Raw genomic sequence first — 57,671 nt, 5'->3', positions numbered from 1 at the left:
AATTGCCTACACGAACTCCAGTGACTCCCGGATCGATCATGCGAGCATTCGCGCCGTCGGCCGGCGCGGGACGTGGCTGTCCGGAGGTGACCGCGCCAGCCTGACGCCGGGGCGTATTTCGATCGAGGACAGCAGTATCCGGGACTTCTCCCAGATTTACCGCACCTTTGCTCCGGCGGTGCAAATGGACGGGGTCGGAATGAGCGTGCGTCGATGCGTCATCTTCAACGGACCGCAGTCCGCAATCATCTATTCCGGGAACGATCACGTCATCGAAGATAACCTCCTGGCCCAGCTTGTTACCGAAGCGGGCGATTCAGGATTCATCTACAGCGCGCGCGACTTCACCAGCCAGGGCACCGTCATCCGCCGAAACGTCCTGCTCGGGACGGGCGGACAGTACTTCAACGATGCTCGGGGGATTTATCTTGACGAATTTTCGAGCGGGAATCTCGTCACCGACAACGTCATCGTGGGGATCCCTTACGGAATCCTGATGAACGGCGGTAAGGATAACAAGTTACTATCAAACCTCTTCATTCTAAGTTCGCCGTCGATTTGGGGGGCCGCATTGGGATATGCATCGTGGTGGCAGGTATGGCGCAACGATCATATGCAAGTTCCGGGCGGGCTCAGCGTAAGGAATTTGTATAGCCTGCCGGTCGATAGTGAGCGCTGGACAAGCCGCTATCCTGAAATCGCCGGTTACAAGCATTCGGACCTTCTCCGGCCCGAACGAAATCTGATCGAAGGAAACAAGTTCATGGGCGCCGGGTCCATCACGGCCTTTGACGGCGATATTCCCACTGCCGAGGTCCGGAACAACAGTGCGGTCGTGTACCGAGGCAGCCTTCAGCTTCTCGAACGCTTGCGCAACTGGATTGCGCCTTCGCAACTCAGTGAGACCATGGCGCTCATCTCGTCCGAGCTCGATCGTCATGGCTTGACGGATCACATTCCGTTGCGTGTCCCGGATCGGGCTGGAGCGCAGCTGCCGGGGGATCGCTTTGCAACGCTGTCCGAGTCCCGATGAATAAGAAGCGCGTTCTAATCGTCTATCGGTCGTTTTTTCCGTCGTTGTCACATCTCGGACCCGCCACCGCGATCCGCAACCTGATGCACAACATGTCGGACGATTACGAATTTCACCTTTTGACCCTCAATCACGATTTCACCCATGGCGTCCCCATGTTCGAAACGCCGGTTCATCGGGAGCGGATGGGGTCCGCCACAATCGAGTATATTCCGAGGGGCTCTGCCGGTTTGCGCATTCTCTTCGACCGCGTCAGGGAGGATTTCGACGTCGTCGACATACAGTGTGCCTTCGACCCGTTGCTCGCGATTCCAACCCTTATCTTGACGCGCCTCGGATTTCTGCGGCGCAAGCGCGTCTTCCACACGCCGCACGGTATCTTCATGGATGTGATCATGTCCGCGTCGGCCCTGAAGAAGCGGCTGTTTTGCCGCATGGCCGATTTCACCGGCCTCTATCGCGGGGTGGTTCACCTCGCGGGGTCTCCCGCGGAAGAGCACGATATCCGTCGCAACCACCTCCGCTCCCAGGAGGTGCTGATGGTTTCGCAATTCGTAGAGAGCGGAGCACCTCGACCGACCAAGCGAGAAAAGCCCCCGGCACAGCTCAGAATGGCGATGGTCGGCCGGGTGACGGTCCAAAAGAACGTCACCTTTGCGCTCGACGTGGTACGCCGCCTCACCGTCGCGTCCTCGCTCGATATCTTCGGTGAGGTTGACGACAGTTCTTATGCGCAGCAATGCGTTGAGACCGCGCAAGCCGGGACCGGACAGTGCGAGGTGACGTTCAAGGGAAACCTGCCCAAGGACGAACTGTTCGCGCAGCTGGCGGATTATGACGTCCTTCTGCATCCGACGCTGGGGGAGAATTTCGGTCATTCGATCGTGGAGGCATTGACGCTCGGGCTGCCGGTGCTGATCAGCGACAGGAGCCCCTGGACAGACGTCGCGGCGAGCAACGCGGGCTGGGCACTGTCGCTTTCAGAACCGGAATCCTTTGTGGAGAAACTCGAGGCGATTCACGCGATGGGACCGAAGCAGTGGTCCGAGCTCAGCGAGGGAGCCCTTCGCTACAGCCGGGCAACCTTCGACGGCCGGGCAACGTCCGAGCGATATCGACAGGCGTACGGTTGAGTTCCGGGTCGTGTGCCTGAGGAAGGGGAATTTCGCATCATGCAATTGATCACCATCCAGAAAGGCGTGTTTTGCGCGCTTCGCCCGTCGCTATGGCGGCTATTGAGCATGCGGATAGCTCCCGCGATTGAGCACCGGGAGGCTCTGTCGCGCCTTTCCTTTGAGACGGTCGTGGATGTCGGCGCGAACAGGGGCCAGTTCGCGGTGATGGCCCGGCGGCTGTTTCCGCAGGCGCAGATCTATTCCTTCGAGCCCCTGTCGGAACCGGCCGCCCGCTTCACCGAGGCCCTCGGCAGGGATGACAGGGTCCGGCTCTTTCCCTGCGCCATCGGCCCGACGTCCGGGCCGGCCAGGATCTACGTCACCAGCAAGGACGATTCTTCGTCGCTCCTGAAGCCGGGATCCGCCCAACGCGAAATATTCGGGGAACAGACCACGCGGATGGATGAGATTGCCGTTCGCCGTCTCTCGGACTGTCTGGAAGCGGGAGCCATCCGGGGGCCGGCGCTTCTGAAGGTCGACGTCCAGGGCGGTGAATTGGACGTCCTGGAGGGATCTGCCGATCTCATTAACCAATTCGAAGCGCTCTACATCGAGTGCTCGTTCATCCACCTCTACGAGGGCCAACCGCTGTTCGGCGATATCTCGCGCTGGACGGAGGCACATGGATTTCGGCTGGCAGGTGTATATAATCAGTATGTTGATCCGCAGCATGGCCCGGTGCAGGCGGACTTTCTTTTCCTCAAGACGATCCCCGCTGGGGCCGGCCCGCGATGAGACTGCCCGTCTTCGTCACAGAGAATCTCGCGATTCTTCGCAACCTCGCGAAGGGGGGCGCATTCAACGCGGCTGGGCTCGGTTTCGCCTTCTATGTGGTTGCAATCTGCTATCCTGGAATCAAAGCCACATCGGCTCAGCTGATGGATTTGCGGAGCGGCTTTACCACCCAGGCTGATGTTGGAGGGTTCAGCCTGTTCGTCGCGGTACCTGCGCTCTTGCTGGGCTTGTTGGTATTCGCCCGACACGGTGCGTACGCCGCGATCCGCCGATCGCAGCCGATCCTGATCTTCCTTTTGATCTACTCCGGCCTGATCGTTCTCGCGTCGGTGGCTGGCGCCGAATACATCGAGTCGTCAGCGCAGATTGTCCAGTACGTCGTCACGCTGGGAACATTCCTGCTTTGTCTCTGCTTTTGGCAGGCGCCTGCGCAGAGCGTGGACGATGCGCTCGCGATGGGATTTCTGGCGCTGGCCGCATCCCTCAGTGCCGCCGCGGTTGTGCAGGGATTTCACGAGTATCGATGGGTCGGCCTGATTCACCCCAATCACTATGCGCGATATGCCTATATCGCGTTGGTGCTCCACTCTTTGGTGATCAGGCGCGTGAGCCTACCTGTCTTCGTGATTTGCTTCGGCGCAACCTACGTCGTCAGCGCGCGAACCATCATGATAGGCACGCTGTTATTTTACCTTGGGTACCTTGCCTTTGCGAACTACCGGGCGCTCTTCAGTCGCGCGCAGCAGGTCATCAACGTTCGCATGTTCGCAGCCTTCATGATGGCGGTCCCGGTCGCGCTGGTGATGTTGCCCTTCATTACCGACACCGACCGGCTGATTGACAAGGTCACGAACGATCTTGCGCTGTTCGACCCGAACCGAGGAGTTCTTTCCGGATTCACCGGTCGTACCGAATCGTGGAACGTGTTCTTCGACACGATCGACGAATATGTGTTCTTCGGTTATGGCTTCCGTTCCAGCCGATATAATCTGCACGCGGTCCATAGCGGCATCTTGTCTTACTTCATGGACTTCGGCCTGCTGCTCGGTGGCCTCCTACTGCTCGTTGTCGCCGGCCGCGGGCTCTATCTGATCTGGATTGGCACGAAGCACAATGATCTCAGGACGTTGCTCTGCGGGCTGGCGGTCGCGACCACGCTGCTGATCCAGTGGTTTGAGCCGGACAATTTCAATATCGGCTTTATAGGTTCCTTCTTCTTCATGCTCTTTCTGGCGTACACGCCTTCGGCAAGTCGGCAGTACGCGTCAACTCAACCGCGTCACGCGAGGTTGCCGCAAGGGCAGCCATCACTACAGCCTGCGGCTGATGTCTCCTGATCATCAGCGCAGTCCAATGTCGGATCCCTTCATATGCCGCTAGATCATTTGCAGTCCTGCAAGGAGATTGTTCGCCACGTATTGTTCCGCCTTGGCGCGGACGAGATTATCAATATAGCGAGGCGCGTGCGTGGTCGTGATACGAGCCACATGCGCAAGGCTGAGCTGAATGAGGTGTTTTCGGATATCTACGTGAACGGAACCTGGATCGAAAATGCGGAGCAGATGAGTCTTTCGGGCCTGGGTTCTTCGCCGATAGCGACCGACGCGTTGACCCGTCAGCTCTCACAGTTCTTGCGAGATGTCGGATGCACCAGGCTCGTCGACATAGGCTGTGGCGATTTCAACTGGATGTCTCGAGTTACCGGCGATTTCGATTACCTCGGTATCGACATTGTCCCGTCATTGATCTCTTCTCACAACGAGGTCCACGCAAATTCCAGAAGGCGCTTTGCCTGCATGGATGCAACGAAGCAACCCCTCGAACGCTGGGGCGACGTAGCGATATGCCGTGAAGTCCTTTTCCACCTCTCGTTCAAAAATGCTCTTGCGCTTCTTAACAACATAAAGTCCGCCGACTTCAAGTACATCTTGCTGACCAGCGACAGTTCCGTGTGGTTCAATTCCGATATTCGGGACGGAGACTTCCGGAGAATCAACCTGATGCGGTCTCCATTCGGACTTCCCGCTCCGAAATTCCAGTTGACGGACGATGGGGTTTCCGGCGGGCGGATGCTCGCCGTATGGGATGCCGGCACCCTGAATTCGACTTCTGGCGCTGAGTGACATCCGTCGTCAAAATTTTATATCGCCGTTACCGGCCATGGCCGTTTTCATAGTTTTAGGAGCGCATTGAAATGTTGAAGGCGGGCACTCAAGTTTTATTGTTCCTGGTACCTTGGTCGCTTCGGCGCTGGGCTTTGAACAAGCTCTTCGGTTTCTCGATTGACGCAAGCTCTCGCATTGGCCTTTCGATCGTCCTTGCTGATGAGGCTTCTTTGGCAAAAGGGGCCTCCGTCGGTCATTTCAACTACATCGGACGCCTCGACAACCTCGAAATGCATGAGGGGGCGATGATTGGAAATTTCAATTGGATCACCGGGCTTTCGCGAAAGTTGAACTCTCCATTCTTCAAGAAGAACCCAGGGCGGCGATCGGAGTTGCTGATGAAGCGTGCGAGCCTGATCGCGCACCAGCACTATATCGACTGCTCCGACCGAATCGAATTCGGCATGTACAGCGGACTTGCGGGCGTTCGCTCGCAACTGGTAACGCACGGCATCGAGCCGCTGTCGTGCAGGCAGACTTGCTCGCCGATTATCGTCGGCGACTACACGATGGTTGGATCCGGCAGTCTCATCACGAAGGGCGTCAAAGTTCCCAACTGTTGTTTGGTCAGTGCCGGTTCGGTTGTGAGTCACCTGAAGCCGGAGTCTTACTCGCTCATTGCGGGAAATCCGGCGGTTCATGTTCGCAAGGTACCAGAGACAGCAAAATTTTTCTCGCGCACAGACGCAATCATCTACTGATTGCGAACTGAGGCCGCCACGCATGCGCTGGTCGATATGAAGCCGATATTGTTATCGACTCTTGCGGGGTGGCTCGCGAGGCTGCTCGCTATCCTGTTGAATCTGGTGGGCACTCCGATGGTTCTTGGCAAGCTGGGACCATCGCGGTTCGGTCTGCTCCTTGTCATTTTAAGCATTAGTTCGTGGATTGGGTTTGCCAATGTCGGCATGGGGCGAGTGATCGCAAATGCCGTCGCTCGCACTCGCCGGAGTGCGAGTGCTTTCAAGACTGAGACCGTGTCGCTTGCCGTGGTACTCGCGGCAGGCCTCAATCTCGTGCTGTTTGGAGCCGCAGCGGTTGCGCTGATGATCTTCATGTGGCTGGCGCCGCTGAACGAGGCGATTCTCGCGAACTACAGCGAGTTTGTTGCAACGATTCTGGTCCTGTTTTTCGGCTTGGCCCTTTGGTTCTTCCTCTCGATCTTTGAGGGGATAGATGCCGGGCACCACCAGCTGCACCGGCTCTATTTGTTCCAGCTGGCAAGTTATGTCCTATCGTTCGTGTTGCTGCTCTTTGTATTTCCGTCCCATCCGTCGATCGTCTTCGCCGCCGTCCTTCTCAGCCTCGGTTTCTTGCCGGGTTCAGTTTTCCATGCGCTCGACGTGGTCCGCCGGAACCGGAATCTGTTTTCAAGGAACTGGAGGTGGAAACCGCGGATCGCCCGGCGCCTGCTGCTGAGCTCGCTCGACTTCACCATCATCAGCCTCGGGATAGGAATTTTATATCAACTTGCTACCGGGCTCTTCGGTTTCTTGGCGGGGCCGGAGGCTGTAACCGAACTCGGAATATTCATGCGGCTGATGCAGTCCTATGGAGGGCTCATCATCGCCTATACGTATCCCCTCTCAAATATCGTCGCGACGAAGCTCAAGATGCGGGACGACTTGGCGGCCACGCGGATCGTGCGCCTCAGTGGGGCGATGCTGCTGGCAGGATCTTGTTTGGCAGGAGCGGGCTTCTGGCTGTTCGGCAATCTTGCGCTGTCGATCTGGCTGCACACAACGATCGAACTTGATCATCTGTTTCTGACGGGGGCATCGTTGCTCATCGTTCTGAGTGCCTTGCAGTTCTTCTTCTCAGCCTTGCTTATCGGCACGTCCAATATCAGGGAAGCGGCGAGGCTGCAGGTATGGCAGTCGCTGGTCTATGTGCCGATTGCCTGCGTGTTCTTCAAGATCTGGGGCCAGGAGGGCGTCCTGCTCGCCATGGATACCGTGATGTGTGTGGGTCTCGCCATCATGATCAGATTTGTTCGGGGCCACTCCGTGCTCCGGGCAGCGATCGCGTGATCGCAACTGGCGGACTTGCATTGCGATCTTGATGATCGCCATTCTGCAGGAAGCCGTCCCGCGAAGCGCTGATCGGACGGGTGAACGTCACATCGCGTAGCGTTCAGCGAACGACCACAGACGTCCCCGGAATATGTGGGTCGATCCCCTTGCGGGCGAGCTGAACCGCAAATAGTTGCCGGTTCTTGACAGGTACCGTGTCCATCCGGCTGACCAGTTGGCTCTGGTAAGGCTGGGCTGCGCCGAGGAATATCTCGATGGCCTCCGCATAGAGCTCGGTCCGCAGCAGCAGACAGAATTCGTCGAGCACCTTGGACTGGAGCGCTTCGGGAAGGGCTGGAAAGATCGCGAAGGCGGCGCGGTTTCTGGGAATGGCGAGCCAGCCCTCGTTGGGGCCGACCTGGTAGGACATGTCCAGATAGCGGATGTATTCCTGCCTGAGACCTGTCCGGAGGCTTTCGACCTGGAAGAGCGAAAACCAGAGATACGAATCCGAAGGCAGGCATGACAGCGCGTTCAGGAGGGAGCGCCGGCTGCGTTCGAGATCGGCGTCGATTGCCGACGATGCGTCGACCCTGCCTCTCGCGATGGCCAGATCGACGATCGAGGTGTCGTGGGCGGCCGCGGCGCCGCAGGGAATCAGATGGCCGGTTCCGCGATATAGCTCGAGCTTCTCTTCCAGCTGATCCAACGGGAAGGTCTCTCCGCGAACAATGCGGTTCGCGAATTGCTCCAACGGCAGTTGTCGCCAAAAGGTCGGCAACGTGATGGCTGACCAGGCCACCCCGGCCAGTCCGAGGACAGCCGCAAGCAGACAAGCGACGCCAGTCGCCGCTGCACCGGTGAAATCGGCACTCTTCAACGATCTAGCTCGGCTGCGAGTACTTGGGATCGTAGTAGTAGCTCGTCCCGTATCCTTCGTACCGCTTCAAAAGATTGGTGTCGGCCTTGTTCATGACCACACCAAGCAGGTTCTCACGAACCGGCCGGGCGTTCGCCAACGCTCGCTCAAGGACATCGATATTGGTCTTCCCCCACTCGAGCACCAGGAGATAGGTGGGAATGAAATGTCCGGTGGCGCGGACATCGATCACCGGCGCCAGCGGCGAGAGGTCGATGATGACGTAGTCGTACATGTTGCTGAAGCGCTCGATGAGCGCTCGCATGCCTTCGGAGGCGAGGATCTCGCTGGTGTGCGCAATCGGGGTATGGATCACCGCGGGCAGGAAATCCACGCCGGTCGTGCTCTCCCGAAGAACGACGTCTTCGAACTTGCGTTCCCCAAGGACAACCTCGACGAGGCCGGCCGCGGCGTTCGGCGTCATCAACTTTGTGAGCGACGGATTCCGGAGATCCGCGTCGATCAAGATGACCTTGTGCCCGGACTGCGCGCTGAGCAACGCAAGGCCCGCGGCCGTGGTCGACTTCCCCTCGCCGGGAAGCGCCGAGGAAAGGCCCACGACGCGGCCGCTGCGCAGTCGGCTATTGAGGTCTATCGCGGACTTTATCGATCGGATGCCCTCGGCGTATCTGGAGAACGGCGAACTGACCACGGTCCAGAAAGCTCCAACCTCGGCCCGCATCTCATGCGGCGACGGAGGGCTGTCATTGGGCTGCAGAGCCGGCGCCGGAAGCACGGGAAGGGTCGCGAGGCAATCCGCTCCCAGCAGCCGCTCGACCTGATCGCTGGTGCGTACCACGCGATCGGACAGGTCCCTCATGAGGCCGATGCCGAAGCCCAGCATCAGGCCGCCGGCGCACGCCATCGAGAGAACGAGAACGGTCTTGGGACTGCTGCGCTTGGACGGCCGGCCCGCGCTCGATATGATACGGGCCTCCGTGATCGGGAACGATTGCTGCTGAATGGATTCAGTATAGCGCTGCAGGAAGGTTTCGTACATCGAACGGTAGGTCTGGGAGTTGCTCTCGAGCTCCTTCAGCTGGACCTGGGCCTGGCCACCGATTTGAGAGCGGGCGACCGCGGCATCGAGCGCGCGTTGGGCCTCATCCTCGCGCTGCTTGGCGATCTCGTAGTCGCTCTTGTATGTCTCGGCGAGGCGACCGAGCTCGGCGGTGATCGACTTGGCGATCTCGCGCATCTGGTTACGCAGGTTGACTGCCGCCAGATGGTTAGTGCCGTACTTCGCCGAAAGGTCGGCTTCCCGGTTGGCTATCTCCAGGTATTGGGATCTCAGCTTGCTGACGACGTCGCTTCGCAGAGTGTCCGTTACCGTTGCGTCGCGAACGTCCGATTTCATGACCTGCTCGATGCGATCGAGGCGTGCACGCGCGTCCGCGGTGACCGTCCGTGCTGCGAGCAGCTGGCTGTTGAGCTCTGCGACCTGCTGTTCGGAAATCGACCGTCCGCCGGCATCGACGATGTTGTTCTTGCTTTTGAAGTCGACGATCGACCGATCGGCGGAGATCGCCTGCTGCTTCAGCTCCTGGATACGGCTGGAAAGCCAGTCGCCCGCGCGGCGCGCCGACTGATACTTCGCGTCGAGCTGATCGTTGATGTAGGCCTCGGCGACGGCATTGGCCACCTGGGCAGCCCGCCCCGGCAAGGCGGAGCGGTACGCTATCTCGATCACGTAGGTAACGCCTACGCGCTTGGCCGAGAGATTGTTCGAGAACTCGCGCAAGGCGCGCCGCTCGATCTCGTCCTGGGACTCATCGCCGGGTTCGAAGAGCTGGTAGAAATAGTAGAGGAGATTGCCGACGAAGCCTCCGCCATAGCGGGAGAATTCGGGCTCTTGCGCCAGATGCAAGTCGCGGATCACCGATCGCGCAATGTTGTCGGACTTGATCAGTTCGAGCTGACTGTCCACGGCCGGCGAGTCCACGGGGACTTCGGTAAAGAGGGAATTCTGCGACGAGTAGGGCTGAAGCTTTCGCGTGTCGATGATGATCGTCGCCTGCGCGGTGTAGGTCGATCGGACCACCACGAGATAAGCGGCACCCAAGGCGAGGGTGATCAGCATCGTGACCAGGAAGATCGGATACTGGCGACGAACGAAACCGAGGGCAGCCGCAAACATCTGATCGGGCGACACGTAGTCCGCGCGTTCGATCTCGCGTTCCTCGGGCTTCAAGAGCTGGAGCATTTTGGGATCATTGTGATGCGGCAAGCCAAAACGGCCGCCTGTTTCGCAAGCAGTCGCTCACTCCGGCCTGAGCCGGTATGTAGCCAATGCCGGATTTACCCGGCATTGCTCTCACGGACTCACTGAACTCGAAACGACGCCGGAATTCGAGAACGTACTGCCCAGGCCGGTCACACTCGACGTGTAGCTGAACAGCGGCGTGTTGGTGCCGCTTCCGCCGATCGGCTGCGGGCCGCCGCCCCCACCACCGCCGAACTGCAGCGGATTGGTTTGACCTCCGCCAGCGCCACCGCCACCACCGCCGCCGCCTGCGGCTCCGATCGGTCGGTCGCCAGCGCCGGCGGCGAAGGCCAGAACGACGTCCTGGTCCTTGGTGTTGAGAATCGCCTGTTGGATTTCTGTCGCAAGACCGGGGTTGGTTCGGACGATGACCTTGGCAGCCTGCGCCAGGCCGGCGCCGATGGCCGCCTTCTGGTCCTTGTTGGCGTTCGCGATCAAGTTGATGATCGGCTGAAGCGTGGCGGGGTCACCCGAGACCAGGTCGCGAACGGAGCTGACGAGTTCGGCGCCGCCGCTGGGATTCTTGGCAAGAAGCTCTGCCGGGTTGCTCAGGAATTGAGCTGTGGCTTGAGGCGAACGCTGGGCCAACGCTGGTGTCGGGGCCTGAGCGGCTACGCACAATGCGAGAATCGCAAACGCAGCGACGCCCGTGATTTGTTGTTTAAAAGCGATTTGGAACATACCATGAACCCTTCCAAAAATATAACGATATCTTAACCGCATAGCCCCCCAACATCAACGTCAGTCGGGGCTTTCCGAACTTTGGTTCACTTCAAAGTTAACCGCCTCAGCCTGCTCTACCGTTGGCTTCTGTGTCTGCGCGAGAGCGGCACCAAGCAGAACAATCACGGTCCCGGCGTAGGCAGGGATTTGCAGTGAAAAATCAATGAGGGAGTGCAACACGGCGACCGTTGAGACGGCCAGGGCGGCGCGCGGCAGCGTACGGGAGCGTCGAGGATCGAGGCAGGCGCGCAGCAGCACCGCCATCGCGCCGATCCAGGCCAGGACGACGATGCCCGCCAAGACTAGGCCGCCCTCTGCGGCAATCTCAAGGGCGACGTTATGGGCCCGATCCCACACACCCCAGCCTGAAATCTGGCTGCTCCGATAGGCGGCGAAGCTCCAGCGGAACGAGCCCAAACCGCTCCCGAGCCATGGAAAATCCGAAATCATGCGCAGGACCGAGGCCACGACGCTGGCCCGTCCACCGCCGGTTGTGCCTTCGGTTTCCAACCGTTCGCCCAAACCGCTATCGAAGATTTGGTAGATCGCCAGGATGACGACGACGGCAGCGCCGAAGGCCAGCCATTTGCGAAGCCTGGGCGACATCTCCGATCTGAAATTCAGCCCAAAGGCCACGAGCAGGCCGACAAAGCTGCACGCCACCCCGGCACGCGAACCGGTCAGGACCAGTGCCAGCAAGCAAACGCAAAAAAAGCTGCCCGGCACCGCAAGTACACGCCAATTCACGCGGGTGGTCGGTGGGCGGCGGCGTTTGCCGGGACGGCGCTTCCTGCGCAGATTGAGGCGCCGGAACGCGAGCAGTAGCCACACAATGGCAATCGACCCGAAATAGACCGCCGCCGCATTGCGGTTCGTGAACGTTCCGGTGAGATTGCCGACATAGGCGATCTTCTCGTGCCATAGCACGAGGTTGGGTTCGAGCGCGTAGGAGCAAATCGCGTAAACCGCATAGAGGCCACCGGACCAAGCGATCGTGCGGAACAGACGGCGCGAGAGCGTTTCGTCGCCGCCGCAGATGTAGCCTCCCGTGAACAGCAGCAGATTCAGAAGCGGCGCGCCGATCGCGAGATAAGGCTGTCCCTTGGCGATCGACGCGCTGGCCTCCAGCGGCATTCCCAGAATCTGGCTGGCCAGGGCCCAGATTGGATGGGCCAGGGAATCGGACGGCGCTCGAACCACGACCTGAAGGTGGAGGATGGTCGCATAGCTCGCGACGCCGACGGCAATGATGGCTGCGAGAAACAGCGGTGAAGCGATGGCCGGCGGCCGCAGCGCAAGCCCGACCACCGCTATGCCCACCAGGCCGCACCAAAGGGAAATGGCGACGGAGGACACCGATGCAAACGGGAAAGGCAAAATGGCCACGACCGCGAACAGCAGCGCAGCAAACGCATCCGAAATCTGCCGCGGCTTGAGGACGACCATCGCCGTCTCCAAGACGACGATGTATCGCCGGTCGCTCCGCACGCGGATCAGGGACCCGTTACGACCAGATTCCGAAGCGCCGCACCATTGTAGGCTGCAACTATCGGATCGTTGACCGTTGCGGTGACCAGCCTGATGTACGTCATCAGCTTCGCCGATTCCACCGCTGGAGCATTCGACGTATACAGAACGTCCTTGTTCCGGATCAGCACCTTCGTCGCCAGGAAGTACGTCGACGGGTCGCGCATATTGAAATTATACACGATCGGGATGATCGGCGTCGTGAAACGGCTCACGTCGACGCCCATCATCGCGGCAATCTCGCGCCGCTCACCGCGATAGAGGAAGATCGCTCCGGGATCAGCCAGCGTATCGTTCAGGCCGCCTGCCTTACCCACGGCCTCGGCCACCGAAATTCGCCAAGCATCGAAATTGAACTGCCCCTGCTGGCCGGTTGCACCGAAGGCAACAAAGGTCTGCGGCTCACGGTAGACGTAAACCGTATCGTTCGGATGGACCCAGATATTGTTCGACGGCTCGTACACCAGCGACCCAAATGGCACCGTCGCCTGCTTGCCGTTGCGCTCGAGCATGACCCAAGTGTCGAAGCCTTGTCCCTTGGGGCCACCGGCACGAGTGATCGCATCGAGCAAGCGCTCGCCAGCAGCGTTTGCGGGATAGCGAACCGGATTGTTCACTTCGCCGAGAACGCTGATGAGCGACGTCCGCTGATCGATGAGGGCGACCACTGCCTGCGGCTCGATCGCGCGATTCTTCAGCGCATCCGCAATCGCCTGCTGGACTTCGGAAGGCGTCCGCCCTTGCGCGCGGACAGCGCCGGCGTAAGGAACCGAAATATTGCCGTTGTGGTCTACCGTCTGATTAGGCAGAGCAATGAAGTTGCCGGGTCGAACACCCGCTTCAACCGGGATGAACAGGCCGCCTGCGGCTGCCTCAAAGATGGTCACGCTGACGACGTCGCCGACGCCAAATCTGATTTCGCGGGGGGGCTGACGATCGGGATAGGTAACCGTCAGCTTGCCGGTATTGCGCGCCAGCACGGACACGACGTCTGAATTGACGCGGACCAGCGCATACGGAAGGCTGTTTTCATCGACCGGCGTCTCGCTTTTTACAGCTTGGCTGGACGGCCCCGACGTCGGCAAATAGCTGCACCCGGCCAAGGCAATCGTGGCGCTAAGGGCTATTCCGGCAAAAAACTTGATTTTAAAAAAAGTCCCCATGCTTTCGGAACTATCATGGGCTCAGCGCAATCTCTAAGCGAATCTACGTTGGGTCCGATTTTTGGGCCACGGTAGTTGCTGATCTGCAACGATCTTGCGAGGGTTTAACCGGCATTTAACCAAGCTTCGCAGACCAGCGCAATTTTGATCGCTGGCTACGAAGGCATCGTTACGGCGGGAAGGCGGACAGGCGGCGGATTTGGCGAACCTCACCCCGGTGATAGAGAATCACCGGCTCGAGCCGGAACCGGCGTAGCCGCCCTTCGATTGAGAGCTATTGGAGTTTCCGAACGGGCTTGTGAACGGGCTGCCAAATCCGGTGCTGACGCCCTGGTTGGTTCTCACCGCCGAATTCGGCCCCCCCGAGACCGCCGATCCGCTCTGGCGTTGCTGCGTCACGGTCTGGGTCGGGGTTTGCGATACGCCCTGTGCCATTGCGCCCCCTCCGGACAGCAACAACAGAGTCAGCACGGCTGTTCCGTGTCTCATGAAATACTCCTTCCAATTTCCCGGATCGTTGCAACGACAGGGAATTGTCTCACGCCGCCGCGACGGCGAGAAATTCCGGCCGGCATTGCGTTAGCTGCCAAAAGTGTTCGAAAACAGCAAATGGACCGGCGCGCTCAGTATAGGTGTGATGGACGTGACGCGCCAGATCCCCTTGGGGACCGACGTAGACAACCGCCTTTTCCCCGAAATTAGTCAGGCAGGCGACCCCATAGGGTGTTCTGCTGTCGCGCTCCATCGGAACTGGATAGACGAACTCGGCCAGCGCCGCCTCGACCTTCGTCCCGATCATGGTCTGGAATATCTCCTTTTGATCTGTGACGACGGCATGAAGCGCATCGATGGATCTCGCGGGATCGTCGTCGGTCGCAGCGAGCATCGCTGCTGCTCCACCCGGCGATCCCGACGTCCAATCGAGAACCGCACCAAGGTACCGTGGCGGACGGTCCAACCGGACGACCCCATACGCAGCATGAGCCAGTCCCATTCCCCCGCCCGTCACAACCCATTTCCCCTTCGAAATCATGCTGCCGACCGTGCCAATCTTGCGGATGACCTGCCCTGTCGGCGAGGCTCCGAGATTCGGGGAGTCCGGACGGTCGAAGTCGTCGAAGAAGGCTTTGGCGGGGCGGCTCAACGAGGCGCCGTCTGAAACCTTCGCGCCGAATAAAGTCAGTCTCGCGATAGTCGAATTCCAGCTGCCGCTTACGCCGCTGCCCAGTCTGGCGAGCTTCAATCTCGCGGGCATTTCGCAATCGATCGTCTTGAGAGCCTTTCCATTGAGCGACACCGCGAGTCCACCGGCGCCCTGAATCAAGCAAACGGTAAACCGCATCAGCGGCGGCACGACGCCGAGCCGAACTTCGCTCGAGGTACCCTTGCTCACGACGGTCACATAGAGAACCCTCTCGCGCTGCCGGATCTCGACATAGTTGTCCGGATCGGCGTACTCGCACCATAGCGAGCCCGCCCCCACAAATCTCGGCGCATCGGCCGTAATGAGGATCGAACGTTCGACATGCGAGAGATAGCCCTCGGCGTCGGCCAGCAGGACGTCGTCGGCCTTGCGCGATGTCGCGCAAAACGTCGACCGCCAGCCACGTTGCTCCAGCTGAGGCGAATGGAGCTCGAATGTGGCGTCGAACCGCGCTTGCGTCGTCACTCGCAGCGCAAGACTCGCAAACCCGTCGTCGGGGGCTACCGAGCGAACTTGTTCCCACCACGGCTTGTCGCTCTGCATCAATTGAATCGGGACGGCGACTGGCGGGATGGCCGATCCGTCCGACTTCAGCGGCAGGATGCAGAGCTCTACCTTGGTCACCCCGCCCGCGTCGCGATTTGCCGACCGCAAGGCAATGGATCCCGTGAGCAGCTCGCCGCGCTTGACTGCGAAGTGCCGGTTGGCAGCCATCACAACGTAGAACTGGCCGGCGCCGTCTCCTCGCAGTTGCAGGCGACCGGACGTCGCGTTGAGCTTGGTGAAGGTGACGACCTGGCCGGCCATCGGCGTAACCTGCCATCCCGACGGAAGTGCTGCTTCCGCCGAAAAGCCGGCGTCCTCAACGCCGTTCAGAGCTGCTTCCTCGATCATGATGCCGGCCGGATCGCCGAATACCTCATGATCCATGTAGCGCAGACTGCCACGAAGGACGCGCGTGTGCAGGTCCGATGCCGTTCGCTCGAGAAAGTTGAGATCTGCAAGCGGCGTCGGGGTCTGCTCGGCGGCGCCGGCCTGGCTGTAAAACAGCGCAAATAAAGCAGAGCCTAAAATCTCCCTGCGTGTAGGCATCTCTCAGGCTCCAGATGGTGGCACTCGATACTGGCAGACCGGCTCCCCCTCGGCAAGATTTGCGCGGCACAGCGCGGTCGGACGCGTTCGCGCTTTCCGGATCGATCGCGAATTGCGTCCCAGCGCGGCCGGCAGGCTTCACTGCCTCCGCCCTCCCCTCAGGAAGGCGCGCCACTGCTCCCTCTACAGATGCAGCATGAAAGTGTCGTGGGTGTGGGTGTAGCCCATAGCTTCCGCGATCGAGTGAATGTCGAGATGCACATCCTGCGCAATCGAATTCGTGTACCAATCAAGCTGCACCTCGTGGAATGGCAGCGGGGTGTGGCCATCATACGGGCTTGCGCTGCCGGCGGCCGCGGACGGATGGAAAACAAATCCGTCGCCGACCTGGCTCACTGTGGCGGCTTGATTCGGCATCGACAGCGTCTGCGGAGCGACGTTCGTCGCGGGAGGGTCGATGACAAATGTGCCGCCGTGTCCGTCACTGGACAGGGCGAACGTCATTCGCGTGTAGTCGCCCGTCAGATTGAGATGCGCAGTATGGTTTTGCGCGTCGGTGACCGTCAGCACGCCGCCCGAGGTATTTCCGATATACGAAACCCGGGTGCCGGCGCTGAACGCGATATCCCTCAGGTCGAGGATATCCGAGGCGGTCGGGTCGCCGTTGCCCGAAAGGCCCAGGATATTTCCGGTGAACTTGCTGGACTGATCCAGGATCAGCATGCCCGTGTTCTTGCTGAATGTGATCGCGCCCGTCGCGGCGCCGGCGAGCTCGAGGCTGCCTCCGGCATCGATCGTAAGCTGCAGGCTGACGCTGGTCGCGACCGTGCCGGCCTTCGGGCCGATCATACCGTCGCCGTTCAGATCCTGATGCATCGTCGTCTCCAGCGCGAGCAGCGACGTGCTCGAGCCGGAGACCGAGCCGGCAACGGTCGACAGGAAGTTGCCGTTCGCATCGGTGGCCACGACAGTATACAGGCCGGTGCCGGCATCCTTCCACGCGACATCGTACCCGGTCGACGTCTTTTCGGCACCGCTGAAATTGTAGCTGGGGAATTGCTCCAAGCTGACTGCGGCGCCCGCCAGTTTGAACACGACATCGGTGCTGCCTGTGACAAAGTGGAGGCTGTTTCCAACCTGCTCGAGGATCGTGCTGCCCGACGTCTCGATGATCTTGACGGGCAGGCCGATCGTGCCGTCGCCGTTCAGATCCTGATGCATCGTCGACTCCAGCGATCGAAGCGCATCGCTTGGACCGGAGACCGAGCCGGCGATGGTCGACAGGAAGTTGCCGTTCGCATCGGTGGCCACGACCGTGTAAAGGCCAGTGCCGGCATCCTTCCAGGCGAGGTCGTAGCCGGCCGCCGTCTTCTCGGCGCCGATGAAATTGTAGCTGGGAAACTGATCCGTGCTAACCGCGGCACCCGCCAGTTTGAATACGACGTCGGTGCTGCCTGTGACGAAGTGGAGGTTGCTTCCGACCTGCTCCAGGATCGTGCTTCCCGCGCTTTCGATGACCTTGGTCTGGAGAACATTGGATTGCACGCTCGTGTTGCCGGCTGCGTCAGTCGCAGTCACCGAGAACGAGTGGGGGCCGGAGGAAAGCGATCCGACGTTGATGCTCCAAGTGCCGTCGCTCTTGGCCTTTCCGGAGCCGATCAGGGTGGTGCCGTCGTAGAGCGCGATGGTCGCGCCGGCTTCGGCAGTACCGGAAACCGCGGATTGGGCCAGCGTAAACGTCACAACGACAGGCTGGGCTGGAGCCACGGTGTCGATCGTCACGGTAAGCGACGTAGAGGCAGAGCTGACGTTGCCAGCAGCGTCCATCGCCTTGGCTGTGAACGAGTGGTTGCCATCGCTCAATGTTGCCGTCGCGAAAGACCAGGCGCCGGTCTTGTCAGCAACCACCGTGCCGACCTGCGTCGTTCCGTCGAAGATCTGGACCGTGCTGCTGGCCTCTGCGGTGCCGCTCAGCGTAATGTGGTTCTGGTTAGTGATGCCGTCGCCGACCGTTGCACTGTCCGGCGTGAATGAAGCAATGCTCGGGGCCGTGGGCGCGGTGGTGTCGACCGTCACCGTGAGTGCGGTCGACGTCGTGACGTTGCCGCTCTGATCCGTCGTCGTCGCGGTGAAGGGATGAACCCCGTCGGTCAGATTTGCCGCGACGAACGACCATTTTCCGGTGCTGTCGGTCACCGCCGTGCCAAGCTTGGTCGAGCCGTCGAAGATCTGGACCGTCGTACCGACGGCGGCCGAACCCGTCAGGGTAATCTGCTTCGCGTTGGTGATGCCGTCGCCGGTGATGTTGCTGTCGGGCGAGAACGAGTTGATCTGAACGACAGGCGGTTTGGCGGAATAGGCGCGGATATAGTCGATGAGCATGTCGCCGCCGACCGGCGCACTGGGGTCGGTGATGGCCGGCCCGTACAGCGCCAGGTCGGCGATCATATACATTGGGGTGTGCATGTCGGATGGAGTGGCAATCTGGAAGGTCTTCACTCCGTCGACGTACCAGGTAATCGTATCGGCCTCCCAATCCATGCCGTAGGTGTGGAATCCAGACGCCATTGTCGGGATGGAGACTCCGTCCTGCTGGAGCTGCATGCTGCCCGTCGCAGAACTGTGCGATGTCATGTAGTCGATCGTCGGGTTGTTGCCGAGCGACTCCATGATATCCAGCTCTTGAGCCGGCACGGTCCCGAGCAGCGCGTTGTTCGTGGGCAGCAGCCAGAATGCGGGCCAGAGCCCCTGGCCAGCAGGTAGCTCGGCCCTCATCTCGAAGTAGCCGTAGAGCTGCGAGAAGGAGTGATAGGTTGTGATCATGCCCGACGTGTACTGGGCATTGTTGATGTAGGGCTGGATCGCGGGAGCTGCGGGGCCCGCATGAAGATCGAGGATGCCGTTGCTCACGGTCCACGGCGTCACCGAACTCGTCGGTGCATAATTGCTGTTGATGTACCAGTTGACCTCCTGGTTGCCACTAATGTTGATGCCGTTGGCAGCCGCCCACCAATAGGTCGAATCCCAGGTGCCGCTCGTACCGTTCCACAGGCTGAGCGAGTTGAAATCGTCCGAAAACGTGAGTGTGGCCGTTCCAGCGAGATTTTTCGGATCGATCGACATAGCGCTCTCCTCAGCTGGGAAATTGCTATGGCATCGCCGGTTCTCCTGAATTTAATGGCCGGATACGAGTTGTTTTGGTAATTAAGGTGCCCCTGCGAGTACCGCTAAAATTAGACGTATCGGCAGCAATGGTTCTTGACCGGCGCTGGCGGGCGCATTTCAGCAAGGTTAATTCGACGCGAACCTGAAGAACGGGACAGCGGCTGCCTCTCCACATTCGACAGCGGCATCCGGGTCCGCAGTTGCACACATCTCCATCGCAGATGAAGCGGCCTATCCACGAATCGACGCGAACGTTGGATGTCGGACGGGTTCTCATCTCTCGGGCTGAGATGATCCAGTGCTGACGCGAGCCCGGACCTGTCCTGACCTGCTCTCACGCCGCATGCGTGTGGTACCCGACCCAACGTGGGAAACTCGGGATTGCGATAGTCGGTACGACCCGTGGCACAAGCGAGATTTCCCTGCACTTTGCCCGGGCAAACGAAAGAGACTTTTCCGACCCCCGTAAGATTGCGTGGTCCAACAGCGCATCGCCTGGTTGCTTTGCCCGTAGATTTTCGGGTGCTCGAACGGCACTTCCCTGAAGAGGGAGACGCAATGGACCTTAACGCGGCAGAGAATTAATGCATATTTGGTCAGACCAGCATCCCGGGCATTGCAGCGTTGTCCCGCTTGGGAACCCTTCGCATCTTCATCATTAATATGCTCGTTCGGTTACAACCGACCGTCGTATTGGTAGGAAGTATTGCAACGGCGCCCGGCTCGGCTTCGGACACCGGAGACCACAATATTGCAAGGCCCTGCGGCGGCCGTGAAGCATTCGGATTTCAGTAGGCAAGGGTTCATTTATGTCGGGGGGATTTTCCTACGATCTGACTGGAAGGCGGGTCTTCGTAGCCGGCCATCGCGGAATGGTGGGCTCGGCCATCATGCGCCGCCTCGCGTCCGAGAGCTGCACCCTCCTTTATGCCGATCGCGGAGAGCTCGACCTTGCGAAGGAGCAACCGACATTGCGGTGGCTCGAGGTAAATCGTCCGGACGTCGTGGTCCATGCCGCCGCCAAGGTCGGCGGCATTGCCGCCAACAGTAATTTCCCCGTCGATTTTCTCTGCGACAATCTCGCGGTCGAGCTCAACGTGATCCGCGCAAGTCATGCAATCGGCGTTGGGCGCCTGCTGTTTCTCGGTTCGTCCTGCATGTACCCCAAGCACGCCAGGCAGCCGATCGCGGAAACCGAATTGCTGACGGGGCCGCTCGAGCCGACCAACGAATGGTACGCAATCGCCAAGATTGCCGGCCTCAAGATCTGTCAGGCACACCGGCGGCAACATGGTGACGATTTCATATCGGTCATGCCGACCAACCTCTATGGCCGCGGCGACAATTATCATCCAGCGCACAGTCACGTGCCGGCGGCGCTGATACGACGCTTCCACGAGGCCAAGCTGGCAGGAACCCGGACCGTATCCGTCTGGGGCACGGGTAGCCCGCTTCGCGAGTTTCTAAATGTCGACGACTTCGCCGATGCGTGCGTCTTTCTCTTGAAGAACTACTCGAATGAACTGCCCATCAATGTCGGCAGTGGTGACGAAGTCTCTATCGCCGATTTTGCCGCCATGGTAGCGGAGGTCGTGGGCTATACGGGCAAGTTGGTTTTTGATACGTCCAAGCCGGACGGCACGCCCCGCAAGCTCCTCGACAGTTCGCGGATTCGCCGACTGGGCTGGCGTTCGACTACCCCGCTACCGATCGGGCTGGCGGGAGCATATGAGGACTTTCTGAAGGGCTACGGTCGTCATTTGGAATGCAATTCCGGCGACTGACGAGATCAACGCTTTTTCGAGACGTGAATTTTCGATTCCAGTTTTAGAAGTTGGACTGTACTTGATGCGTGTTCTGTTGGTCGGAATCAACTATGCGCCCGATTTGATCGGCGTCGCAAAATACAACACGGAGCTCTGCGAAAGCCTTGTGGCCGACGGGCACGAGGTCCGTGTGATCACTGCGCCGCCCTACTATCCCGCCTGGCGAATCCCGACCGGCTTCGACAGTCGCTATTTCAGGACTCGAAACGCCAACGGTGTCGAGATCACCCGCACCCCGATATACGTGCCGCGGAAGCCGACGGGGGCGAAAAGGCTGCTGCACCATGCCTCGTTTGCGTTGACGAGCGCACTGCCGATGCTGACGAAGGCGCTCGAATGGCGGCCCGACGTCATGCTGTCCACCGCTCCCTCCCTGATGTCGTCCGCGCTCGTCTCGTTCGTCGCGCGGCGGATCGGTGTGAAGTCCTGGCTCCATGTGCAGGATTTCGAGGTTGATGCCGCCTTTGATCTCGGACTGCTTCGAAACGGCGCGCTTCGCAGCCTGATGCTCGGGGCCGAATCTCGCATCCTTCGGTCGTTCGACCGGGTATCTTCGATTTCACCGCAGATGGTCGACCGGCTGTTGGCCAAGGGCGTTGCTGCGGAGCGGACCGTCGAGATCAGAAACTGGATCGACACGAGCGCCATCTTTCCTCGGTCGCGGCAGACCAGGTATCGGCGTGAATTCGGCATTGGCGAAAGCGATGTCGTCGGACTCTATTCGGGCACGATGTCGAACAAGCAGGGCCTCGATCTCGTGATCGAAGCCGCGTCCATCCTGCAAGAAAGTCATCCGGAAATTCATTTCATCCTCGCCGGAGAAGGGCCTGACAGGGCGAGGTTGCTCGATATGGCGGCCGGCCGTTCCAATGTTCATTTCCTCGGACTGCAACCCAACGAGAGCTTCAACGAGCTAATGGCGACGGCGGACATGCATCTCATTCCGCAGAAGGCAGAGGCGGCTGATCTGGTCCTGCCATCCAAGCTTGGGGCCGTGTTCGGCTCCGCCCGTCCGGTGATCGCGATGGCGACCGAAGGAACGGGGTTGGCCGAGGAGGTCAAGGGTGCCGGGATGGTCGTTTCCCCCGGCGACACGCGTGCTCTCGCCGATGCGATCTGCGCGCTTGCCCAGGATCAGGCGCTCTGCGCGGCGTTCGGCACCGAAGGACGGAAGCGCTCGCTCGAGCGTTGGGATCGTCGGGCCATCGTCGGGCGCTGGGCGCTTGAGATGAGCGCGATGCGACATGCACCGTCCGCGTCCGAAACGCAGGTGGCGATGACCGCCGGCGGGCCCGACGCCATCGCGGTGAAGGACTCCATCCGCCTGCCTTGACGGCATTGCGACAACAAGCACCAGACGGCGTTCCGGGCTGCGGTCACTCGTGACGCGGATAATATCTGAAGCCGTGTTGCTTGATCAGTTCATCTCGCTTCGCTGCGGCCAGATCTTCCTGCACCATCTCGCGCACCAGGCTCTCGAACGAGGTCTTGGGCCACCAGCCAAGCTTCTCCTTCGCCTTGGAGGGATCGCCCAGGAGGGTCGCGACCTCCGAGGGACGGAAATAGCGCGGGTCGACGGACACGATGCACTTGCCTGTGGCAGCATCATAGCCCTTCTCGTCGACGCCCGTTCCTTCCCAGCGGATCCGCATCCCCACTTCGCCCGCGGCAACCTCGACGAAATGGCGAACCGAGTGCTGCACACCGGTCGCGATGACGAAGTCCCCCGGCGTATCCTGCTGCAGCATCAGCCATTGCATTTCGACATAGTCACGCGCATGCCCCCAGTCGCGGAGCGCGTCAAGATTGCCCAGATAAAGACGCTCCTGAAGGCCGAGGTGGATGCGGGCCAAGGCGCGGGTGATCTTTCGGGTGACAAAGGTTTCGCCCCGCACCGGAGACTCGTGATTGAACAGAATTCCGTTGCAGGCATAGATTCCGTACGCCTCACGATAATTCACCGTGATCCAGTAGGCGTAGAGCTTCGCAACGGCGTAAGGCGACCGCGGATAGAACGGAGTGGTCTCCTTCTGCGGGACTTCCTGCACCAGGCCATACAGTTCCGAGGTCGAGGCCTGGTAGAATTTGGACTTCTTCTCGAGCCCCACGATCCGAATCGCCTCGAGGAGTCGCAGTGTGCCGAGAGCGTCCGAATTCGCGGTATATTCCGGCTCTTCGAACGAAACCGCCACGTGACTTTGGGCGGCGAGATTGTAGATCTCGTCCGGCTGTACCTGGCCGACGATCCTGATCAGGCTGGAAGAGTCGGTCAAATCACCATAGTGCAGCCGGAACGAAGGATCCGGCTCGTGTGGATCGAGGTAGAGATGATCAATGCGGTCGGTGTTGAAAAGCGAGGTCCGTCGCTTGTTGCCATGGACCTCATAGCCCTTCGTTCGGCCAGATACGCCCCGTCTTGACCGGTTACGCCGGTTATTAATACTCTTTTTTTCGTCATATGGCCTACTCAAAATATGATCCTCATATGTAGCCAAAATCGCCTTGCATGCGCAGTGCGCAGGTCGATCAGGGCGGCAATTATTGCAGCGTAAGATTAATCCTCCGGCGCGTACGTGCCGTGTCGGAAGCCGCCCCTAGACGGCACATCTGCAGACCCGACGTGAACGGGTTGCGCGATCGACCATTGCCTGTTCTGCACCCCGCGATAGGATCACGCCGCTGCAACGATGACGGCAGCAGGGAGGGTCACCATGCGCGCCGAACAGGAATTCAAGCGAGCCGCCCTCGCATTCTCGCTGGTGGCTCTCCTGCTTTTGCCAACCGAGACATCAGCCGTCACCGTTGAGGTGGCGAGGAAATGCAATGCGCTCGTTGCGAAGAGCTTTCCACCACGTCAGCCCGGCAATCCGGCGGCGGGCAGCGCCAAAGGCAATGGACAGGCCGAACGCGACTATTTCAAGAAATGCGTCGACAATGGAGGCAACGCGGACGACGCCGCCGACAAGGACAAGAAATGATCGGATCTATGTCGGCATCGCATCGAGGCAGTCTTGCACGACTGCCAGGGCCATTCACGCGCCGACATGGTCGAGACGATCCCGCGAGTTCATAGCGTCGATGATCCGATCGATCGGCGAGATCGACGGTATCCCCCGATCAAGCCACCCGAGACGGCCAGGGCAAGTTGGCCTCCGTTGTTCGCGCCCGCTCTCGTTCGGCCGACCGCAGCAGGTTGCCGGTGTTTCGGACCACCAAACCAAGTCGTTGATAGCGTTGTGGCGCGACGTTCGCCTCCAGAAACAAAAACCCGGCAATCTATTCAGATTGCCGGGTTTTTGTACCGAAAAGCGGAGGCGCGCCATGACGATAATATTCGGTCTCGCCGATCCCGATGACCGCGACCCGGCCCCGCAGTGTCCACTCCTCTCCCGCGCGCATTGTCACGGCTTGGTATCCTTTCCCGCTGGCCGGCCCCCGAAAGCTCTGCCCGCCGCGAGCTGCGCGATGCGTGCGTCGTCATAGCCGAGGAGTTCGCGCAGCACGTCCTCGGTGTGCTGGCCGACCGCCGGCGCCGCGACGGGATCGACGATCGGCGTCCGCGAATAGCGAATCGGCAGGTTCACATTCGGCACCCAGCCGATCGTCTCATGCGGAATCCTCGTGACGATCCCGCGCTCCCGCGCCTCGGGCGAACGGATCGCCTCGCCGACGCTGCGCAGCCGGCCGCAGGGCACGCCGGCCGCCCGCATCCGCGACTGCCAGTGTGACCAGGGCCGCCGGGCAAAGGCATCGCCGAGGATCGCGAACAACTCCTCACGCCGGCGGATCCGGTCAGGACCCGTCGCGTAGATCCCGGCTGCGGCGAGATCCTCCCGCTCGAGTACTTGCGCCATCAAGCGCTGGAATATCTTGTCATTGCCGCAATTAATATAGAACGAGCAATCGCTGGCCAGGAACACGCCCGACGGACAGGTGTCGGGACTGGTATTGCCGCTCCGCTTTGGATCGGCATTGTTGAACAGCGACTGCATGGTCGCGTACCCGGTCATCAGGACGGCATTCTCGAACAATGATACTTCGATGGCCTGGCCGAGGCCACTGCGCTCGCGCGCAAGCAGCGCGCCCAGGATCGCATTGCTCGCCATCATCGCGGTGCTGATGTCCATCACCGGCGACAAGGCCCGCACGCCCTCGCGGTCGGCGTAGCCGTTCATCGAGACGAAGCCGCTCTCGACCTGTGCGATCGGGTCGAAGCCGAGCCGGTCGGCAAACGGCCCGTCGCGGCCATAGGCCGACACCGCGCAATAGATGATCTCGGGCCTCAGCTTGCGGCAGCTCGCATAGTCGAGCCCGAGCCGAGCCATCACGCCGGCCGAGAAGTTCTCGACGACGACATCCGCCGTCGCGATCAGCTCGCGCGCGACCTGCAACCCCTCCGGGGATTTGAGATCGAGGGCGACACTGCGCTTGTTGCGGTTGGCCCACAGAAACGGAGCGCCGTGCCTGAGGTCCGGATGCACCGGAGGATACCGGCGCAGATCGTCGCCGCGGCCGGGCGCCTCGACCTTGATCACCTCAGCACCCATGTCGGCCAGGATCATGGTCGCGAACGGGCCCGCGATGAAGTGCGAGAGATCGACCACCCGGATTCCGTCAAGCGCCCTCGGCGCGCCGGCCGGACGAGGCGTGTGCTCAGGGAATTCGGCTTCAAGCTGATCCAGCATGTGAGGCATCCGTTCGTCTTGAGAGGGTTGATCCGGGTTCGCGGGCCGTCGTCGTCAATTGCCGGTCGGCGGAGCGACAATTCAGAGATCGAGCACGAGCATGCGGGATTTGGCGCCTGAGCAACAGATCATGACGCTCCTGTTCGTCGCCTGCTCCTCCTCGCTCAGGAACTGATCGCGATGATCCGGCTTGCCTTCGAGCACGCGCGTCTCGCACGTACCGCAGACCCCTTCGGTGCAGGCGTAGTTGGCGGCGATCCCGGCATCCAGCAGCGCATCGAGGATCGTCCTGCCGGGCTCGACCGTAATCGTGCGGTTGCTCCGCGCGAGCCTGACCACGAAGCCGCCCTCGGTGGCCGGCGCTTCCCGCGCCTTGAAATACTCGACATGCACGCGATCGGCGGGGCGATCCGCCGTGGCCGCCTCGAATGCCGCGAGCATGGGCAACGGCCCGCAACAATAGAGATGCGCGCGTGCCGGCGCGGCCCTGACGATGGCCGCGAGATCGAACACCCGTCCCGCTCGCTCGTCGTCGAAATCGACGTGTAGGCCGGCATCGGATCGAAACGTGCCGAGTTCGTCGAGAAACGCGGCCGCGGCGCGCGTTCGCGCGGCGTAGAACAGCTCCCAGCAACGTCCGAGCGCCACCAAGCGCCGGATCATCGACAGCAATGGCGTGATGCCGATGCCCCCGGCGATCAGGACCGAATGCTCGGCCTGTTCGCAAAGCGCGAAGTTATTGCGTGGGAGCGAGATGGTCATGATCTCCCCGACCTTGACGGTGTCGTGAACGAAGCGGGAGCCGCCACGGCTCTCGGCATCTCTATTGACCGCGATGACATAGCGATGCCGCTCGCGCTGATCGTTGACCAGCGAGTAGCTGCGGACCATGCCGTTCGGCAGGTGCAGGTCGATATGGCTGCCCGCCGTGAACGGCGCCAGTTCGCCGCCCGTCCGCGCCACCAGCTCGTAGGAATTGATCCGTTCAGCCTCGTAGCTGATGCGCTTGACCAGCACCTGCTGCGTGCCGGCCATATGGTTAGATGCGCTCACAGCTCGTACCCGAAATCGGCGCCGAGCTGCGCCCGCATGAAGGGCGCACCGACGTCGACCCAGGAGTCCTCCGGCGGCAGCCGCAGCGACACCGCGCGCACCATGAATACGTCGGGATCCGACACGCCCCTCGGCCTGATCGCGTGATCGCGATAGGCACCGAGCGCCTCGAGAATGAAACGCCGCGTCATCGCGATGCCGGTATCGCTCGAGCAGAGCGTCTCCCTGGTGCGATCGAAGATCGGTGAAACGCCGCTCTGACAGGCGCCGTCCTGCACCCAGAGCCCCGGCAGGCCGGAGAACCAGGTGGTGCGCTGCGCTTCGTAGTCGAACTGAAAGCCGTTCTGCGGATTGTATTTGGTCCAGTAGCCGGCATACGGCACCGTCACCGGGTGCTGCACCAGCGCATGGCGGCTGGCGTGGCCGCTTTCGCGGCCCTTGTGCCCTTCCGCGAACACCTGCCGTGTTTTCTCCAGCAACGGCTCCGACGGATGATAGGAGAACATGATGCAGAGCGTGTTCTCGTCATCGATCGGCACCCAGGCATGCCCACTCAGATCCGGGAACGGCGACAGCGGCGGCACCAGCGTGTAGAACGGCAGCAAGAACTGGTTGACCCGCCAGTACAGCGTGTTGGCATCGTAGTTGCGCCGCGCGGCAATGCTCATGCCGAAATCCTGCTTGATGCATTCGAAGGTAGGGCGCAGGTCGCGCTTCTGAATCCAGGCGCTGGTCGTGCCCTGGGCGTCGAGCCGCCCATGCAGCAGCGGCGCGTGCGCCGAGTCGATCTCGCCTTCCACCGCCTGCAGCCAGTTGCACTCCTGGACGCGGAGCGAGATGTGCACCTGTTCGGCCGGCACCAGATTCCATTCGAGGTTCGGCAGCGGCGGCAGCTCGGCGTGATCCGGGCCCATATAGGTCCAGATCATCCCGTTGCGCTCCCTGCAGGGATAGGCCTTGATCCGCACCCGCTCCTTGAGGCGGCTGCGCACTGGCTCCGCCGGCATATCCGTCACCGCCCCGGTGGCGTCGAACTTCCAGCCGTGATAGACGCAGCGCAGCCCGCAATCCTCGTTTCGTGCGAAGACCAGCGGCGCGCCGCGATGCGGGCAGGCCTGGTCGACCAGCCCGACGCGGCCCTCGGTGTCGCGGAAGGCGACCAGATCCTCGCCGAGCAACCGAATGCGCTTCGGTTGACCGTCCTTGTCGAGATCCGTCGACGGCAGGAACGGAATCCAGTACAGCCGGAAGAGATCGCCGAGCGGCGTGCCCTTGCTGACCCTCACAAGGCGTTCATTGTCTTCGTGCGAGAGCATGGGTTTGCCTCCTTCAATTGCGGGTGGCCGGTCCCGCCGCGCCGCCCAGCAGAACGGCCACGCGGTCGGAGAGCCCGAGATCCTGTGCGGTCCAAAGCGGATCGGATGCAGCGAGCGGCTGGCGTGGAATGGGAGGCTGCTTGCCCTCCTCCACCAGGCCGACGATCAATTCGATGCGGCGCCGCTCGAGCTCGCGTAAAGCGTCCTCGACGACGGCAGCCTCCGCCGCGCATCCCGTCAGTTCGGGATAGGCGAGCCGAACCCGCCACTGCCCCGGCTCGGTTTCGACCGCTTCGGCCTCAAGCAGATAGGGAATCGACAGCAGCTCACGCAGGTCCAAGTTCAACCTCCCTGCACGACGTCTTTCGCATCGCATATAATACGTATACGTACTACATAGCCGAGAAGCTGACAAGAGCCGAGCGCAATTGCATCGACCCGTGAACAAGACTGGACGGTGGTTCAGCGCAGGGTTGAGGGCGTCAGGCCAAGCTGCTAACGGCTAAGGCGAATTCGCAAAATCCCGGCTGGGACCGAACGAGACGGCATGGCAGTCGACAGGGCACCGAAGAGTGGTTCGGCCGCAGACATTGCGCGCGAATGGCAACTGGAAGGCGGCGTCGGATTTCTGCTGCGGCTGCTGGAGGCGCGCTACGACGGGCTCTATCAAAGCATGACGCGTCATAGCGACATCACGCCGCGGCAGTTCGGCGTGCTGATGGCGCTGTATCAGCTGGGTCCCCTCACTCCCTCCGTGCTGGCGGAGCGGATCAGCTGCGACCGCAACACGCTGAGCGAAATGCTGAAGCGGATGGTCGCGCGCCGGCTGGTCGCAAAGAAGGACAATCCGGACGACCGCCGCTCGCTTCAGGTGCAGATCACTGCCAAGGGTGAGGAAGCGCTACTGGCCGTGATCCCGGCAGCGGCCGAGCTGCAGAACATCATGCTGGCGCCCCTGCGCAAGGAAGACCGCGCGCATTTCCTGAAATGCCTGCTGGCGATCGCGAAGGCACCGCCGCCCGACGCACCGTCCGATCGTTGAGCCTCACTTAGGCCGCAGGCTTGCCAAACGTCCCCGCAGCAGCAAGCGCCGCGATGGCGTCGGGCGACAGTCCCAGAATCCGCGACAGCACGTCATCGCGCTGCGCGCCGATCCCGGGCACCTGACGACCGATCGGGGTATCGGCCCCGGACATCTGCCAAGGCGCGCTGACGCCGACGAAGTCACCGGCACCATCCGAAACCGTCCCGAATACACCCCGTTGACGCAGATGGGGATCGGTCAGCGCCGCACCCGGCGCACGGTATTTGGCGCAGGGAACGCCGGCGCGATCCAGCGCTGAGATGCATTCGGCGGCGGTGTGACGCTCCGTCCATTGCTCGATCACCTGCATCATGGCGGTCCAGTTGGCGCCGCGCGCCGGAATGGTCGCAAAGCGCGGATCGTTCACCAGCTCGTCCTGTCCTGTGACCTCACATAGCGCCGCAAAATTCCGCGGCGTCACCGGGGCGATCAAGATATCGCCATCGCGGGTGCGTACCGGCCCATAGGTCGGCCGCGGCGCGCTGATCGGGAATTGGGCTTCCTGGAGCTCATAGACCAGCAGGTTGAGCATGCAGTCCATCAACGCCACATCGACGCGCTGCCCCTTGCCGGTGCGCTCGCGCTGGACCATCGCGGTCTGAATCGCGGAATAGCCGAAGATGCCGCCAAGGATGTCGGCGACAAAGATCGCGCCTGCCGCCGGACGCTCCCGGTCGCCGGCATAGCGCGCCAGGGACTGATCAAATCCGCTCTCGGCATGCACGATCATCGCGTACGCCGCCCGCTCGGCGGCAGGGCCGGTCTGGCCATAGCCCGAGATCGAGCAATAGATCAGGCCTGGGTTGATCTGCCGTAGCGCGTCATAGCCGAGGCCAAGACGATCCATCACACCGGGGCGGAAATTCTCGACGAGAATATCCGTCTCCGCGACCATGCGATGCACGAGCCTGACGGCATCGGCATTCTTCAGGTCAAGCGCCAGGCTGCGCTTGCCGGCATTGAGCTGGCCGAAATAAGTACTGTGGCCTTCGCGCAGCGGCGTCCGCAGCCGCATGTCGTCGCCTTCCGGCGGCTCGATCTTGATGACCTCGGCGCCGACGTCGGCGAGCAGCCGCGCGCAATAGGGCCCCGCCACCATGATGGAAAAATCCAGCACCCGCACACCTGCGAGCGGTGCCCTGTCGCCATCCCTTTGCATCCGATCTCTCCTATCTCGGCAACCCGAGCGCGCGTTGCGCGATCAGGCTGCGCTGGATTTCGTTGGTGCCGATGCTGATCACCCACATCAGCGAATGCCGCAGGTTCTGCTCGAAGCGGCCATTGTCGATCGCACCCGGCATCTGCTCGGACAGCGCCGCGCGCATGCCGAGAATATCAAGCGCGGCCTCGCCGAAACGCTCCATCAACTCACCGGAGAACACCTTGCTGATCGCGCCATATTCCGGCGGCGTCACGCCGTCGGCGGCGAGGTCCGCGCAATGCATCATCAAGAGACGGCCGATCTCGATCTCGGACGCCAAGGTCGCCATCCTGTCGCGGACGATCGGGTCGCTGGCCAACGACTGTTCGCCCTCTCCGGCCATCACACGCGCGCGCAACTGCTCGAAGGCGTGCGCCACCTTCAGGACGATGCCGCCACCGACCAGCCCGCGCTCGAAGGCAAGCGCGCCGGTCAGCACCTTCCAGCCGCCATTGACCTCGCCGACCAGGTTCTCGGCGGGAATCCGCACGTTGTCGTAGAAGATGTTGGCAAACGTGCCGTCATACATGGTTGCGGACGGACGTATCGTGATGCCCGGTGCATCCATCGGAACGATGAACATGCTGATGCCGGCATGCGGCGGCCTTGCAGCCTTGTCGGTCCGCGCGGCGAGGAACATGTATTTGCCCCACCAGGTAGTGGTCCAGATCTTCTGGCCATTGATCACCCAATGGTCGCCGTCCCTGACGGCGCTGGTACGCAGCGCCGCAAGGTCGGAGCCTGCCTGCGGCTCGCTGTAACCCATGCCATGCATCGCTTCGCCGCGCAGGATCTCCGGTAGGTATTCTTGCTGCTGCTCCGGCGTACCGAACATCATCAGCGCATTGGCCTGGATCGCCGCGCCGATCCGCGGTGCCTCGCCCCGCTCCATCGTCTCCATGAAGGCGATCTGCTCCAATGGAGAGCGCCCCTGCCCGCCGAACTGCTCCGGCCATCCGAGGCCGATCCATCCGGTCTCGCCGATATCGCGGGCGAAGGGCGCATCGAACTCGCGCTTGGCGAACGGCCTCTGGTCGAACGCTTGCTTCGTATCGCCGCTCCAGTTTTGCGCGAGCCAGCGTTGAACCTGCTCGCGCAGCGCATTGCCGGCGGGCCCGAGGTCGTATTGCGGCAACCCGGCGCCACCCGCATCGAGCAGCCGTGCGGCCAGTCCGCGTTTTGCGTCCGAAGCACCGCCGAGCGCGATCGTATCGAGATGCACGCGCTTGAAATGGATCGGCGCCTCGTGCTCCTCGGCATAGCCGATCGCACCGAACGTATGCTGGGTCTCCAGCGAGACCTGCCGCAGCGCCTCCCCGGAAAATGCCGATGCGCAATCGGCAAAGTAGTGCCAGTCGGCGTCGCCGCCATCATGCAGTCTGGCGGCATGCTCGAGGATCAGCCTGACGCCTTCGAGCGCGATCAGGCAGTTTGCCAGCTTATGCTGGATAGCTTGGAATTTTCCGATCGGTTGGCCGAACTGATGCCGCTCCTTGGCGTAGTCCACGGCGAGCTCAAACGCGCGCCGAGCCGCGCCGTGGGCACGCGCGGTCAGCGCCGTCTTGCCCTTGAGCCGGAGAAGGTCCAGATCGACGGTCCCTACCGGAATGAGCGTGACCGGCGCTGCGCTCAGCCTGACCTCATATAATCCCCAGGCACCCATCGCGCGGGTGGCAACACATTCGACACCGGGATCGCCGAGATCAATCAGCGCAAGGTGAGACCGATCGCAAGCGACCAGCAGGTGCGTCGCGCTTGCCGCGGCCTCGACGAAGCGGAGCACGCCGTTAGCCGTGAGGTCGGTGACCGCGATCGAGCCCGTCCCGGGATCGGGATCCAGCCCGCCGAATGAGAAGGCGATGACCGCCTCCCCGCAATGCAGCCGCGCCAAAAGATCGGCCGCAACGACCGCCTGCGATCGGGAAACCGCAAGGTTGGCAAGTGCCGCCGACCACATCGGCGCCGGACATCCGGCGCGGCCAAGCTCCGCCATGACGACGAGAATCTCGGCAAGCCCACCCTCGCCGCCGCCCCCCGCGCCGAGTGCGGCGACGCCCAGCCCGACCAGCTTGCGCCAGATCGCCGACACCTCATCCGGCGAGGACGATGTCGTCGCACCGCGCGGACGCCAATGCTCGTCGAGGAAGCCACGCAAGGAGTCGCGCAGCATCCCCCTGACGTCGTCGTTCGACGCTTCCGCCGCCATGACCTATGCCTGGCCGAACCGGGGCTTGCGCTTCTCCTTGAACGACATCGTCGCCTCCTTGTGGTCGGCGGTCTCGAACGTCACCTGTTCCAGCGCCATCGAGGCTTCCAGCAGCATGTTCACGCGCTCCTTGACGATCTGGTTGATCGACAGCTTGGTCCATCGAATGGCCCAGGTCGGACCGTTCGCAAGCTCGACCGCGATCGCGCGTGCCTTGGCCAGCACCTCGGCGCGCGGAGCGACATGGTTGACCAGCCCGATCCGCTCCGCCTCGGCGCCCCTCAGCAGCGTGCCGCGAATCAGGAATTCCTTGGCCTTGTTGACGCCGATCAGCAGGGGCCAGATCACGGTGCCGCCGTCACCGGCGACCAGGCCGACACGCGAAACATGGGTGTCGCCGATCCGCGCATCCTCGGCCATCACGGTGATGTCGCAGAGTAGCGCGTGGGTCGCCGCAAGACCGATAGCGTCGCCGTTGATCGCCGCGATGATCGGCTTGTCGAGCTCGAGCTGGCGAGTGACGCCACGCCGGCTGATCATGGGGTCGTGCACCTCGCCCTCTTCGAGCACGTCGCCGCCCGGCCGCTCCGACATCGCCTTGACGTCGCCACCGACGCTGAAGAAGTCCCCGGCGCCGGTCAGCACCACCGCATTGACGGCGTGATCGTCGGCAAGATCGTCCCAGATCGTGCGCAGCTCGCGGATCAGCCTCTGATTGATGGCATTACGCGCCTGCGGACGATTCAACGTGACGGTCGCGACCTTGTCCGCGACCTCGACCGTCAGACATTCATACTTGGCGTAGTTGGACACGTTTGCCTCCGTTGTTATTGCCGTTTGGGTGTTGATTTGTTGGTGCGGCCGATTGCTACCGGCGCAACCCCGGCTGCACGTCAGCCAATGCGACGTGAAGCGACATGGCGCCCGGGTCCTGCTCTAGCATGCGCTGCACGGATTCCAGGTGCGAGCGCAGCAGCCGGCTCGCCAGCGCCACGTTCCGCTCGCTGAGCGCCGCCAGGAACTGCCGCCGCTTCTCGGCCAGCCGCGCCATCGCGACTCCGCTGGAAGCGACCTTGGCGTAGACGAAGCGCATGTGAATCTCGGTGACGGAGTCCACGATCATCGCGATCACCTTGTTGCCGGTCGACGCCGCCAGCAGCTTGTAGAATTCGCGCGAGCACTCGACCCGATCGAGCAAGCGGCCTTCCCTCGTCGCAAGCTCGGTGCGCTCGATATTGGCTTCCAGCGCGTCGAGGTCGGCGCGCCGTGCATTTGCACAGGCCAGCTGCACCACGAGGTCGAGCACGTGGACCCGCGCCTCCGACAATTCCCGAACCGAGATTGTCCCGAGGCTCAGCATGTCGCGCATGACCTCGTTCATGCGCCGGGTGTCGCCCTGCTGGATGAAGGCGCCGCCCTTGACGCCCTTCTGCAGCCGCAGCACGCCGGCCATCTCCAGGCTGCGCAGCGCCTCCCGCAGCACATTGCGACTGACGCCGAGCTGCTGGGCGAGTTCGCGCTCGGCCGGCAGCTTGTCGCCGGGCTTCAGCACGCCGAGCGCCAGCTGCTCGCGAATCCGCTCGCAGATCTCCTCGAACGTCCGCCTGGTGTGGATCGGCTTGAATGTCGGCGCGGCGGCGGAGCCGGCTGCGCGATGATCGATGGCCCGCTCCCGCCGGTTCAGCGAGGCGGTACGGGAGCGCTGCGGCGCGCGAGGGCTTGACTTGGTGCTCATGCGGTGAATTATTAAATGGATCACCCATTCAATGGAAGTCCCTTTTTGGGTCTCCGGTCAAGAAAATACAAAGGGGAGTTTGCATGAGTTTTTCCGAGGAGCAGGTCGCCTTCCGCGACAACGTGCGGAGGATGGTGGCCAAACACGTGACGCCAATCGCCGCCGAGATCGACGAGACCGACCGCTTCCCGCTCGAGCTCGTCAAGCTGTTCGGCGAGATGGGCCTGATGCAGCTGTGGGTGCCGGAGCGCTACGGCGGCCCAAACGGCAATCTGACCATGGCCTGCATCGCGCGCGAGGAAATCTCGAAGGTCTCGCCGGCCTGCGCATCGATCGCCGCGCTCAACACCATGTTCATCATGCCGCTGCTGCATTTCGGCTCGGAAGAGCAGCGCAAGAAGTACCTGCCGATCATCGCGGAGGGTGGCGTGGTCACCGCGATCGCGATCTCCGAGCCGCAGGCCGGCTCCGACGTCGCTGCGCTCAACACCCGCGCCCGCAAGGACGGCGACAGCTATGTCCTGAACGGCCGCAAGCAATGGTGCAGCTACGGCGTCGTCGCTGATTACATCGTGGTGATGGCACGAACCAGTGACGGCACCGGTGCAGACGGCATCAGCGCCTTCATCGTCGAGCCGAAGAAGATGCCGGGCATCTCTTTCGGCCGTCACGAGCGCAAGATGGGCTTTCGCGGCGCACCGAACACCCCGATCTTCTTCGACAATGTCCGGGTCCCCGCGGAAAACCTCGTCGGTGAGGAAGGCAAGGGTTTCCGCGCGTCGATGCGTGCGCTCGACCTCAACCGCCCGACCATCGGCGCCCAATCGGTCGGCCTTGCGCAGGGCGCGCTCGATGCATGCATCGCCTACGCCAAGGAGCGCAAGCAGTTCAAGCAGCCGATCGCCGAGTTCCAGGGCGTGCAGTTCATGCTCGCCGATATGGCCATGCAGATCGAGGCAGCCCGCGCGCTGGTCTATGAATGCGCCCGCGCCGGCGATGCCGGCGACTGGAAGCGCCTCAACGTGCTCGCCAGCATGGCGAAATGCGTCGGCAGCGACATGGCGATGAAGGTGACGACCGACGCGGTCCAGATCTTCGGCGGCTACGGCTATACCATGGACTACCCGGTCGAGCGCATGATGCGCGACGCCAAGCTGACCCAGATCTTCGAAGGCACCAACCAGATCCAGCGCGTGGTGATCGCCCGCGAGCTGCTGCGCTAGCTCAAATCGATTACAACAAGAATGAATTGCAGGGAGAAACGACCTTGAACCACATCATCGACCGGGCTTTGGCGGCCATCGCGCTGTCAGCCCTGCTGACCGTGCCTGCCCAAGCACAGAAAGCCTACGGTCCCGGCGTCAGCGATACCGAGATCAAGCTCGGCCAGTCAACGCCGCTGAGCGGCCCTGCTTCTGCGTTCGGCGCCGGCGCCGGCCGCGCGGTGGTCGGCTATTTCGAGATGCTGAATGCGAACGGCGGCATCAACGGCCGCAAGATCAACTTCACCCAGCTCGACAACGCCTACAGCGCGCCGAAGGCCGTCGAACAATCGCGCAAGCTGATCGAGGATGTCGGCATATTGGCCGAGGTCGGCACGATCGGCACCGCGCCCAACGTTGCGATCCAGAAATACCTTAACTCCAAGCAGGTGCCACAACTCTTCATCACCGCGGGCGGACGCCGCTTCAACGATCCCAAGGCCTTCCCCTGGACGATCCCGCTCTATCCGGACTTCGAGACCGAAGGCCGCGTCGTCGCCAAATACATCCTGACTGCAAAGCCGTACGCCAGGATCGGCGTGCTCTACCAGAATGACGATTACGGCAAGGATTACCTCAAGGGCCTTCGCGCCGGCCTCGGTCCGAAGGCCGAGTTGATCGTCGCCCAGGCCTCGTACGAGCTTGCCGACCCGACCATCGACTCGCAGATCGTCCAACTGAAGGCCGCCGGTGTCGATACCTTGATTGAGCAGTCGTCGTCGAAGGCTGCCGCGCAATCGATCCGCAAGGTCTACGAACTCGGCTGGACGCCCCTGCACGTGATCGGAGGCTCGACGGCGTCGGTCGATACCATTCTGAAGCCGGCCGGCCTCGAGGCGTCGAAGGGGCTGGTGACCACCCAATTCCTCAAGCAACCCGGCGATCCGGCCTGGGCCGATGACCCCGAGGTCAAGGCCTACAAGGCCTTCCTGACGAAGTATGCCCCGTCAGCCAATCCAGACGACTATTCGGTGCTTGTCGCCTACATGAACGTCCACGCCGTGGAGCTGGCGTTGCGCAAATGCGGCGACGACCTGACCCGCGAGAACCTGATCAAGCAGGCGACCTCACTGAACGGCGAACGATTGCCGATGATGCTCCCGGGCATCTCGATCGGCACGCGGATCGGGGACTACACGCCCTTCAGGACTTTGCGGATCGCGACGTTTGACGGAGCAAGCTGGTCCCTGACCGGTGAGCCTCTTTCTGCCGATTAGACCAGCCGCCCCTCCATACGGCGTCGCGCCGCCTGGCACGCGCTGCGGAATGACGTGCGGGGCAGCATCGCCGTAGAAGTGGGCATGCGGCGCAGCGAGCAATCGCCCTCGCGATATTGGCGTTGGGCCGGGGTGCGTATCGGCCCAACACTCGAGGGCAGAGTTCACGACGCAATGCCGTCGAGATCAACCATGTTCTTGACCGGTATCCAGTGGGCACCGTCAAAGCGGGTGATTTGAAGGTTGTGGACGGCGCGATAGTGAGTTGCTGACCTTGATGCCATCCAGAAACAGCCTCCTGTTTGGATCCTCGGCCTTTAACTCGACCGAGATTGCACAAGGCTTGCAGCGCCTTTCAGCATTCCGAGGAGATCTCGCTCCCTAATCCCTCCAGCAACCGTCGAATACATCTCGAATTAGCCGCGAGCTTGTTTGCACCGCGTCGATTTCAACTTTTTCCCGACCATCATCGCGCAGAGAGTAGCTCGGGCGCCTGATGCCGATGGTCAGCGCATCCGTTTCCGGTGGAGCAAGCCATGGCGCCGACGCCTGGCGCCTTCGGTGCATGGTCCTGTCAGCCGGCAAACGATGACGCGGCCGACCTCGCCGCGTTCGAGAACCGCGTGAATGCCGTTGCCGCCGACGAGGTGGGTCACGACATGTCGGAGCATGCAGTGGCTTATGCCGGCTGAAGCAGTACCTGCAATGGGCGATGTCGCTTAATCGCCCTTCAGCGACCTCATCGTCAGTCCTGACTTCCGCTTTACGTCAAAAGCCTGTCGATGCTTGAGGCTAAGCTTTGGGCCCCGGCCTCTACGATCCTGCGCGCTGCGATACTCCACTGGTGAAGACGCAAGGGATTTTGGACTGATATCGTCCGCTCGCTGTGCGACGGCTTCCGCGACGTGAAGGATGGCTTCCCCGACCCCATAGTGGTGCGCGACGGCAAAACCTCGTTCATGGCGATCAAGACGGAGGGCGGCGTCATGCGGCGCAATCAGCTGACGTAAGACCGAGCTCAAACAACTGTTGGCTGACGCGGATGAGCCGACACCGCTGCTGCACCCCGAGATGGCAACTTTCGATCCACCGTTGTCGTGCAACACGTTCATGCGCTTGCATAAATGACCATGTCATTGAATATTCGGTGCACTGATTGCAACAGGGCTACGCCGATGAACGCCAAGCTGGAGCCGCGCCGACTGCATTACTTCATGGAGGTGCTCAATAGCGGCTCCGTGCGCGGCGCCGCCGGCGCGCTCGGCATGGACGCCTCTGCGGTCAGCCGGGCGCTAGGCCTGCTCGAGAAGGAATGTGGCGCGCGCCTGCTCGAACGACGGGGCCGCGGCGTTGCGCCGACCGACGCCGGTCAACTACTGGCCGCCTACCTCCACCGCCAGCAGGGCGAACGACAGGCGCTGCTCGCGCAGATGGACAGCATCCGCAAGGTCGAATCGGGTCATATCGATCTCGTGACGGGCGAAGGTTATGTCGACTGGCTGGCGAAGAGCAGCCTGTGCCGGTTCATGCAAGCCCACCCGAAGATCACGGTCAGCCTCGACATCGGGAGCACCGACGAGATCGTCCAGCAAATCGTGGGAGAAAACGCGCATATCGGCGTACTGTTCAATCCGCCTCGCGACGATCGGCTGCGCTCGCATCATTCGCAGCCGCACCCGATCAAGGCCGTGGTGCCGCGCGGGCATCCGCTTATCCAGCTCGGCCGACCGCTCAAGCTCGCCGACCTCGCCCCCTACCCGGGGGCCGCAATGCATCCGAATTACGGCCTGCGCCAGCATGTCCAGGCCGCCGAGATCAGCGAAGGCGTCCGCCTCAATTTCGCGTTCACCACCGCCTCGTTCGATGCGCTCGCTCATTACGTGATCGCCGGACTTGGCTATGCGCTGGCATCGCGCCTTGCGATGACGGAGGCCGATGCCGCCAAGGTGGTGGCGCTGCCCATGAAGAATGCGCTGCTGCATCGTGGTCGCACCCACGTGGTCTCCCGTCAGGGACGTACGTTGCCGCCCGCCGCGATGCAGCTGCTGCGGATGATGGTCACCGAGATGCGATCACCGGGAAGCGGGGCGCGGTAGACTGAGGCGGCCGATACGAGCTCAATCGCGGCGGAGCGTTGCTGGAAACCATATCGCGACCTGCGCAGGCGCACGAAACGGCTTCCAGCTGCCCGCCGGCTGTGCGAGGCGATCGGCAATCACCCACAGCGCCGGCGCGTGAAAGCCAAGCCCCAAATGCGTCGTGTTCACTTCGACGTTCTCGCGCTCTCCTTCCTCCTGCTCCAGGCAGGCGCGCCACGCCACCACGCCATCGGTGCGGGTATAGATCGATGTCGACGGCACGGGAACCGGTTGCGCGAGGCGGCTGATCCGTTCGGCCGTCGGCGGCTGGTATTTCTGGCCGGTCAGAAGCCGCCAGATCGCGCGAACATTGCTCGCGCCCGGCGCCGCGAAAGGACTGCCGAGCGTGATGACCATCCGCACCGCCCCGGGGATTTGTCGGGCAACCTCGCGCGCAATGATGCCGCCACGGCTCCAGCCGACCAGGCTGACCTTCGAGCCGCCCTGCTTTTCGAGTTCGAGGACTCGCGCCACCACGGCGGCGAGATCAGCATCCGGCGCACGCACATTGCGGCCGCGGCCCCATCCATGAACCTGATAGCCGAGGAACTCGAGGAACGAGCGGATGGCCAAGGTCGACCGGTCATCGGCACCCAACCCGGGCAAAACCATCACTGGATGGCGCTGCCCCCGCGGAGCGGTCGCCAGAAGCGGCGCCGCCACGGCAAGCAGCGCCGGGATGTCGAGAAAGCCGCGCCCTTCCGCGGCGAGCAGCGCGAGCGAGGGTGGTTCGACGGTCTGCTCGTCACGTCCCATGAGTAGCGTCCGTGGTTGATGGTCAAGAATGGCCCGTGCAGCCGTGCATTGCCGGCGAGCACGAGACGTCAGTTCGGCGGTGTGGCCTTTCCGAACACGCCGCCGATTGCCCGCAGTAGCCAACTCGGCTGATACTTGATCCATTGGACCGCCAGCTCGTTGGCAAGCCCTGCGACATGCACCGGCTTGCCTGCCATGCAGGCGCGGTAGCCCTCCTGTGCGACGGTCTTCGCATCCATGATCATCATGCTCGGCATGTTGCCGAGATTGGTGCCTTGGACCATTCCGGTAGCCGTCACGCCGGGACACAACGTCGTCAGCGTGATCTTGCTGCCGCTCAATTCCTGCGACAACGCTTCGCCAAACGACAACACATAGGCCTTTGACGCGGCATAGACCGCAAGATTCGGCACCGGCATGAATGCCGCGACCGACGCAACGTTCAGTATCCGTCCACTGTTGCGCTCGAGCATCGGCGCGAGGAAGAGACGGGTCAATGCCGTCATGGCGACGACATTGACCTGCAGAAGCCGCAACTGATCGTCGAGGCCGATTGCGCCGAGGCGTCCTTCGAGCAAAAGGCCGGCATTATTGACCAGCAGGTCGACCCGCACGCCGGCTTCGTCAAGTGAATCGAACACCGCCTGCGGTGCCGCCGGCTCGCTCAGATCGGCGGCCACGATGGTCACCCTGGTGCCGTAATCGGCCTTGAGCTCGCGGGCGAGCGCCTGAAGCTTGTCGCGGCTACGCGCCAGCAGCACGAGGCTGAAGCGATTGGCCGCGAACACGCGCGCGAGCTCGAGCCCAATGCCCCCCGATGCTCCGGTCACCAGCGCGCATTGACCTTCATTTCCGCTCACCGACACGAGGCACCTCCCTTCGCTGCCAGAACGGTTTTGCGCAATCCACGGACGGCGCGTGCGGCAAGCTGCCGCCGCGCCATACGACATTCGTCGCGCCACGCCAGCTCGACAGGTGTACCGGCGCAGTTCCGGTCGGCAGCATATCTACGGGAGAACCGTTCGATCGCCTGCAGCAACAGCTGGGCCTGCTCGAATTGGTCGGCCGTCTCCCTCACTTCGCCAAGCGACTTGCGCAACGGCTCCAGCACCTCGATCCGGTCGGGATAGCCGGACAGCCGGCTATCCCGACTTTGCGTCGCCGGCATCACATCACCGACCGATCTTGGCCGATCGCCCTGACGACGTCGAATGCGACGGCATCGACCGGCTGCAGCCCGTCGACGGTTCGAAGGATGTTCCGCGACCGATAGTAGTCGACCAACGGCGCGGTCTCCTCGTTATAGGCGTCGATACGCAGCTTGAGCGTTTCGTGATTGTCATCGGCGCGCACCGTGCCACCCTGCGCTCTCGCTTCGCGGGCCCGCGTCTCGATCCGGTCCAGCAACACCGTCTCGTCGGCCTTGAGCTCGACGACATGGTCGATCGCAAGACCCTCGGTATTGAGCAGATCGTCGAAGCCGACCGCCTGGGCCATCGTCCGTGGAAAGCCGTCGAGCACAAAGCCGCGCTTGGCATCGGCTTGCGAGATGCGTTCGATGACCGCGGCGATCACGAGCTGATCGGAAACGAGCCCACCCCTCACCATGGTATCCTTGACTTTCCGCCCAATACTGGTGTCCGCGTCAACCGCGGCACGTAGCATCTCGCCGGTCGAAAGGTGCGGTATGTCGTACTCCTCGACCAGGCGCTTCGCCTGCGTTCCCTTGCCCGCACCGGGCGGCCCCAGCAGAACGATCCTCATCGTATGTGTCCCAATATTCGCTCGATCACCGGCAGCCTTCCCGCGGAGCGTCGAGCGGCCCGGCTCCGTCCGGGCCGGGCCGCTCGAATCGTCCTCACGCCATCGCCAGGCGCGCACTGGGCGCAGGCCGCATCGACAGCAGCAACAGCAGTCCCGACAGCACGTAGAGCGCCATCACGAAGTACATGCTGTAGATGTTGTCGCCGGTGCTGCGCACGATCAGCCCGTTGATCGAGGGACTGATCGCCGGGCCGAGGTTTCCGAGACTGGAGATCAGCGCAAGCCCGCCGGCGGCGGCGCCGGTGGAGAGATATTCGCTGGTCAGCGCGAAGAACAGCGGAGTCGCCGACGCAATTCCGATCACCGCAAAGGACAGTGCCAGGATTGATCCGACGAGATTGCCCTGCAGCATCGTGGTGATGAACAGGCCGAAGGCGGCGATCGCGACGCAGGCGGCATAATGCCAGCGGCGCTCGTGCCACTTGTCGGAGTGACGGCCGATCACGATCATGCCGATGACGCCGGCGGCATTCGGGATCGCGGCATAGACGCCGACAAGGAACAAATCCTTGACGCCCCAGCTCTGGATCAGGGTCGGCATCCAGAACACCATCGTGTAGGTCGCGCCGAGCAGGAGCAGATACACGAACGACAATACATAGACCTTGGGGTCCTTCAGCATCTGCCCGAACGTTCCCGAAGGCTCGCTCACCACGTCCTTCTCATCATGCTGGAAGGTGTCTTCGAGCAGGGCCTTCTCGTCCTTCGAGAGCCACGCGGCCTGCGCGGGCTTGTCCTCGAGCAGGACGTAAACCAGGATGCCGAGTATCAGCGCCGGCAGACCCTGCACGAGGAACAGCCACTGCCAGCCGTGAAGGCCGCCTGCACCGTCGAAATACTTCAGGATCGAGCCGCACAGCGGACCGGCGATCACGGACACGATCGTTGTCGCCGACATGAAGGTGGCGATCACCTGCCCGCGCCGCGCCGACGGATACCAGTAGGTGAAGTACAGGATCACGCCGGGAAAGAAGCCGGCCTCGAACACGCCGAGCAGGAAGCGGACGAGATAGAACTGGAACGGCGTCGACACGAACATCATGGCGGCTGCCGCGAGCCCCCACAGCACCATGATGCGTAGCAGGGTTTTGCGCGCGCCGATCCGCTCCAGCAGCAGGTTGCTCGGCACCTCGAACAGGAAGTATCCGACGAAGAAAATGCCTGCACCGAGACCGTAGACCGCATCGTCGAACGGCAGCGTCTGCTTCATCTGCAGCTGCGCATAGCCGATATTGATGCGATCCAGATAGGCAATCATATAGGCGATCAGCAGCAGCGGGATCAGGCGCCAATCGATCTTCGAGAACAGGGATTTGTGCGCCGGGCTTTCCAGTACCGACAGAGATCCTTTTGCGGCGGGTGGGTGCATCCTGTTTCCTCCAAATGTTCTTTTGATTCCGGCGCCGAGCGGGAGACTGCGGTGGTCTCCCGGCTCGGGCGATGCGAAGCGATGACGGCCCTGGCGCCTAGCTTGCCCGGCTCGCCTTGTCGTTTGCGGCAGCCGGCGGCATCTCGTCGGTCTGGATGACCGTTACCGACGGCGCGGCCGCGGATGGCGCCTTCGATTGAGCCGCAGCCTGGGGCGTCAGCTCGACGATCTCGGCCTCGACCGGCGGCAGGGCTTCGATCTCGCGCAAGGCCGCCCGGAGATGCTCGATCATCTCGTAGGACTCGTCCTGCGTGAGTACGCGCCGGCACGCCGTCAGGCCGAACTCGAGCAGGCCGGAATAGCTGTGCACCGTAATGTTCAGCGCGCTGCCGTGATATGGAATCGAAACCGGGAAATAGTGCACCATCCGTGCGCCGGCCATGTAGAGGTGCTGCCCCGGTCCCGGCACATTGGAGATCAGCACGTTGCCCGCTGCCGGCATGCGGCTGGCGAGGTTGGAGCGGCCAAGCAGTGAGGCAAGCCCGGTCATCAGCCACGGCGAGCCCGTGATCGGCACATCGACGCCGAGTACCGGCTTGAGCTCGCGCACGACCGCCTTGGCCGCCTCGGACGACGCGTGGATCGCCTTGAAGCGGGTCGGCAGGTCGTCGATATCGGTCGCCAGGTCGACGCGTACCGCCGAGACCTGGTTGTTCATTGCCTTGTCGCCTTCGGCACGCAGGCTGACCGGCACCATCGCGATCAGGGCTTCCTTGGGCAGCAGGCCGCGCTCGGCGAGGAAGCGTTGCAGCGCGATGCTGCACATCGCCATGACAATGGTGTTGACGGTGCCGCCGACACGCTTGCCTAGAACCTTTATGTCGGCGAGCGGAAGCGACATCGTGCTGTAGGAGCGTTGGTTGGTGATGGAGTCGTTGAACACCGTCTTCGGCGCCAGCCCGAGGCTGAGCGAACGCTCCCCCTTCTGCGACCGTTGGCTGGCCATCACGGTCGCGGCCGTGCCGAGCGCCTTGGCCGCCGTCGGCAGCAGCTCCGCGAGCTTGCGATATTGCTGGGCCGCGTTGTTGGCCGCCGCCTGCAACAGCTCGGTCACGCCGAGCTGGTATTGCACGGTGGCGCGCTTGCGCCGCGGCGGTGGCACCTCACGCATCTTGGGCGAGACGTCATAGAGCACCTTGGCGAGTTCGACGCCGGCCTTGCCGTCGACGCCACTGTGATGCGCCTTGGTGTAGAACGCGACCTGGCCGTTCTCGAGGCCATCGATGACATACATCTCCCACAGCGGACGGCTGCGGTCGAGCAGCGAGGCGTGCAGCCGCGCGACCAGTTGCTCGAGCTGCGCCATGGTGCCTGGCCGTCGCAAGGTGACGGTCCGCACATGATAATCGAGCTCGATATCATCGTCTTCGATCCAGACCGGTTCGGCGAGCTGGAACGGCATCTGCGCCAGCTTGCGGTTCAGCAATCCTGAGAGATGGAGACGCTTGCCAAGCATCTCCTTGACATCCTCGTAGTAGTCGCCCTGGTAGCCCTCGGGGAGATCGAAGATCATCAGGCTGCCGACATGCATCGGCGTCTCCGGCGTCTCGAGATGCAGGAACGATGCATCCATGCTGCTAAGTTGATCCATTCTTCCCTCCCATGTCGTTTTGACGGCGACTGCCGTCTTGATGACCGTGTGCCGATATATCTGGCGCTTCGCGGTCATTGCATTGCGGCCGAGCCCGATTCCTGCCCGCCGCTGCCGATCCGGCTCGCGCAGGCGAGCTCAGGCCTGCGCCCGGGCCGCCCGCTCCTCCTCGTCGTACAGCTCCTTCTTCGAAAGCTTGCCGACCGCGGTCTTCGGCAACTCGGCGCGGATTTCGAGCGCCTGTACCATCTCGTGCTTGCCGAGCTTGTCCTTCAGGAACGCCTGCAGCTCTTCCAGCTTGAACGGCTTGGCATCCGCCTTCAGCTTGATGAAGGCTTTCGGCGACTGGCCGCGATATTCATCGCGGATGCCGATCACGGCGACCTCCTCGACCGCCGGATATTTGTAGATCGCCTCTTCGAGCACACGCGGATACACGTTGTAGCCGCTGCACAGCAGCATGTCCTTGGTGCGGTCCACGATGAAGATGAAGCCATCCTCATCCATGTAACCGACGTCGCCCGTGCGCAGGTAGCCGTCCGCTGTCGTCACCTCGGCGGTGGCGTCCGGCTTGTTCCAGTAGCCCTTCATCACGTTCGGGCCCTTGATGCAGATTTCGCCGCGCTCGCCGAGCGGGACATATCCGCTACTGTCGTCGACGTTGAGGAACTTGATGACAATTCCGGGCATCGGCATGCCGCAGGAGCCGGCCTTGCGCATGGCGCCATGCTGCGCCGGCGTGTAGGTGCCGCTCGGCGAGGTCTCGGTCATGCCCCAGCCCTCGCTCAAATTGCAGCCGGTGATCGAGGCGAATTGCTGCGCCACTTCGAGCGGCAACGGCGCTCCGCCGGATCCGCAGTATTTCAGCGCGCGCAGGCTGTGCTTCGGCGTCTCCGGATGGTTGATCAGCGCGGTGAACATGGTCGGCACCCCGCAGAACACACTGACCGACTTCGCCGAGATTTCCTCGAGCGCGGCTTTCGGATCGAAGCGGACGTGCTGGATGATCTCCGCGCCCATCAGGACGCCGAACAGCACGTTCACTGAGAGCGCGTAGATGTGGAACGGCGGCAGAACGGCCAGGAAGCGCTCCTGCCCGTCGACCAGCACCGGCGGCGAGCCGGCTGTCGTCGCCCGGTACTGCTGGCACGCGCTGGTCAGGTTGGCGTGGGTGAGCATCGCCCCCTTCGGCAGGCCCGTGGTCCCGCCGGTGTATTGCAGCACGGCGATCGCCTCGCGCGGATTGTCGATCGGATAGGCCTGGTAGACTCCATCATTATGGGTCAGCTGGCCGAAGCTGATGTGATGATCGTCCCAAGCGACCTCGCTGAGCTGCTTGGTGGCCTTCATCTGGTTGACGACGGTGTCGGGGTCGGCCGTGATCTCGCCGACCGAACCGACCACCAACTTCTTCAATCTTGTCTTGCCCAGCATCGCCGCCATCTGCGGATAGAGCGAAACCATGTCGAGCGTGATCAGGATATCGGTCTTGCTGTCTTCTATCTTGTGTTCGAGCACCTTGGCGGCATCCAGCGGCGAATAATTGACCGCGGTGCCACCTGCCTTGAGGATGCCGAAAAACGAGATGATGTAGTGCGGCGTGTTGGGGAGATAGAGGCCGACATGAACGCCCGGCTTCACGCCAAGAAGCTGCAGGCCCTTGGCTACGCGATCGGTGAGCCGCCCGAGCTCGGCATAGGAGATCCGCTTGCCCATGAAATCGATCGCCGGACGATCCGGCCATTTGGCGACGGCATCCCCCAGTATCTTCTGCACGGGTCCGGCAGCGATCTCGATGTCCCAGCGCACCCCGTCGGGATAGGATCGGATCCAGGGCATGTCGGTCATGAGATGTCTCCCTTCTGTGGTCTCTCGGATCAGACGGCGGTCACGCCGCCATCGACCGCGATGGTCTGGCCGGTAATGAATGCACAGGCATCGGAGGCGAGCAGCGCCGCGATGCCCTTGAGGTCTTCGGGGCCGCCCTCGCGATTCATTGGCGCCATATGGGCGGTCGCGCTCTGGTCGAGTTGCGCGGTCATCTTGGTCGGGAAATAACCTGGCGCGATGGCGTTGACATTGATGCCGAGCGGCGCCCATTCATTGGCGAGCGTGCGGGTCAGGTTGACGACCGCGCCCTTGCTCGTGTTGTAGGCCAGCGTCGGGGTACCTTCCGGGTAGCAGCCGGTGAGGCCCTGGATCGACGCGATGTTGATCACCTTGCCGCTTCGCCGCGGCACCATGCAGCGACGACCGACCTCCTGGGTGGCGATGAAGATCGCGGTTACATTCAGGTTGATCACCTTGTTCCAGCCGTCGAGCGTGTGCTCGATCGTGGCGGCACCCCAGGACGTACCGGCATTGTTGACGAGGATGTCGATCGGGCCCAGCGCGGCCACGACCTGCTCGATCATCGGCAGGATCGTCTCCAGCCTGCCCATGTCGCAAACCACCGGAAGCGCATCGATGCCAAGCCCTTTGAGGTGAGCCGCCGCGGCATCGAGTTCATCCCGCTTGCGCGCGGTGATCGCGACCTTGGCCCCGAGCTCGCCCAGCACCTCGGCGACCTGAAGACCGAGACCGCGCGACCCGCCCGTGACGAGCGCGACGCGGCCCGTCAAGTCCTGCAACTTGGCCAAACTCATGGCTATCCCCCGATGGTTGGCGCCTCACATGGGCCGCACTATTTCGGCTGCAACAGCTTCTGAAGGTTCGCGAAGTTCTCCTGCATGCGGTCCTGCATGACCTTCCAGGCGTTGTTGCGCGCCTGCGCTTCCAGCTGCGACAACTCGCGGAAATCAGCGACCGTCTTCTCGACCTGCTGCCTGGCGGTCTCGGTCTGCTTCGTGATGCCTTCACCGCTCGCGAAGCCCTGCATCGCCGCCTGCCACTGCGCGAGCGTCTCCTGCAGAATCTCGTTGCGCCGGCTGACCAGCGCCTGCACGCCTTCGTAGGCCTGCCGGTTCGCCTCCGCTAACGCCTCCATGTCCTTGCGCTGCCACTCGACCAGTGCAGCGATATCAAAACCGGGCAGCGCGAACTTCTCCGTCATTTTCTTCAAATCGCCGAGCCACGGCATCGCGCCGATGCCGGCTGCGTCGGATTGCCTGTTGTCGGTCCCCATCGGCGTCCTCCCTCTGTTGCCTGCTTATGTTGCGTGGCGGGGAGCGGCGAACGCCGCCCCGTGGACCTGCGCGTCAAGCCGCCGGCCAGCGCGGCCGAAACAGGGCGACGCTGTCATCGGCGCGATCCGGATCGGGGTACACCATGCCGCGGAGACCGCTGCGATCGAACGGCGACCATTCGCCCTCCCTGAGCGCGAGACGATCTGCGATCGCATAGAGCACGGCCGGATTGTGCCCGAGCCCGCAATGACTGCCTTCGACCTCGATGTTCTGGGTCTGATCGGCATCCTGCTCGCGGCACCCCCACCAGGAGACGATGCCGTCGGTGCGCGAGTAGATCGCCGTGCTCGGTACCGGCGGCGGTGACTTCATGATGTCCCTGTCGGGCCAGTCGTCGACCTGGCGCTCGCTCAGGATCTCGTAGAGACGCCAGGCATTGCTGGCCTTCGGCTCGTTGGCGAACGGGCTGCCGAGCGTGATCACCTGGCGGACCAGATCGGGCGCACGCCGTGCAATCTCGCGCGCGAAGACACCGCCAAGACTCCAGCCGATCAGGCTGACCTTGCGATCGTAGCGCTCGGCGAGCTCGGCCAGCCTTGCGTCCATGGCGGCCTCGACGCCGGGACGCGGCCCGCGATTGGGTCCGAGCTTCCAGCCATGGACCGCGTAGCCTTGTGCCTTCAGGTAGGCGCGCAGCGGTCGCGTCGAGATGTCGCTGGCGGAGAGCCCCGGCAATACGAGAACCGGGTGCCCATCGCCGCGCGGCGCGCGGCGAAGCAGCGGGTAACTTGCGAAGAACGCCTGCAGCTCCCAGATCCCGCGCACCTCGAGCGCGAGCAGCAATTGCGACGGCGGCGCAGAGCGGTCGACGACCGTTTTCATGTCAGAATGTCCCCTCCCGGATCACGCGGCGCGTACCGCACGACCCGACATTTTATGATGGCTGCCTCGCTCCGCGAGCGGCGCCATGCAGGCCCCCGTCGCGCAACCGCGCATCCCCTTGGTCTCAAACGCTATCGAGCAGGTCAGCCCCGTAAAAGGTGCAATTGGCCCAGTTGACCGGTTAGTTTGGGACATCCGCCAATGAATCTTGCGCGCCTGCTGCGACGCTCGATGCTCGGCCATCGCGGAAGTCCGAAGGGCTCTTGCCGGTCCAGCGGGCAAAAGCGTGGCGGAAGTTCGCCGCGTCGCTGTAGTCAAGCCGCGCCGCGATCTCATCATTGGTCATTTGCGTGTTGCGCAGATAGGCGACCGCGAGCTGCATGCGAACCTCGGAGACGATCTGCCGGTAGGTTTTCCGCTGCAGCTGCAGCCTGCGCCGGAACGTCCGCGGATGAATCGCGAGCTCCTCCGCCATGGCCTCGATACTCGGGAAGCGGCCGGGATGCTCGACGAGCCGTCGGCGGATGTCGGCGGCAAGGCCGTCGTCCCGCGCGACAGGATCGAGGAGCTGGTCGTAGATTCGGCCTGCCATCGCCCTGGTCGTCTCGTCGTGGCAGCCCCTGGGACGGTCGATGCAGGCCGTGTCGAATTCCAGCGCGTTGCTGCACTGGCCGAACTCGACCGGACACTGGAAGATGCGATCGTAGGTCGCGGCGTGCGGCGGCGACGCATAGGCGGCGCTCAGCTTCAAGAAGCGGAACGCGTTGCCATAAACGTCGCGGCTCAGCGTCTGATAGGTCGCAAAGGCGAACTCGAGCGCGAACCGATAGACGTCATCGGCCGGATCGCGCGAAAGCAACGGCTCGAGCAGGCAGCTCACCGTATCGCCCTTGCGGGTGAAGTCGATGTCGGCGACCGTTCCGAGGATCCGACCATACTTGGCCGCAAAGTCGATGACTCCGGCCCGCGTCGGGCTGCTCAGCATGGCATATCCGTACATGCCGTAAGCCATGACATGCATTCGTTCTCCGGCGCGAAACGCAATCGCCGGATTCCGCGACAGCCGCATCGCATTGCGAAAGACCGTTTCGACCTGCCGATAGGAGACGCGCACCGACGAATCCCTGAGGTCAGCACGCCTCAAATTGGTCGCGCCGAGCGCGCGCGACGCTGAGATCCCCTCCTCGACTAGGACGTCCACCACCGCGGCGATCCGCTGCGGCGAATAAAGACACTGCAGGAGATTTGGTGACGGGTGATACACGAGCGTCCTCGTCCGCCTTCCGCGCCTGCTTCGGGCCCCGCAATCTGACCCCCGCAAGCTGCCGTGAGGCTAGTGAGCCGGACCCGGCAGCGGAAGGTTCGATTGGTCCGTTTGCAGGTGAGTTCCGGACAAGACCGCCAAAAAAAGACCGCCGAGGGAGGGCGGTCCAGGTTGGGAGAACGCGATCGCGAGCGCAACCACGGCGCCGAGCTTACGCCCGCTTCGGCCGCGCAAAAGGTTCGATTGAACCAGTTTGGCGGTGAACTACGGACACAGCCGGCGAAGCCCCCTGGATATCTCGGGGTCAAAGACCCTCGTCGCCGCGGAATTCGGATGGATTCCTGCCGGTCCAGCGCAAGAAGGCGTGGCGGAAGTTGGCCGCGTCGCTGTAGCCGAGGCGGCTCGCGATTTCCTCATTGGTCATGCGCGTCTTGCGAAGATACTCGATCGCGAGGCGCATGCGCACCTCGGAAAGCAGGCTGCGATACGAGGTTCCCTCTGCCTCGAGCCTGCGCCGCAGCGCGCGGGGATAGATATCGAGTTGCTCGGCGATCGCCTCGATGCTCGGATAGCGACCCGGCTGCTCAATCAGTATCCGGCGGATATCGGCAGCAACGCCGCCGGCGCGGTTCACCTCGCTTAGGATCTCCTCGCACATCTCCCGCGCCATGGCATGGGTACGCGGATTTGCCAGCGCCCGCGGGCCGTCGTTGCGCGCGTATTCGTATCCACAATGATGCTGATTGAACAGCACCGGGCACCCGAAGAGATCACGATACGTCGCGGCGGACGGCGGCGTTGCGTAGTCGACCAGCACGCGCGAAAACCCGAAGCCCTGACCGGAACGGTCGCGAACGGTCGTCAGATGTGCGGCCAGTGCGAACTCAACCGCGAAGCGATGCACGCTCTCGGTCGGATTCGGCCAGTGCATGGGCTGGAACGTGGCCACCACCGTCTCGCCAGCATAAGAGAGACCGAAATCGCAGAACGGACCCACCACGCGGATGTATCGCGCAGCGAAGTCGCGCGCCTCCGCGTGCGTTGCACTGCTCAGCAGGGCGTATCCGTACATGCCATAGGCGGTGACATGCATTCGTGCTCCGGAACGCAACGCGATGGCAGGGTCTCTTGTCAGCCGCAGCGCGTTGCGGATCAACGTGTCGAGCTGCCGATAGGATATTCGCGTCGTATGCGACTCAAGCTGCGCGATGACAAGCCCGGTGCCGTCGAGAACCTCAGATGGATCAATGCCCTGCGCGCGAAGCTCGGCCGCGATAGCTGCGATCGAATGCGGCGGGAATATCCGCTGCGCAAAGCCAGGGAGCATTCGGCTGGGCGATTGGGTTGCGTGCGACTCTTGCCTAGTCATTGCAACCGCATGTCCCTGGCATCCGCGCATTCCTGCTCCACGATTGATGATCGCTCCAACGTAAGCCCGATCCCGCACGCGACGCAATAATCGCGTATCCGCGCGCGGCGCGCGCCGCAATCCGCGTCCGGAAGTCACCCGGTCGGCGGTCCAATCGCACCTTTCTCCGCTGGCCGAGATCGCTAGGCTCGCGATGCCTTGCTCGACAACCGGCACGGAGCCGGAGGCCCCACACAGGCCACGACAAGCTATCAAGGGAGGAGCGGATGCGACGGGAAGACGTTCTCAAGCAGCTGACGACGCCAATCGGCGCCCCGGCATTTCCCCGCGGACCGTTTCGCTTCAACAACCGCGAATACCTCAACATCCTGTATCGCACCGACATCGAGGCGTTGCGCGCCGTCGTTCCCGAGCCGCTGGAGATCGATGATCCGCTGGTGCGCTGGGAGATCATGCGAATGCCCGACACCTCCGGTCTCGGCGACTACACCGAATGCGGTCAGGCCGTCCAGGTTCGCTACGGCGACGAGAAGGGCGAGTACCTTCACGCGATGTACCTCGACAATCTGCCGGCGCTGGCGTCGGGCCGCGAAATCAGCGGCTATCCCAAGGTGATCGGCAAGCCGAAGCTCTACGTCGATTCCGACACGCTGGTCGGCACGATGGATTACGGCAGCTTGCGCGTGGCCACTGCGACGATGGGTTACAAGCACCGTGCGCTGGATCTCGAAAAGGCAAAGGCGGAAATCTGCGTACCGACCTTCATGCTGAAGATCCTGTGGACCTATGACAGTCCGAAGCCGGCGGGCGAGCCGCGCATCTGCGAACTGTTGCGCTCCGAGATCACCGACATCACCGTCAAGGGTGCCTGGACCGGCCCGGCTCGTCTGGAGCTGTTCGCCCATGCATTGGCCCCGATGGCCGACTTTCCGGTGCGCGAGATCGTCGCGTGCAGCCACATCATGACCGACTTGACGCTGTCCCGCGCCAAGCGCTGCCACAACTATCTCGATCAGCCGCGATAAGCGGCCACCTCGGAGAAAGCCATGCCATTATCCGCAGATCGCGTCGCGGTGCTCAACCGCTATCGCAATGTGTGCGTCATCGGCGCCGGTGTCATCGGCTCCTCCTGGGCAGCGCTGCTTCTCGCGCACGGGCTCAATGTCGTGATCAACGATCCGCAACCCGGCATCGAGGCCACGGTCAGGGATGCCCTGATCAAGATCGCGCCGACATTGCTGAAGCTCGGCCTGCCGCACGAGGGGTTGGAACGCAACCTGCGCTTCGAGCCGGACCTCGCGCGCGCCGTCGCCGGTGCCGACCTCGTGCAGGAGAACGGTCCGGAGAAGCCCGAATGGAAACAGCAGCTCTGGGCGCAGATCGAGGCGGCGGCACCGAAGCATGCGTTGCTATTGTCGTCGAGCTCGGCGCGGCCGGCCACCGAGCAGGGGCGAGAGATGAAGGATGCGAGCCGGCTGCTGGTTGGCCATCCCTTCAACCCGCCGCATCTGATCCCGCTCGTCGAGGTCGTTCCCGGCGAACAAACCGATCCGCAGGCCACCGCCGATGCCGTGGCCTTCTACGAGGCGCTCGGCAAGGTGCCGCGCGTGCTCAAGAAGGAGATTCAGGGCTTTGTCGCCAACCGGCTGCAGCGCGCGATCATGCGCGAGGCTTGCTATCTCGTGCAGGAAGGTGTCGTCACGGTCGACGAGCTCGACGACATCGTCACCAGCTCTATCGGACTGCGCTGGGCTGTCAACGGGCCGTTCAGCTCGTTCCACATGGGCGGCGGACCGAAGGGGCTCGAATCGTTCTTCCAGCACCTCGGCAAGAACATGGCCGCGTCGTTCAAGGTGATCCCGCAGGTCGATCTCGACGAGGCGCTACAGCGCAAGATCATCGACCAGGCTGCGGCGTCTTTCGGCAAGACACCGATCCCGCGGATGGAGCGTGACCGCGACGACACGCAGGTGGCCCTGTTGCACGTGCTGGCGGCACGCAACGGCGGGGATCGGACCTAGTCGGCTCGCGGCTGCACGCGCGCAGCCACAGGCGGTCGCCATCTTTCAGAACCCAGACGCGCCTGCGGCGATCCTCGGGCATCAAGCGGAGACGGACTCACATGAGCATCTTCCAAGGTTTGAAGGTCATCGACTGCGGCAGCTTCATCGCCGCGCCAACCGCGGCGACACTGTTGGGAGACTTCGGCGCCGACGTGATCAAGATCGAACCGCCCGGCGCAGGGGACGCGTTCCGTCAGGTGCCGAAGCTGCCGGGCATGCCGAGATCCGACCAGCCCTATGGCTGGTTGCTCGACAACCGCAACAAGCGCGGCCTTGCGCTCGATCTATCGAAGCCGGAGGGCCAGGCGGTGCTGCATCGTCTGGCCTCCACCGCCGATGTCTTCATCACCAATTATCCGCTCGCCGTCCGCAGGAAGCTCGCGATCAGCTACGAGCGACTTGCCGCGGCGAATGATCGACTGATCTACGCATCCTTCACCGGCTACGGTGAGACCGGCGACGAGGCGGGAAAGCCGGGCTTCGACGTCACGGCCTACTGGGCGCGTTCAGGCCTGATGGACATGGTGCGGAGCGACGCCAGCACGCCGCCGGCGCGGGCGCTCGCCGGCATGGGCGATCACCCGTCGGGCGTCTCGCTGTTCGCAGCCATCGCGGTGGCGCTGTATCAGCGCGAGCGCACCGGCCGCGGCACCCAGGTCGGCTCGTCCCTGCTCGCCAACGGCGTCTGGTCGAACGGCATCATGGCGCAGGCGGCGCTGTGCGGGGCGACGTTCACGCCGCGGCCGCCGCGCAAGAATCTGTTCAATGCGCTTGGCTGCTACTACCGCTGCCGCGACGGCCGATGGCTGCTGCTGGCGATCGTCAACGAGCAGCGCGACTTTCCGACCGTCGTGAAATGCCTGGGCCTCGATGACCTGCTCACTAATCCTCGCTTTGCCAAGCAGGCCGATCGCTTCGCCCGTTCCGCAGAACTGATCGCCCTGTTCGACGCGGCCTTCGCGACACGGGACCGGGACGAATGGCGGGCGCGCCTCGACGAAGTCGGTATCGTGTTCGAGTGCGTCGCCGAGATGGGCGACCTGTCCGCCGACCGGCAGATGCTGTCGGCCGGCGTGCTGGTGCCGTTCGAGAACGACGAGATGCTGACCATCGACAGTCCGTTCTTTGTCGACGGCGCGACCAAGGTGAAGCCGCGCAAGGCGCCCGCGGTCGGCGAGCACAGCACGCAGATCTTGCGCGAGGCCGGTTACGATGACGCGACCATCGCCGGTATGCGCGAAAGCAAGACCCTGGCCTGATCCGCTGACGGCGAGGCGGCGCCTGCCGCCTCCATCGCGCGCACGAAAAAGGCCGCGCCCTCGGGTGAGATGCGCGGCCAGTCTCGAGGCGCCCGAACCGGGGGGCACCACAGCGGCGTGCGGCGCAGCTGAGGTTCGGAGGGCGCCCCCGAGCAGAAAAGACCAGCGCCCGACGCGTCCCTACTCCTTGATCAGCCATCGCGCTTACTGTCGAAGACCAATCTATGCATGGAGTTCGCCCGCGAGGAGGTTCGACGAGGCCGGTTCGGAGGTGACTTATGGACAGCGCTGTATGACGAGCGGTCAAACGGAGCGTCGTCCTGCCCGCTTTGCCTTCACTTCGGCGAAGAGACCCGGAAATCGGATGGGCTCTTGCCGGTCCAGCGGATGAAGGCATGCCGGAAGTTGGCGGCGTCGCTATAGCCCAGCCGGTTCGCGATCTCCTCGTTGGTCATCGCGGTCTTGCGCAGATATTCGATCGCAAGCCGCGTCCGCACCTCGGCGAGCAGCTCACGATACGATGTATCTTCCGATTCGAGCTTCCGCCGCAGCGCGCGAGGATGCATCGAAAGCCTCTCGGCGATCGCCTCGATGTTCGGATACCTGCCGGGCTGCTCGATCAGGACCCGCCTGACATCGGCAGCGATCCCCCCCGCATGATTGACCTCGGACAACACCTGCTCGCACATCTCGCGCGCCATGCCGTGGGTGCGGGAATCCGCCAGCGCCACCGGCCCATCGGCCTGCGACAGCTGGTACCTGTACTCGTTGCCGCGCTGGCGAAACAGGACCGGGCAGTCAAAGATGAGCTGGTAGGCGCCGGCATGCGCCGGTTCGCCATAGGCTAGCGAAATCTGTGAGAAGCGGAAAGACTCGCCCGCCAGGTCCTTCATCGTCGTCAAATGCGACGACAGGGCGAACTCTGCCGCGAAGCGATGCACGTCCTGTGTCGGATTCGGCCAGTGCAACGGCTCGAACGCACAGACGACCACCGCGCCGTCATAGGAGTATTTCGCATCGCACAGCGGGCCGACGACCCGAAGGTATCGATTGGCGAATTCCCGCGCATCGTCATAGGTCGCGCTGCTCAGCAGCGCATATCCGTACATTCCGTGCGCCGTCACCCGCATGCGCTGCCCGGCATGGAGTGCAACGGTCGGTTCGTTCGACAGCCGTAATGCATTGCGAACCACGATGTCGATCTGCCGGTACGAGATACGCGTCGTGTGAGCTTCGAGCTGGTCCTCGGTCAAGCCGGTGCCCGCCAGCGCCACGGATGACCGAACCTGTTGCTTGCCGAGCTCGGCGATGATGGCAGCAATCAACTGCGCCGAATATACATGCTGGTCGAAATCCGGCGGCAATTGACAGTCCGGCACGGCGTCTCGCAGGCGCCTTCCAGCGCTCATGGTCGTCTTCCTCCTGGGCCTAAAGTCTTGCTCAAATCAAAATCATTCGCAATGTTGGCGGCAGCCGGCCGGCTCCGCCTATCCCCAGCCTTGGGCAGCGCGTACGCGGGTCGCATCCAGGAATGCCGAATTCGTTCTCGAGGTGTCTCGCCTGCTGCCGTGCTCCTGGTCAGCATTCCACGACGTTGACCGCGAGCCCACCCAACGACGTCTCCTTGTATTTGGACTTCATGTCCTCGCCGGTCTGCAGCATCGTCTTGATGACGGCGTCAAGCGAGACATAGTGCTTGCCGTCGCCACGCAGCGCCATTCGGGCGGCGTTGATGGCCTTGACCGCGCCCATTGCATTACGCTCGATGCAAGGGATCTGCACCAGGCCTCCAACGGGATCGCAAGTGAGCCCGAGGTTGTGCTCCATCCCGATCTCGGCAGCGTTCTCGACCTGGGCCGGCACACCGCCGAGCACGGCCGTCAGGCCGCCTGCAGCCATCGAGCAGGCAACGCCGACCTCGCCCTGACAGCCAACTTCCGCCCCGGAGATCGAGGCATTCGCCTTGTAGAGCATGCCGATCGCAGCCGCGGTGAGCAGGAAAGTCACGACGCCGTCGTCGGTCGCGCCCGGACAGAACTTGACGTAGTAGTGCAGCACCGCCGGGATCACGCCGGCGGCGCCGTTGGTCGGCGCAGTCACGATCCGTCCGCGCGCCGCATTCTCCTCATTCACCGCCATTGCGAAGGCGTTGACCCAATCCATCGCCGCCAGCGGATCGACGCTCTCAGTGTCGCTGTTGCGAGCCGACAGTTCGCGGTAGAGAGCCGGTGCGCGACGGCGAATGTTCAGCGGCCCAGGCAACGGTTCGGCCGCGCCGGCGTTGTCGATGCCGAAGCCGCGGTCGACGCATTGCTTCATCGTCTCCCAGATCTTCAGGAGGCCGGCACGGACGTCTGCGTCTGTGCGATGAACGCACTCATTCGCCAGCACCATGTCGGCGATCGAGCGGCCGCTCGACTGCGCGCGTGCGACCAGCTCGGCGCCGGTGCCGAACGGATACGGCCAAATCGGAAGCTCGCCGCCTGCACCGCCGGCTGCATCGCCCAGGCCGCGCTCGATCACGAAACCGCCGCCGATCGAGAAGTAATAGCGTTCCGCCAGCGGACTGCCGTCGGGCGCGAACGCCACAAGGCGAATTCCGTTGGGGTGTTCCGGCAGCGCACTGTCAGGCTGGAAAATGATATCGCGCCCGCGCCGGAACGGGATCGGGTGAAGGTTGAGCAGCCGCAACTCGCCGGAACGCCGGATCTCCGCAAGCTGCGGCGCTACGTCGGCCGGATCGATCGTATCGGGTTTTTCACCGAGCAAGCCGAGGATCACGCCGAGATCGGTCGCATGCCCTCGCCCTGTCGCGCCCAACGAGCCGTAGAGATCGGCACTGACCCGCACCGTCTTCGAAAGCAGGCCATCGCGCTCCAGCGCACGGACGAATTGTCCGGCCGCGCGCATCGGCCCCACCGTATGCGAACTCGAGGGGCCGATGCCGATCTTGAAGATGTCGAAGACCGAAAGCATCAGGCGGCGGGCAATTGTTGCTTCACGAGCTCGACCCAATAGGCGGCGCCGAGCGGCAGGATGGCGTCGTTGAAATCGTAATACGGATTGTGCAGCGGCGGATCGTTGGCGCTCTCGCCCGCGCCGATGCAGATGTAGGCGCCGGGACGCTCCTGCAGCATGAAAGCGAAATCCTCCGATCCCATCGCCGGCTTGATGTCGGTTTGCACCTGCTCGACACCGACGAGATTCGCG

Annotated in this window: 49 protein-coding genes and 1 pseudogene (2 of these 50 cut by a window edge); 18 read left to right on the top strand and 32 right to left on the bottom strand. The window is 62.7% G+C overall.

The window, feature by feature from the left end; all coding sequences use genetic code 11:
• The 7 genes from AKN83_RS34860 to AKN83_RS34830 form a co-directional block, all read left to right on the top strand.
• A protein-coding gene (locus tag AKN83_RS34860) for a right-handed parallel beta-helix repeat-containing protein (protein WP_063695673.1) crosses the window boundary here: on the top strand, window positions 1-1,033 show its end. It extends 1,052 nt beyond the left edge of the window; the window shows 1,033 of its 2,085 coding nt (coding positions 1,053-2,085); its start codon lies beyond the left edge, outside the window; its stop codon occupies window positions 1,031-1,033.
• Window positions 1,030-2,166: a glycosyltransferase family 4 protein gene (locus AKN83_RS34855; RefSeq protein ID WP_050400674.1), complete on the top strand. Its 1,137-nt coding sequence runs from the start codon at window positions 1,030-1,032 to the stop codon at window positions 2,164-2,166. The genes AKN83_RS34860 and AKN83_RS34855 overlap by 4 nt, the downstream gene beginning before the upstream one ends.
• 39 nt (window positions 2,167-2,205) lie before the next feature.
• Window positions 2,206-2,943 (top strand): FkbM family methyltransferase, encoded by a 738-nt coding sequence (locus AKN83_RS34850; protein ID WP_083992377.1) that lies wholly within the window; start codon window positions 2,206-2,208, stop codon window positions 2,941-2,943.
• Complete coding sequence (locus AKN83_RS34845) at window positions 2,940-4,280, top strand: O-antigen ligase family protein (protein ID WP_050400676.1); 1,341 nt, start codon at window positions 2,940-2,942, stop codon at window positions 4,278-4,280. Before AKN83_RS34850 ends, AKN83_RS34845 begins: the two co-directional genes overlap by 4 nt.
• 33 nt (window positions 4,281-4,313) lie before the next feature.
• Entirely contained in the window at window positions 4,314-5,066 is a 753-nt protein-coding gene (locus AKN83_RS34840) for a methyltransferase domain-containing protein (protein WP_050400677.1), read from the top strand.
• 71 nt (window positions 5,067-5,137) lie between these two features.
• Window positions 5,138-5,809, top strand: a complete 672-nt coding sequence (locus AKN83_RS34835) for an acyltransferase (RefSeq protein WP_050400678.1) — start codon at window positions 5,138-5,140, stop codon at window positions 5,807-5,809.
• A gap of 36 nt (window positions 5,810-5,845) precedes the next feature.
• A complete protein-coding gene (locus AKN83_RS34830; RefSeq protein ID WP_157113708.1) occupies window positions 5,846-7,138 on the top strand; it encodes an MATE family efflux transporter in 1,293 nt (430 codons plus the stop codon).
• Window positions 7,139-7,241: 103 nt separating this feature from the next.
• Here the strand turns inward: AKN83_RS34830 and AKN83_RS34825 are convergent, their stop codons facing one another.
• The 8 genes from AKN83_RS34825 to AKN83_RS34795 all read right to left on the bottom strand — a co-directional run bounded on the left by AKN83_RS34825 (window position 7,242) and on the right by AKN83_RS34795 (window position 19,134).
• The gene (locus AKN83_RS34825; RefSeq protein WP_157113707.1) at window positions 7,242-8,000 is read right to left on the bottom strand and encodes a hypothetical protein; all 759 of its coding nucleotides are present in this window, start codon (window positions 7,998-8,000) and stop codon (window positions 7,242-7,244) included.
• A gap of 4 nt (window positions 8,001-8,004) precedes the next feature.
• Window positions 8,005-10,242, bottom strand: a complete 2,238-nt coding sequence (locus AKN83_RS34820) for a polysaccharide biosynthesis tyrosine autokinase (RefSeq protein WP_063695672.1) — start codon at window positions 10,240-10,242, stop codon at window positions 8,005-8,007.
• 111 nt (window positions 10,243-10,353) lie between these two features.
• Entirely contained in the window at window positions 10,354-10,983 is a 630-nt protein-coding gene (locus AKN83_RS34815) for a hypothetical protein (protein WP_063695671.1), read from the bottom strand.
• A gap of 60 nt (window positions 10,984-11,043) precedes the next feature.
• The gene (locus AKN83_RS34810) at window positions 11,044-12,471 is read right to left on the bottom strand and encodes an O-antigen ligase family protein (RefSeq protein ID WP_063695670.1); all 1,428 of its coding nucleotides are present in this window, start codon (window positions 12,469-12,471) and stop codon (window positions 11,044-11,046) included.
• A gap of 47 nt (window positions 12,472-12,518) precedes the next feature.
• Window positions 12,519-13,715: a polysaccharide biosynthesis/export family protein gene (locus AKN83_RS34805; RefSeq protein ID WP_050400683.1), complete on the bottom strand. Its 1,197-nt coding sequence runs from the start codon at window positions 13,713-13,715 to the stop codon at window positions 12,519-12,521.
• 228 nt (window positions 13,716-13,943) lie between these two features.
• The gene (locus AKN83_RS40220; protein WP_157113706.1) at window positions 13,944-14,204 is read right to left on the bottom strand and encodes a hypothetical protein; all 261 of its coding nucleotides are present in this window, start codon (window positions 14,202-14,204) and stop codon (window positions 13,944-13,946) included.
• Window positions 14,205-14,253: 49 nt separating this feature from the next.
• Window positions 14,254-16,011 (bottom strand): hypothetical protein, encoded by a 1,758-nt coding sequence (locus AKN83_RS34800; RefSeq protein ID WP_050400684.1) that lies wholly within the window; start codon window positions 16,009-16,011, stop codon window positions 14,254-14,256.
• Between the two features lie 183 nt (window positions 16,012-16,194).
• Window positions 16,195-19,134, bottom strand: a complete 2,940-nt coding sequence (locus AKN83_RS34795) for an Ig-like domain-containing protein (RefSeq protein WP_063695669.1) — start codon at window positions 19,132-19,134, stop codon at window positions 16,195-16,197.
• An 851-nt stretch (window positions 19,135-19,985) separates the two neighbouring features.
• On the opposite strand from AKN83_RS34795, the gene AKN83_RS34790 reads away from it, so the two are divergent.
• Window positions 19,986-20,960, top strand: a complete 975-nt coding sequence (locus AKN83_RS34790) for a GDP-L-fucose synthase family protein (protein ID WP_050400686.1) — start codon at window positions 19,986-19,988, stop codon at window positions 20,958-20,960.
• 64 nt (window positions 20,961-21,024) lie between these two features.
• Window positions 21,025-22,335 carry a WcaI family glycosyltransferase gene (locus tag AKN83_RS34785; protein ID WP_050400687.1) on the top strand — a complete coding sequence of 437 codons (1,311 nt, stop codon included), beginning with the start codon at window positions 21,025-21,027 and terminating at the stop codon, window positions 22,333-22,335.
• Window positions 22,336-22,378: 43 nt separating this feature from the next.
• Here the strand turns inward: AKN83_RS34785 and gmd are convergent.
• Window positions 22,379-23,460: pseudogene (gene gmd / locus AKN83_RS34780) on the bottom strand (GDP-mannose 4,6-dehydratase).
• Window positions 23,461-23,713: 253 nt separating this feature from the next.
• Between gmd and AKN83_RS34775 the strand changes: the two are divergent.
• The gene (locus AKN83_RS34775) at window positions 23,714-23,980 is read left to right on the top strand and encodes a hypothetical protein (RefSeq protein ID WP_244522207.1); all 267 of its coding nucleotides are present in this window, start codon (window positions 23,714-23,716) and stop codon (window positions 23,978-23,980) included.
• A gap of 423 nt (window positions 23,981-24,403) precedes the next feature.
• Here AKN83_RS34775 and AKN83_RS34770 read toward each other — a convergent pair whose 3' ends face one another.
• The 4 genes from AKN83_RS34770 to AKN83_RS34755 all read right to left on the bottom strand — a co-directional run bounded on the left by AKN83_RS34770 (window position 24,404) and on the right by AKN83_RS34755 (window position 28,396).
• A complete protein-coding gene (locus AKN83_RS34770) occupies window positions 24,404-25,687 on the bottom strand; it encodes a CaiB/BaiF CoA transferase family protein (protein WP_050400688.1) in 1,284 nt (427 codons plus the stop codon).
• 81 nt (window positions 25,688-25,768) lie between these two features.
• A complete protein-coding gene (locus AKN83_RS34765) occupies window positions 25,769-26,740 on the bottom strand; it encodes a PDR/VanB family oxidoreductase (RefSeq protein ID WP_244522206.1) in 972 nt (323 codons plus the stop codon).
• Window positions 26,737-28,056 carry a Rieske 2Fe-2S domain-containing protein gene (locus AKN83_RS34760; RefSeq protein ID WP_050400690.1) on the bottom strand — a complete coding sequence of 440 codons (1,320 nt, stop codon included), beginning with the start codon at window positions 28,054-28,056 and terminating at the stop codon, window positions 26,737-26,739. The genes AKN83_RS34765 and AKN83_RS34760 overlap by 4 nt, the downstream gene beginning before the upstream one ends.
• Window positions 28,057-28,069: 13 nt before the next feature.
• Window positions 28,070-28,396, bottom strand: a complete 327-nt coding sequence (locus AKN83_RS34755) for a hypothetical protein (protein WP_050400691.1) — start codon at window positions 28,394-28,396, stop codon at window positions 28,070-28,072.
• 207 nt (window positions 28,397-28,603) lie between these two features.
• Here AKN83_RS34755 and AKN83_RS34750 point away from each other — a divergent pair, with 207 nt between their 5' ends.
• Window positions 28,604-29,098: a MarR family winged helix-turn-helix transcriptional regulator gene (locus AKN83_RS34750; RefSeq protein WP_050400692.1), complete on the top strand. Its 495-nt coding sequence runs from the start codon at window positions 28,604-28,606 to the stop codon at window positions 29,096-29,098.
• 7 nt (window positions 29,099-29,105) lie between these two features.
• Here AKN83_RS34750 and AKN83_RS34745 read toward each other — a convergent pair whose 3' ends face one another.
• The 4 genes from AKN83_RS34745 to AKN83_RS34730 are packed head-to-tail and all read right to left on the bottom strand — an operon-like array spanning window position 29,106 to window position 34,282.
• Window positions 29,106-30,299 (bottom strand): CaiB/BaiF CoA transferase family protein, encoded by a 1,194-nt coding sequence (locus tag AKN83_RS34745; protein WP_050400693.1) that lies wholly within the window; start codon window positions 30,297-30,299, stop codon window positions 29,106-29,108.
• A gap of 10 nt (window positions 30,300-30,309) precedes the next feature.
• Window positions 30,310-32,547, bottom strand: coding sequence for an acyl-CoA dehydrogenase family protein (locus AKN83_RS34740; RefSeq protein ID WP_050400694.1), 2,238 nt, complete (start codon window positions 32,545-32,547; stop codon window positions 30,310-30,312).
• A 3-nt stretch (window positions 32,548-32,550) separates the two neighbouring features.
• A complete protein-coding gene (locus tag AKN83_RS34735) occupies window positions 32,551-33,360 on the bottom strand; it encodes an enoyl-CoA hydratase/isomerase family protein (RefSeq protein ID WP_063695668.1) in 810 nt (269 codons plus the stop codon).
• A gap of 55 nt (window positions 33,361-33,415) precedes the next feature.
• Window positions 33,416-34,282, bottom strand: coding sequence for a FadR/GntR family transcriptional regulator (locus tag AKN83_RS34730; RefSeq protein ID WP_050400696.1), 867 nt, complete (start codon window positions 34,280-34,282; stop codon window positions 33,416-33,418).
• 83 nt (window positions 34,283-34,365) lie between these two features.
• Here AKN83_RS34730 and AKN83_RS34725 point away from each other — a divergent pair, with 83 nt between their 5' ends.
• The 4 genes from AKN83_RS34725 (at window position 34,366) to AKN83_RS34715 (ending at window position 38,857) form a co-directional block, all read left to right on the top strand.
• A complete protein-coding gene (locus AKN83_RS34725) occupies window positions 34,366-35,505 on the top strand; it encodes an acyl-CoA dehydrogenase family protein (protein ID WP_050400697.1) in 1,140 nt (379 codons plus the stop codon).
• A 53-nt stretch (window positions 35,506-35,558) separates the two neighbouring features.
• Complete coding sequence (locus AKN83_RS34720) at window positions 35,559-36,761, top strand: ABC transporter substrate-binding protein (RefSeq protein ID WP_172803662.1); 1,203 nt, start codon at window positions 35,559-35,561, stop codon at window positions 36,759-36,761.
• A gap of 536 nt (window positions 36,762-37,297) precedes the next feature.
• The gene (locus AKN83_RS40215) at window positions 37,298-37,453 is read left to right on the top strand and encodes a hypothetical protein (protein WP_157113705.1); all 156 of its coding nucleotides are present in this window, start codon (window positions 37,298-37,300) and stop codon (window positions 37,451-37,453) included.
• A gap of 483 nt (window positions 37,454-37,936) precedes the next feature.
• Complete coding sequence (locus AKN83_RS34715; RefSeq protein ID WP_050400699.1) at window positions 37,937-38,857, top strand: LysR family transcriptional regulator; 921 nt, start codon at window positions 37,937-37,939, stop codon at window positions 38,855-38,857.
• 21 nt (window positions 38,858-38,878) lie between these two features.
• Here AKN83_RS34715 and AKN83_RS34710 read toward each other — a convergent pair whose 3' ends face one another.
• From AKN83_RS34710 to AKN83_RS34655, 12 genes are all read right to left on the bottom strand, one after another.
• The gene (locus AKN83_RS34710; protein ID WP_050400700.1) at window positions 38,879-39,655 is read right to left on the bottom strand and encodes an esterase/lipase family protein; all 777 of its coding nucleotides are present in this window, start codon (window positions 39,653-39,655) and stop codon (window positions 38,879-38,881) included.
• Window positions 39,656-39,723: 68 nt separating this feature from the next.
• Window positions 39,724-40,521 (bottom strand): SDR family NAD(P)-dependent oxidoreductase, encoded by a 798-nt coding sequence (locus AKN83_RS34705; protein ID WP_050400701.1) that lies wholly within the window; start codon window positions 40,519-40,521, stop codon window positions 39,724-39,726.
• Complete coding sequence (locus tag AKN83_RS40210) at window positions 40,512-40,823, bottom strand: hypothetical protein (protein WP_050400702.1); 312 nt, start codon at window positions 40,821-40,823, stop codon at window positions 40,512-40,514. Before AKN83_RS40210 ends, AKN83_RS34705 begins: the two co-directional genes overlap by 10 nt.
• Window positions 40,823-41,419, bottom strand: a complete 597-nt coding sequence (locus AKN83_RS34695; protein WP_050400703.1) for an adenylate kinase — start codon at window positions 41,417-41,419, stop codon at window positions 40,823-40,825. Before AKN83_RS34695 ends, AKN83_RS40210 begins: the two co-directional genes overlap by 1 nt.
• Window positions 41,420-41,513: 94 nt before the next feature.
• Entirely contained in the window at window positions 41,514-42,848 is a 1,335-nt protein-coding gene (locus AKN83_RS34690) for an MFS transporter (protein WP_050400704.1), read from the bottom strand.
• Between the two features lie 97 nt (window positions 42,849-42,945).
• Window positions 42,946-44,499, bottom strand: a complete 1,554-nt coding sequence (locus AKN83_RS34685; RefSeq protein ID WP_083992379.1) for a WS/DGAT/MGAT family O-acyltransferase — start codon at window positions 44,497-44,499, stop codon at window positions 42,946-42,948.
• A gap of 138 nt (window positions 44,500-44,637) precedes the next feature.
• Window positions 44,638-46,347, bottom strand: coding sequence for a long-chain-fatty-acid--CoA ligase (locus tag AKN83_RS34680; RefSeq protein WP_050400705.1), 1,710 nt, complete (start codon window positions 46,345-46,347; stop codon window positions 44,638-44,640).
• 29 nt (window positions 46,348-46,376) lie between these two features.
• Window positions 46,377-47,144, bottom strand: coding sequence for an SDR family oxidoreductase (locus AKN83_RS34675; protein ID WP_050400706.1), 768 nt, complete (start codon window positions 47,142-47,144; stop codon window positions 46,377-46,379).
• Window positions 47,145-47,182: 38 nt separating this feature from the next.
• Window positions 47,183-47,623, bottom strand: a complete 441-nt coding sequence (gene phaP, locus AKN83_RS34670; RefSeq protein WP_050400707.1) for a phasin family protein — start codon at window positions 47,621-47,623, stop codon at window positions 47,183-47,185.
• A 73-nt stretch (window positions 47,624-47,696) separates the two neighbouring features.
• The gene (locus AKN83_RS34665) at window positions 47,697-48,506 is read right to left on the bottom strand and encodes an esterase/lipase family protein (RefSeq protein WP_050400708.1); all 810 of its coding nucleotides are present in this window, start codon (window positions 48,504-48,506) and stop codon (window positions 47,697-47,699) included.
• Between the two features lie 181 nt (window positions 48,507-48,687).
• Window positions 48,688-49,770: an AraC family transcriptional regulator gene (locus tag AKN83_RS34660; RefSeq protein WP_244522205.1), complete on the bottom strand. Its 1,083-nt coding sequence runs from the start codon at window positions 49,768-49,770 to the stop codon at window positions 48,688-48,690.
• Window positions 49,771-50,074: 304 nt separating this feature from the next.
• On the bottom strand, window positions 50,075-51,169 hold the full coding sequence (locus AKN83_RS34655) for an AraC family transcriptional regulator (RefSeq protein WP_244522204.1): 1,095 nt from the start codon (window positions 51,167-51,169) through the stop codon (window positions 50,075-50,077).
• 236 nt (window positions 51,170-51,405) lie between these two features.
• Here AKN83_RS34655 and AKN83_RS34650 point away from each other — a divergent pair, with 236 nt between their 5' ends.
• The 3 genes from AKN83_RS34650 to AKN83_RS34640 all read left to right on the top strand — a co-directional run bounded on the left by AKN83_RS34650 (window position 51,406) and on the right by AKN83_RS34640 (window position 54,461).
• Window positions 51,406-52,164 (top strand): acetoacetate decarboxylase, encoded by a 759-nt coding sequence (locus AKN83_RS34650; RefSeq protein ID WP_050400709.1) that lies wholly within the window; start codon window positions 51,406-51,408, stop codon window positions 52,162-52,164.
• Window positions 52,165-52,185: 21 nt separating this feature from the next.
• Window positions 52,186-53,160, top strand: a complete 975-nt coding sequence (locus tag AKN83_RS34645; RefSeq protein ID WP_050400710.1) for a 3-hydroxyacyl-CoA dehydrogenase NAD-binding domain-containing protein — start codon at window positions 52,186-52,188, stop codon at window positions 53,158-53,160.
• A 101-nt stretch (window positions 53,161-53,261) separates the two neighbouring features.
• Complete coding sequence (locus tag AKN83_RS34640) at window positions 53,262-54,461, top strand: CaiB/BaiF CoA transferase family protein (protein WP_050400711.1); 1,200 nt, start codon at window positions 53,262-53,264, stop codon at window positions 54,459-54,461.
• 335 nt (window positions 54,462-54,796) lie between these two features.
• Here AKN83_RS34640 and AKN83_RS34635 read toward each other — a convergent pair whose 3' ends face one another.
• From AKN83_RS34635 to AKN83_RS34625, 3 genes are all read right to left on the bottom strand, one after another.
• Window positions 54,797-55,870 carry an AraC family transcriptional regulator gene (locus AKN83_RS34635; RefSeq protein WP_083992374.1) on the bottom strand — a complete coding sequence of 358 codons (1,074 nt, stop codon included), beginning with the start codon at window positions 55,868-55,870 and terminating at the stop codon, window positions 54,797-54,799.
• 169 nt (window positions 55,871-56,039) lie between these two features.
• Window positions 56,040-57,440 carry an L-serine ammonia-lyase gene (locus AKN83_RS34630; protein ID WP_050400771.1) on the bottom strand — a complete coding sequence of 467 codons (1,401 nt, stop codon included), beginning with the start codon at window positions 57,438-57,440 and terminating at the stop codon, window positions 56,040-56,042.
• Window positions 57,437-57,671, bottom strand: the final stretch of a protein-coding gene (locus AKN83_RS34625; protein ID WP_050400712.1) for a M20 aminoacylase family protein. Its footprint extends 935 nt past the window's final position; 235 of the gene's 1,170 nt are visible here — the last part of the coding sequence; its start codon lies off the right edge, out of view — the gene reads right to left on this strand; the stop codon is at window positions 57,437-57,439. The genes AKN83_RS34630 and AKN83_RS34625 overlap by 4 nt, the downstream gene beginning before the upstream one ends.

This window comes from Bradyrhizobium embrapense, assembly GCF_001189235.2.
In the GTDB taxonomy this organism is placed as follows: Bacteria; Pseudomonadota; Alphaproteobacteria; order Rhizobiales; family Xanthobacteraceae; genus Bradyrhizobium; species Bradyrhizobium embrapense.
Note: the sequence above shows the minus strand (reverse complement) of the source record. Positions and strands in the feature narration are given on the sequence as shown.

Bases quoted from the DNA above. Each gene is read 5' to 3' on its own strand.
- AKN83_RS34855 (WP_050400674.1), top strand. From the start codon at position 1,030: ATGAATAAGAAGCGCGTTCTAATCGTCTATCGGTCGTTTTTTCCGTCG.
- AKN83_RS34850 (WP_083992377.1), top strand. From the start codon at position 2,206: ATGCAATTGATCACCATCCAGAAAGGCGTGTTTTGCGCGCTTCGCCCG.
- AKN83_RS34845 (WP_050400676.1), top strand. From the start codon at position 2,940: ATGAGACTGCCCGTCTTCGTCACAGAGAATCTCGCGATTCTTCGCAAC.
- AKN83_RS34840 (WP_050400677.1), top strand. From the start codon at position 4,314: ATGCCGCTAGATCATTTGCAGTCCTGCAAGGAGATTGTTCGCCACGTA.
- AKN83_RS34835 (WP_050400678.1), top strand. From the start codon at position 5,138: ATGTTGAAGGCGGGCACTCAAGTTTTATTGTTCCTGGTACCTTGGTCG.
- AKN83_RS34830 (WP_157113708.1), top strand. From the start codon at position 5,846: ATGAAGCCGATATTGTTATCGACTCTTGCGGGGTGGCTCGCGAGGCTG.
- AKN83_RS34820 (WP_063695672.1), bottom strand. From the start codon at position 10,242: ATGCTCCAGCTCTTGAAGCCCGAGGAACGCGAGATCGAACGCGCGGAC.
- AKN83_RS34815 (WP_063695671.1), bottom strand. From the start codon at position 10,983: ATGTTCCAAATCGCTTTTAAACAACAAATCACGGGCGTCGCTGCGTTT.
- AKN83_RS34810 (WP_063695670.1), bottom strand. From the start codon at position 12,471: ATGGTCGTCCTCAAGCCGCGGCAGATTTCGGATGCGTTTGCTGCGCTG.
- AKN83_RS34805 (WP_050400683.1), bottom strand. From the start codon at position 13,715: ATGGGGACTTTTTTTAAAATCAAGTTTTTTGCCGGAATAGCCCTTAGC.
- AKN83_RS40220 (WP_157113706.1), bottom strand. From the start codon at position 14,204: ATGAGACACGGAACAGCCGTGCTGACTCTGTTGTTGCTGTCCGGAGGG.
- AKN83_RS34800 (WP_050400684.1), bottom strand. From the start codon at position 16,011: ATGCCTACACGCAGGGAGATTTTAGGCTCTGCTTTATTTGCGCTGTTT.
- AKN83_RS34795 (WP_063695669.1), bottom strand. From the start codon at position 19,134: ATGTCGATCGATCCGAAAAATCTCGCTGGAACGGCCACACTCACGTTT.
- AKN83_RS34790 (WP_050400686.1), top strand. From the start codon at position 19,986: ATGTCGGGGGGATTTTCCTACGATCTGACTGGAAGGCGGGTCTTCGTA.
- AKN83_RS34785 (WP_050400687.1), top strand. From the start codon at position 21,025: ATGCGTGTTCTGTTGGTCGGAATCAACTATGCGCCCGATTTGATCGGC.
- AKN83_RS34775 (WP_244522207.1), top strand. From the start codon at position 23,714: ATGCGCGCCGAACAGGAATTCAAGCGAGCCGCCCTCGCATTCTCGCTG.
- AKN83_RS34770 (WP_050400688.1), bottom strand. From the start codon at position 25,687: ATGCTGGATCAGCTTGAAGCCGAATTCCCTGAGCACACGCCTCGTCCG.
- AKN83_RS34760 (WP_050400690.1), bottom strand. From the start codon at position 28,056: ATGCTCTCGCACGAAGACAATGAACGCCTTGTGAGGGTCAGCAAGGGC.
- AKN83_RS34750 (WP_050400692.1), top strand. From the start codon at position 28,604: ATGGCAGTCGACAGGGCACCGAAGAGTGGTTCGGCCGCAGACATTGCG.
- AKN83_RS34745 (WP_050400693.1), bottom strand. From the start codon at position 30,299: ATGCAAAGGGATGGCGACAGGGCACCGCTCGCAGGTGTGCGGGTGCTG.
- AKN83_RS34740 (WP_050400694.1), bottom strand. From the start codon at position 32,547: ATGGCGGCGGAAGCGTCGAACGACGACGTCAGGGGGATGCTGCGCGAC.
- AKN83_RS34730 (WP_050400696.1), bottom strand. From the start codon at position 34,282: ATGAGCACCAAGTCAAGCCCTCGCGCGCCGCAGCGCTCCCGTACCGCC.
- AKN83_RS34725 (WP_050400697.1), top strand. From the start codon at position 34,366: ATGAGTTTTTCCGAGGAGCAGGTCGCCTTCCGCGACAACGTGCGGAGG.
- AKN83_RS40215 (WP_157113705.1), top strand. From the start codon at position 37,298: ATGGCGCCGACGCCTGGCGCCTTCGGTGCATGGTCCTGTCAGCCGGCA.
- AKN83_RS34715 (WP_050400699.1), top strand. From the start codon at position 37,937: ATGAACGCCAAGCTGGAGCCGCGCCGACTGCATTACTTCATGGAGGTG.
- AKN83_RS34710 (WP_050400700.1), bottom strand. From the start codon at position 39,655: ATGGGACGTGACGAGCAGACCGTCGAACCACCCTCGCTCGCGCTGCTC.
- AKN83_RS40210 (WP_050400702.1), bottom strand. From the start codon at position 40,823: ATGCCGGCGACGCAAAGTCGGGATAGCCGGCTGTCCGGCTATCCCGAC.
- AKN83_RS34695 (WP_050400703.1), bottom strand. From the start codon at position 41,419: ATGAGGATCGTTCTGCTGGGGCCGCCCGGTGCGGGCAAGGGAACGCAG.
- AKN83_RS34690 (WP_050400704.1), bottom strand. From the start codon at position 42,848: ATGCACCCACCCGCCGCAAAAGGATCTCTGTCGGTACTGGAAAGCCCG.
- AKN83_RS34685 (WP_083992379.1), bottom strand. From the start codon at position 44,499: ATGGATCAACTTAGCAGCATGGATGCATCGTTCCTGCATCTCGAGACG.
- AKN83_RS34680 (WP_050400705.1), bottom strand. From the start codon at position 46,347: ATGACCGACATGCCCTGGATCCGATCCTATCCCGACGGGGTGCGCTGG.
- AKN83_RS34675 (WP_050400706.1), bottom strand. From the start codon at position 47,144: ATGAGTTTGGCCAAGTTGCAGGACTTGACGGGCCGCGTCGCGCTCGTC.
- phaP (WP_050400707.1), bottom strand. From the start codon at position 47,623: ATGGGGACCGACAACAGGCAATCCGACGCAGCCGGCATCGGCGCGATG.
- AKN83_RS34665 (WP_050400708.1), bottom strand. From the start codon at position 48,506: ATGAAAACGGTCGTCGACCGCTCTGCGCCGCCGTCGCAATTGCTGCTC.
- AKN83_RS34655 (WP_244522204.1), bottom strand. From the start codon at position 51,169: ATGCGCGGATGCCAGGGACATGCGGTTGCAATGACTAGGCAAGAGTCG.
- AKN83_RS34650 (WP_050400709.1), top strand. From the start codon at position 51,406: ATGCGACGGGAAGACGTTCTCAAGCAGCTGACGACGCCAATCGGCGCC.
- AKN83_RS34645 (WP_050400710.1), top strand. From the start codon at position 52,186: ATGCCATTATCCGCAGATCGCGTCGCGGTGCTCAACCGCTATCGCAAT.
- AKN83_RS34640 (WP_050400711.1), top strand. From the start codon at position 53,262: ATGAGCATCTTCCAAGGTTTGAAGGTCATCGACTGCGGCAGCTTCATC.
- AKN83_RS34635 (WP_083992374.1), bottom strand. From the start codon at position 55,870: ATGAGCGCTGGAAGGCGCCTGCGAGACGCCGTGCCGGACTGTCAATTG.